Below are 56,488 nucleotides of genomic sequence, written 5' to 3'. Positions count from 1 at the left end.
GAGCGCGGCGACCGCGGATCGGGCCGCGCCGAAGCTTTCGGCGGCCAGCGCATCGGCCGCCGATCCCAACACCGCGGCCAGCGCCGCCTCGTATCCGGAGCGGACCTTGACCAGCTTGGCGATCGGCCCGAAAAGCCCTGTGCCAGAATGATTTTGGGTAAGCCAGGCCGCTCCGTCCTTGCGCTCCAGTCCGACCGACAGCGCGTCGATGCGGGCCCGCAGCGAGGCCACCCGGCGTTCGGCGTCGCGCTCGGCGGACTGCAGTTCGGCGACGCGTTCGTCGGCCAACCGCAACGCGGCCACGGTCCGCTCGTGGTGCTCGTCCAGGCCGACCTCGCCCTGGTCGAGCTCGCCGACGCGTGCCTGCACCGTCTCGAATTCCGCCTTGGACTGCTGCGCGCGGGCGGCGGCCTGTTCGATGCGTTCGGACAGCCGCGCGACGCTGTCGTCGATCGATTCGACGCGCGCCCGCATGGTCTCCACCTGACCGGCCAGCCGCGCCAGGCCCTCGCGCCGGTCCGCCTCGGCCCGCACCGCCGCCATGTGGGCCCGGTCGGCCTCGGCGGCTTCGCGCTCGCGCTCGCCCAGTTCGGCACGGGCGGCATCGAGGCCCGCGCGCGCCTCGGCCAATTCGGCCAGCAATTGCTGCTCGGCGACCGCCACCCGCTCGGCCTCGGCTTCCAGCGCGTCTGGATCGGTGTCGCTCGGCGGCGCCGGTTCCACGTCGAGATGATGCGCGCGTTCGCTGGCGATGCGGACCGTCGCGGCGACTCGTTCGGCCAGCGCGGACAGCCCGAACCAGGTGTGCTGGATCGATTCGGCCCGGGCCGAGAGCTCGCCGACCGCCGCCTCATGCGCGGTGAGCTCTTCGGATGCCACGGCCAGGCGGGCGGCGGCCTCGTCGTGGTCGCGGCGGATGGCGGCCTCGGCCTCGAAGATCGCGTCGCGCTCGGTCTGCCGGTTGACCAGGTCGTCGGCAGCCAGGCGCAGCCGGGCGTCGCGCAGGTCGGCCTGGATGGTCTGGGCGCGGCGGGCCACCTCGGCCTGGCGGCCCAGCGGCTTGAGCTGGCGGCGCAACTCGGTGGTCAGGTCGGTGAGCCGGGCCAGGTTCGCCGACATCGCGTCGAGTTTGCGGAGGGCCTTTTCCTTGCGCTTGCGGTGCTTGAGCACGCCGGCGGCCTCTTCGATGAAGGCGCGACGGTCTTCGGGTCGCGACTGCAGGATCTCGTCGAGCTTGCCCTGCCCCACGATGACGTGCATCTCCCGGCCGATCCCGGAGTCGCTCAGCAGCTCTTGCACATCCATCAAACGGCAACTGGCGCCGTTGATTTCGTATTCGCTGGCGCCGTCACGGAACATGCGGCGGGTGATCGACACCTCCGAGTATTCGATCGGCAGCGCGTTGTCGGAGTTGTCGATGGTGACGGTGACTTCGGCGCGGCCCAGCGGGGCCCGCGACGAGGTGCCGGCGAAGATGACGTCTTCCATCTTGCCGCCGCGCAGGGTCTTTGCTCCCTGCTCCCCCATGACCCAGGCCAGGGCGTCGACGACGTTGGATTTGCCGGAACCGTTGGGCCCGACGACCGCGGTGATGCCCGGCTCGAAACGCAGAGTCGTCGGCGATGCGAAGGACTTGAAGCCCTTCAGCGTCAGACTCTTGAGGTACACGGCGAGCCAGACTACCGCTCAAATCGCCCGGGCCCCCCTCACCGCGGGGTGTCGCCTGTGTCGAAATATGGCCGCCAAACACACTCCGGCGCACTGGTCACAGGGGCCACATCAGTCACCGCAATAAAAGCATGTTGTGTGCTGAAACGTGATAGGTCCGGTGCTATCAGCGCTCGACGAAGCCCTCGAATCGTTCCTGCGGCCGCGACCAGTCGGCGACGACCTCGTCGACCTGCCCCGGCCTGGACGGCCACGACTCGCCGCCTTCCAGCAGTGCCAGGAGTTTCTCGCCGGCTTCGCGGGACCCCTGGGCGACCACCAGGACGCGGCCGTCGGCCTGGTTGGCCGCGTAGCCGGTGAGGCCCAGCTCGAGCGCCCGGCAGCGCGTCCACCAGCGGAAGCCGACACCCTGGACCTGCCCATGCACCCAGGCGGTGAGCCTGACGTCATGATCCGACATCGGCGACCTTGAAATTAACCTTTGTGCCGGCTTTCAGCGTGCGCCCGACGGTGCAGACCAGGTCGATCGCCCGGTCAACCACCACCAGCAGGCGCTCCTTCTCTTCCGCGGACAGTCCGGACAGATCGAGCTCGAGCGTCTCTTCCAGGAGCGGATAGACCTCGTTTTCACGGTCGGCGTCCCCGGACACCCTGACCACTGCTCTGTAGTCGTCGCCCAGCCGGCGGGCGAGCGGCTGGTCGCTGGACATCCCGCTGCACGCGGCGAGCGCGATCTTCAACAGCTCGCCGGGGGTGAACACGCCGTCGACGTCCTCCGAGCCGACGAGTACCTGCGCACCGCGCGAGCTGTATCCGGTGTAACGGCGCGATCCCGTGCGCTGCACCCATAGTTCGGTCATGCCCTACTTTTTACCGGGCGGCGCGTGCCCCGCGCCGCGGGCATACTGCGTTCCATGGCCACCGTGGTCGCATTCCACGCACATCCGGACGACGAGGTGATCCTCACCGGAGGCACGCTCGCGCGGGCGGCGGCGCGCGGGCATCGCGTGGTCGTCGTCACCGCGACCGACGGACGAATGCAGAACGAAGAAAGCGGCTTCCGGCTGGACGAATTGCGTTCGAGCGCAGAGATTTTAGGAGTGGACCGGGTCGAGTGCCTCGGCTACGCGGACAGCGGTTACGGCCCGCTGTTCTACCCGGACCCGCCGGGACGGGTCCGCTTCGGGCGAGCAAATGTCGAGCAGGCGGCGCAGCAACTCGCGGCGATTCTCAGCGAGGAAGACGCGGACCTCCTGCTCAGCTATCAGCCCAACGGCGGCTATGGGCACCGGGATCATGTCCAGGTGCATCGCGTCGGCAGGCGGGGCGCCGAACTCGCAGCGACACCGCGGGTGCTGGAGGCGACCATGCCGCGCGAATTACTGTTGCGCGTCGGCCATCTCGCCCGTGTGCTGCGGCTACCGGCGCCCTACGAGCCGGATGTCGCCCGCACCGCGTACGCGCCCCGGGCGAGCATCACCCACCGCATCGACGTCTTCGGTTTCGCGCGCCAGAAACGCGACGCGTTCGCCGCCCACCGCTCGCAGATCGGCGACTCCAGCGTGGGTGCTCGCTTGTACGGGGCCCTGCTTCGACTGCCACCCCAAACGTTCGGCCTGCTGTTTCCCCGCGAGTGGTACGTCGACCCGGCCTTACCGGCGGGGGCTGATCGCCGGGACATCTTCGATTGATCGAGCCCTCAGCGAACTATCAACGACAGCAGCTTTTTGCCTAAAGATATTGCAGGCGAACTGTTTTCGCAGGTTACCACGGCCTGGTCATCAAACCGCCGACGCAGTTCACGCTGGAATACGTCCCGCAGCGTGGACGTCGCGGCCGGACATCCGTCGCAAGCACCCACCATCCGCACGGTCACGGTGTGGCCGGCCACCGAGACAAGCTCGATCGACCCGCCATGTGAAGCGGCAAGCGCGCCAACAGGTCCCGCGAGCAGTTCCGCGGCCGCCGTTTCCAGATCCGGGGCGGATGATTCGTCGACCGTCCAGTCCTGCGGGTTCACCAGCGCCTCGCCGAGCGCCTCGCGAACGTCGTCTCCCAACTCACGCCAGCTGCCGCCCGCGCCGACCGTCATCCGGATGTCGCCGGCGCCCACCAGAATCTCGGCGATTGTCCCGCTGTCCAGCAGGGCACCCAGCCTGCCCGGGACCTGCCGAACGATGCCGCGCGCCGGCAGCCGGCCGGGCGGGACCACCCAGCGCAGCTGCGCCGGATCTGCGGTGGCCGTGGCGTGGATCGGAATCATGCGCCTACACCTATCGCGATCGACCGGGCCGCAAACGCCATCGTCCACGCCAGGACGAACATGTAGCACCAGGCGAACGCGGGCCACCGCCACGAGTTGGTTTCGCGGCGCATCACCGCGACGGTGGACATGCATTGCAGCGCGAAGATGAAGTACACCATCAGAGCGATGACGGTCGAAGAGGTGAACACCTGGTGGCCGTCGTCGTCGGTCATGGTGACCAGAGCTTCATGCGGATCCTCGGGGTTCGTCGCCGCCGACACCTCGCCGAGGGTCGACACGAAAACCTCTCGCGCCGAGAACGAACCGAGCAGGGCGACGTTGATGTGCCAATCGAAACCCAGCGGCTTGAACACCGGCCCCATCGCCTTCCCGATGTCGGCGGCGTAGCTGTGGTCCATCACATAGGCGGTCGTCTCCGTCGCCGACATGTGCGCGGTTTCCCCCTGACGCGCAGGCAGATTGAGCAGCACCCAGAGCACCACCGAGGTGCCCAGGATGATCGTTCCGGCCTTGCGCAAGAACACTTTGGCCGAATCCCACATCGTGATGAGCACGTTTTTGGCCGACGGGAAGCGGTACGGCGGAAGCTCCATCGTGAACGGCAGCAGATCGCTGCGCAGGATCGTCGACTTGAACAGCGACGCAGCGACCAGCGCCGACGTGCCGCCGCACAGATACAGCAGGAACATCGCGACGCCCTGGGCGCTGAAGCCCCACCACTGGACCTGCGGCGAAACCAGCAGCCCCACTAGCAGAGTGAACACCGGAAGCCGGGCCGAGCAGGTCATCAACGGCGCCGTGATGATCGTGGCGATCCGGTCACGCGACGAGGGCAATGTCCGGGTGGCCATGATCCCCGGAATCGCGCAGGCGAACGACGAAAGCATCGCGACGAAGGCGCGGCCCTCCAATCCCGTCGCGGCCATCACCCGGTCCATCAGGAACGCGGCCCGCGCCATATAGCCGACGTTCTCCAGCAACGCGATCAACAGGAACAGCAACACGATCTGCGGAATGAACTGGAGCACCGTTCCCACGCCGCCGATGAATCCCTGGCCGAGCAGGCCGCGCACGACGTAGTTGCCCACGTGGTCGCTGACCAGTGCTCCTAGCCAGCCGAGCCCTTGGCTCACCCGGTCCTGCAGGGGTGCGGCGACGGTGAAGACCACTTGGAAGAAGCAGAACATCACCGCGAAGAAGATGACGGTTCCCCAGAGGGGATGCAGCACGATCGCGTCGATTCCTCGCGTACGCCGATCCGGTTGTGGCGCAACGTATCCGGCCGCATCCAGCACCGACTTACCCCATGCGTCAATGGCATCGTCGTCGCCCGGCGGCAGGATCGGGGGCCGTTGCCACCGGTCGAATGACGCCAGTCGGGCACGCAGGGTGTCGATGCCGCCGCCGCGGTGCGCGATCACCGGGATCACCGGAATTCCCAGCGCCGTCGACAAGCCGCCGACGGCGATGCCGCCCCCGCGCGCGGTCAATTCATCGGTCATGGTCAGTGCCAACAGGCACGGGACATCGAGCCGCAGCACCTGGGCCACGAGCGTGATCGAGCGATGCAGTGTGGTGGCGTCGGCCACCAGGACGATCGCATCGGGCCGGCCGGCGTCGGCGACGTTGCCGGCCAGCAGATCGGCCACCACCCGTTCGTCCGGGCTGATGGGCTCCAGGCTGTAGGTGCCGGGCAGATCCTCCACGGCGATCTCGACGCCGTCCGCGTTCATGATGCCGACCCTGCGTCCGACGGTGACACCCGGGTAGTTGCCGGTCTTGGCGCGGAGCCCGGTCAGGTGATTGAAGACGGACGTCTTACCCGCGTTGGGGCTGCCCACCAGGGCGACGTGTGCCACGCCCGCGACTGCGACCACGCCGCCTTCCTCGTGGCAGGACGTCATGCGTCGCTCCCCGGGTCGACCTCGATCAGTTTCGCTTCGCGCCGGCGCAGGCACAGTTCGGTGTCTTGAACCCGGTAGATGGTCGGGTCGCCCATCGGGGCCCGCCGGATGACCTCGACGTCGGCCGCCGGCCGAAATCCCAGCTGCCGCAGCCGGCCGGCCACCACGGGAGACGCCGCGGCCACCACGCCCACGATCGTGGCCCGCTGGCCCGGCGCGAGCTGAGCCAGCACGGTCGGCGAACCCGGGACACCACGTGCGTTCCGCACGAATCCGCGCACTAGCCCGCCCGCTGCCACAGGTTCACCATGCCACTCAGGATAACGAAGAAAGGTGAGGGTAACCTCACCTTTCCTCCGACCGGTTCCAGAACGCCGTCAAGTGGGCGTCCAGGGTGACTCAAATCCGTGGCCGCGGCTGACATCTCGGGCAGTAGAACGACGACCGGTTCATGAACTTCTCCCGGCGCATCACCGCGCCGCAGCGCCGGCAGTTCTGCCCTTCGCGGCCGTAGGCGTCCAGCGATCGGTCGAAGTAGCCAGACTCGCCGTTGACGTTGACATACAGCGAGTCGAACGACGTCCCGCCTTGCCCCAGCGCGTCGCGCATCACGTCGGCCGCGGCGTCCAGGACCGCGCCCAGCTGGCGGCGGCTCAACGTCGCGGCGATGCGGGCGCCGTTGACCTTGGCCCGCCACAGCGCTTCGTCGGCGTAGATGTTGCCGATGCCCGATACCACGGTTTGATCGAGGAGTTGCCGTTTGATCTCGGAGTGCTTGCGCCGCAAGACATTCACGACGGCGTCGCGGTCGAAAAGCGGGTCCAGCGGGTCGCGCGCGAGGTGCGCGACGGGGGCCGGTACGACGCTGCCCTCCACGCTCACCAGATCGGCAAGCATCCAGCCGCCGAAGGTGCGTTGGTCGGCGAAGCTCAGCACGGTGCCGTCGTCGAGCAGCGCGGAGATGCGCACGTGGTCGGCGCGCGGCACCTCCCCCAGCAGCATCTGCCCGCTCATGCCGAGGTGCACCACCAGGGCCGTGTCCGATTCCGGCGCCGGGGGCTCCGTGTCGAGCAGCAGCCACAGGTACTTGCCGCGCCGATCGGTGCCGGTGATCCGGGCGTCGAGCAACCGGGCGGTGAGATCGGCGGGCCCGGCCTCGTGACGCCGCACCGCGCGCGGGTGATGCACCCGAACGGCGGTGATCGTCTTGCCCACGACGTGGGCCTGCAAGCCGCGGCGCACCACCTCGACTTCGGGCAACTCGGGCATCTAGACGGACGTTTTCCCCGCGGTGTCCAGTGCTTCCAGGGCTTTCCACGTCGCCGCCGCGGCCTTCTGCTCGGCTTCCTTCTTGGAGCGCCCCACACCGGACCCGTATTCGGTGTCCATCACAACGACGACGGCGGTGAATTCTTTGTCATGGTCCGGGCCGGTGGAGGTGACGACGTAGGACGGCGCGCCCATGCCCCGCGCGGCGGTCAGCTCCTGCAGGCTGGTCTTCCAGTCCAGCCCGGCCCCCAGCGTCGGTGCGGCGTCCAGCAACGCGCCGAACAGCCGCAGGATCACGTCGCGGGCGGTGTCGATGCCGTGCTGCAAGTAGATGGCGCCCAGCAGCGATTCCATGCCGTCGGCCAGGATGCTCGACTTGTCGGCGCCGCCGGTGTTGGCTTCCCCGCGCCCGAGGTACAGGTGCACGCCCAGGCCGTCCGCGGACAGTTTGCGCGCGACGTCGGCCAAGGCCTGGGTGTTGACGACGCTGGCCCGCAACTTGGCCAGGTCCCCTTCCGAACGGTCCGGATGCCGGTGGTAGAGCTCGTCGGTGATGGTCAGCCCCAGCACGGCGTCGCCGAGAAATTCCAGACGTTCGTTGGTCGGCAGCCCGCCGTGCTCGTAGGCGTAGCTGCGATGCGTCAACGCCAGCGAAAGCAGCTCATCGGGCAGCTCGACCCCGAGCGCATCGAGCAGGTCTTGTCGCGACGTCATTGCTCACCCCGCGGCGCGTCCGGCTCGGGAAACATGCCGGCCAGCTTGGCCCACCGCGGGTCGATGCGGTCGTGGTGATGGTCGGGCTCGGCCGCAAGGGAAACGCCGCATTCGGGGCACAGCCCCGGGCAATCGGGCGTGCACGCGGGCGAGAACGGCAGCTCCAGTCCCACGGCGTCGACGATCGACTGTTCGAGGTCGATGGCGTCGTCGACGATGTGGCCGACCTCGTCTTCCTCGGTGGTCGCCTCTGTCGTGCTGTCGGGGTAGGCGAACAGTTCGGTCAACCGGACCTGCACGCGACCGTTGACGGGGGTCAGACAACGGGAGCATTCACCGGCGGTGGGCGCGTCGACCGTCCCCGTCACCAGTACGCCTTCGGAGACCGACTGAATTTGCAGGTCCAGTTCCAGCGGAGCGCCCGCTTCGATTGCGATCATGTCCAGCCCGATGCGCGACGGGCTGGACACGGTTTCTCGCAGGGTCACCATCGCCCCGGGGCGCCGCCCGAGCCGGGTGATGTCAATCGTCATCGGCGAGCTCAGACGGCGCCGCGAGGTGGTGCTGTGCTGCCGCGTCATATGAGAAATCCTACGGCGCGCGCCGCATAATTCCAGGGCGCGGCCGCGGTGGACGGGCTAGCGCACGGCGTAGTCGTGCGTACCGGCCGCCGTCCGGAGTTGGTGACGCCCGCGCCCGACGGAGCGCAGCGTGCCGTTGAGGAATTCCTCGAACTCGGCGAGCTTGTTGTCGACGTAGATGTCGCACTCGCCGCGCAGCCGGTCCGCCTCGGCATGCGCCGAATCGATCAGCCGGGTGGCCTCGGCGTTGGCCGCCTCCACCACGCTGTTCTGCGACACCAGACGCTGCTGCTCCTTGATGCCCTCTTGCACGGCCTTCTCGTAGGAGATGTTGCCGTTCTCGAGCAGCCGGTCGGCCTCGGCCTGGGCGCGCCCGACGCTGGCCTCGTACTCGCGTTTCGCCGCCGTGGCGATGCGCATCGACTCCTCGCGAGCCTCGCCGACCATCCGCTCGCTGTGCTGGCGCGCCTCGCTCACCATGCGGTCGGCCTGGGCTTTTGCGTCGGACAAGAGCCGGTCGGCCTCCGCGCGGGCGTGGTTGAGCATCGACTCGGACTCGGTGGTCGCCGAGGAGACCATGGATTCGGCGTGCGACTTGGCGTCCTGCAGCATCGAGTCCCGCGCGTCGAGCACATCCTGGGCGTCATCCAGCTCGCCGGGGATCGCATCCTTGATGTCGTCGATCAGTTCCAGCACGTCACCGCGGGGCACCACGCAGCCGGCCGTCATCGGAACGCCGCGTGCTTCTTCAACGATGGCGCCCAATTCGTCGAGCGCTTCAAAGACTCTGTACACGGCCACATCCTCCTGGCGTCTGCAAAAAACCTGTTGTTACCAGTGTGCCTGGTGTTGCCTTTGTGACAGCGGTGGCGAGGCCGGTGTGTCGGACATTCGACCGCGACAACGACGCAAAACACCGCAGAAAAGCGGCTGCGGCCTCGCCGTCATGAGTGAAATCCATCGAAACGCCCGTCCGCGCCGCCAAGGTTGGTTGCACCTATTGCGGCCATTCTAGGGATCGCGGCGGCCCCGGACCTGGCCAGCGCACTTTGCAGCGCTTGACCTATACCCCCAGGGGGTATAATTCGGGGCCCGGGCCATCCGAAGGGAAGGATTAGCACTCGTGCTGGCAGCGGTGGGACACGCCTTGGCGGTGGCGGGATCGATGACGTGGGAAATCCTGTGGGCGCTGATCCTGGGATTTGCGCTGTCTGCGGTGGTGCAGGCGGTGGTGCGACGCTCGACCATCGTGGCGCTGCTGGGCGACGACCGGCCGCGCACCTTGGCACTGGCCGCCGGCCTCGGCGCGGCATCGTCGTCGTGCTCGTACGCCGCGGTGGCGTTGGCCCGATCGCTCTTCCGCAAGGGCGCCAGCTTCATCGCCGCCATGGCATTCGAGATCGGCTCCACCAACCTGGTGGTGGAACTGGGCATCATCCTGGCCCTGCTGATGGGCTGGCAGTTCACCGCCGCGGAGTTCGTCGGCGGCCCGCTGATGATCGTGGTGCTCGCCGTCCTGTTCCGGTTGTTCGTGCGCTCGCGGCTTATCGATGCCGCCCGTGAGCAGGCCGACCGCGGGATCGCCGGCTTGATGGAAGGCCACGCGGCCATGGACATGTCCATCAAGAAGCAGGGCTCGTTCTCTCAGCGCCTCTTTTCCGCGGAGGGCTTCACTTCCGTTGCCCACGTGTTCGTCATGGAGTGGCTGGCGATCCTGCGCGACCTCGTTCTGGGCCTGTTGATCGCGGGGGCCATCGCGGCGTGGGTGCCCGAAAAGTTCTGGCAGGTCTTCTTTTTGGCCGACCACCCGGGCTGGTCGGCGCTGTGGGGTCCGATCGTGGGACCGATCGTGGCGATCGTGTCGTTCGTCTGCTCGATCGGCAATGTTCCGCTGGCCGCGGTGCTGTGGAACGGCGGCATCAGTTTCGGCGGTGTCATCGCGTTCATCTACGCCGACCTGCTGATCCTGCCGATCCTGAATATCTACCGCAAGTACTACGGCACCAGGATGATGCTGACGCTACTGGGCACGTTCTACGCCGCCATGGTCGCCGCGGGCTATCTGGTCGAATTAATCTTCGGCGCAACGCATCTCGTTCCGCAACAGCGCAACGCCACGGTCATGGAGGCGGCGGTTTCGTGGAACTACACGACTTGGCTCAATATCGCCTTTCTTGCCGTCGCGGCCATTCTCGTCGTCCGGTTCGTCACGACGGGCGGAGTTCCGATGGCGCGGATGATGGGCGGCTCCCCCGACGGCGGACACGAGCACAATCACGAGTGCCACTAGCGGCGTCGGCGACGGTCAACGCGGTCTGAGGTGCCGTAGCAGCCGCCACGACCGCGCGTCGTCGGAGTACATCTAACGCATTTCCTTTGGCCCACAGGACGGGCCCGAAGGCCCTATCAAACATGTTGCTGGGCACGAAGTCTTAGGTACGAACTCTGGGCGGCATCGCTCTCGAGTAGTCCAAGATACGGCTCCACACAGTCAGGTCAGACATGTTTAGGCACGTACACAAGCGCTTGGGTGGCGCCGCTGTAGGTGCAGCGGCTTTCTTCACCATGGGGACAGCTGGGGCGGCTGGCGCCGTCTACCCCGGTGTCGCGGAGTGGTATTCACGGGCCGAAGAGCATTTCGTCAATACGACCAAATTCATGCAGGCGGTGGTCGACGCGATCGAAGACAACGACATCGGAGCTCTCCGGACATCATGTTCAGCGCTGCACGACGAACAAACCATCGGCCTCCAGGCCCACCTGCCTACGCCGGACCCCGCCCTGACTACTGCCCTGCAATCCGAAATCAATGACTTTCACGCTGCGGCGCACATCTGCATGTCGCTTGGGCCCAACAGCACGTCAGCCGATCTAGAGCAAGCAGACTTGTTCACACAGCAGGCAATTGACGACCTGAAGGCGGTCAACGACATTCTGGTCAAAGACCTGAGTTGAGACCTAGCCGGCCAGCTTCTCGCGCAAGCGGCGGTTGACCGGTTCGGGCAGTAGCTCCGAGACATCGCCGCCGAACAACGCGACCTCTTTGGCCAAGGACGACGACACGAACGAATACCTCGGTGTCGTCGCGACGAAAAACGTGTCGACGCCGGCGATGTGCTTGTTCATCTGCGCCATCTGCAGCTCGTATTCGAAGTCGGTGCCGGTGCGAAGGCCCTTCACGATGGCGGTCATCCCCTGCGACCTGACGAAGTCGACCACCAGACCCTGCCCGGCCTCGACCCGCAGGTTGGGCAGATGTGTCGTCGACTCGTTGATCATCGCGATCCGCTCGTCGAGGTCGAACATGCCCTTCTTGGCGGGATTGGTCATGATCGCCACCACCACCTCGTCGAACTGGGCCGACGCCCGTTCGAAGACGTCGATGTGGCCCAACGTCACTGGATCAAACGACCCCGGGCATACCGCGCCGCTCATGACGCGCGCCGGCGACGATGCAGAGCGGAGCGATGAGAAGGAGCGGCGCTCATGACGAAAGACGGTACACGCCCGCCTCACAGTCGCTCGGCCATCTCCAGACGGGTGTCGCCGTACACGCGCGGCGGCCACACGGACCAACCGGCCGGCCACGTCAGCGGCGCACCGGTCGCCGCACGCTCCACCACCGCCACGGCTCCGGCGTTCGCCCAGCCGCGGGTGACCAACGCTGCCAGCACGGCTTCCACCTCGGCGGCATCGACGTCATAGGGCGGGTCGGCCAGAACAAGGTCGACCGGGCTCGCGGTCCCGGCCGCCAGGACGGTCGCGACCGCGCCGCGGCGCACGGTGGCGCCGGTCAAACCCAAGGCGTCGATGTTGCGTGCGATGACGGACGCGCTGCGGTGGTCCGCCTCCACGAACAGCGCCGAGGCAGCCCCGCGGGACAGCGCCTCCAATCCCAGTGCGCCCGAACCGGCGTAGAGATCCAGCACCGCGACGCCCGTCAGGTCGTGTCGCGCGGTCAAGATGTTGAAGAGTGACTCGCGCACTCGATCGGTGGTCGGCCTCGTCCCCCGCGGCGGGACGGCGATGCGCCGGCCGCCGGCCACGCCGCCGATGATCCGGGTCACCTGCCAACACTTACAGCAGTGTCGACCAATAGTCCCAGAACCGCGCCATGATCAGCAGGAACACCGCGGTGAACCACAGCGCGGCGATCGACCACCGCCATTGGTACAGCATCCACGCCGCACCGCGCCCCCGGCGTTGCAGCGCCGGACGACACGTGATCGACGCGACGACCACCAGCAGGGTGATGGTCACCGCCCAGACGACCATGCAGTACGGGCACAACGCGCCGATGCTGTACAGGCTCTCGTAGATCAACCAGTGCACGAACGCCGCGCCGAGCAGCAGCCCGACCGCCAGCCCGATCCAATACCATTGCGGCAACGCCACTTTGGTCACCGCCAGCAGCCCGGTGACGACCACCACGGTGAAGGCCACCAGGCCGATCAGCGGATTGGGGAAACCCAGCACCGACGCCTGCGGTGTGATCATCACCGAGCCACACGACAGGATCGGGTTGATGTTGCACGTCGGCACGTACGCCGGGTTGAGCAGAAGGTCGATCTTCTCCACCGTCAGCGTCGCGGAGGCAGCCAAGCCGATCACGCCGGCGACCAACACCCACCACCCACTGGGCGCAGGCACGCGCGCTTCGGGACGCAAATCTGGTGTCAGGTCGGCGGTTTGGGCCGCCACCGGGGTGGTCACGTGGCCGGGGGGGCGACGGCGCCGTCTATGCCCGGCACGTCGCCCACGATGCTCTTGATCTTGGCGACCAGCGCATCGGGCGTGGACGGGTCGTAGTCGTCGCCGTTGATCTTGATGGTCGGCGTGGCATTGATCTTCGCGGCGGCCGCCTCACCGGTGACCTTGGAAACGTACTTGCCGCTGTTGACGCAGTCAGGCACCTTGCCCACGACGCCGGCCTCCCGGGCGAGCTCGATCAACCGGGCGTTGTCCGGGAAGCTGCTGCCGCGTTCGCTGGGCTGGAGGTCGGTGGTGAACAGCGCGGTGTGGAATCGCCGGAACGCGTCGAGGGACTCGTCGGCCACGCAGAGGGCCGCGGCGCCCGCACGCGACGAATAGTTCTGGTTCCTGGCGTTGTCGAGGATCGACACCATGGAGTAGTCGGCCGCGATGGCGCCGACGTCGATGAGCCTGGACACCGTCGGACCGAAGGTGCGCTCGAAGTTGCCGCAGGCCGGGCAGAGGAAGTCCTCGTAGAACGTGACCACGGCCTTGGGGTTGCTGGTCCCGGGCTGGGTGACCAACTTGCTCGACGTCACCCGCACCGTGTCGCCCGCGCCGATGGCGGCGGTCTTCTTGTGGTGCGTGACCACGATGTAGGAGACGACGGCGACCAGGAAGACGACCACGAGGGCGGTCCCGCCGATCTGGACGAGTCGGCCCGATTTGCCGTCGGCGGCCTTCATGTCAAAGCGCGGGGGGCGTTTGGGTTTGTCGGCCACAGTTTCCGTGATCCTTCGGTACTCGGGTTGTCGTTCGTTGGTGGATGTCATTTGCTCGTAGGCGCCTCTAGATTACCGACGCCAACCGCGCAACAGGTCAGACCCGGCTCAGGTGGGCACGCAGAGCCGAAATCAACTCGGTGGTCGCGGCGGCGCTGCCGCCGCCGAGCTGGAAGAGATTGGCGAAGCCGTGCGTCAACGACCCCATGCACCGCAGATCGACCGCGGTCCCGGCGGCCTGCAGGGCCGCCGCGTAGCTCTCGCCCTCGTCGCGCAACGGGTCGAAACCGGCGACCGCGATCAGCGCGGGCGCGAGCCCGGCCAACGACTCGGCCAGCAGCGGCGATATCCGCGGATCGGCCCGGTCGACGCTCGAACGCCTGAGGTATTGAGACTCGAACCAATCGATGTCGCGCTTGGTCAGCAGGAACCCGCGGGCGAACAGGCTCAGTGACCGGGTCGGCGTGGTGAAGTCGGTCCGCGGGTAGATCAGCCACTGCAGGACGGGGGCGGGGGCACCCTCGTCGCGGGCCTGCTGGCAGACGACGGCGGCCAGGTTGCCGCCCGCACTGTCCCCGCCGACCGCAATCCGACCGGGCGCGGCGCCGAGTTCCTCGGCGTGGTCGTACGCCCACCTGAAGGCGGCGTAGGCGTCCTCGGCCGCGGCCGGCGCCGGATGCTCGGGGGCCAGCCGGTAGTCGATCGACAACACGTGGATGCCGGCGTCGCGGCACGTCAACCGGCACAGTGCGTCGTAGGAGTCCAAGTCGCCGATCACCCATCCGCCGCCGTGGTAGAAGACCAGCAGGGGCGCGGACGCGCCGTTGGCCGGACGGTAGTGCCGCGCCGGGATCTCACCGGCCGGTCCCGGCAGCGATAGTTCGTCGACGTCGACGTGGATCTGTGGGCCGGGGAGTTCCAGCGACAGCTGGCGCATCTGAGCGCGGGAAGCGCCCGCGTCGTCGTCGACGACCAGGCCGTCGATGCCGACGGCACGCAGACCGGAGAGCATCAGCTGAAGCGTGGGGTCCAGCGTGTTGCCGTCGATGGTCACCGAACGGCCACCGAACAGCGCACGCTTGGCGGGGGTCGGGATCCACGGAATGACCTTGACACCGATCGTGGAAACCGCGCCCTGCATGCGGCTGGCCAGGCGCATGGGGGCGTGTTTCACCCCGAGGTGGAGGTCCGGCGCGGGCACGCTCTTGGTCATGGCACTCCCTCGAATAAAACGTGGCAACGCTTGGGCGACGGACGGTGATTCGTTGCAAGCCGTCGCCGCGGAGTCTTCCGCCCCGGCGGCCACCGAGCGGGTGCGGCTGGTGCCGCGCTGCGCGTCGGTTACCGCCAGGGCGGTTGCCGGTTCCGGTGTGACCAACTCTACGTGCTGACGAATTTGCGAAATATAGACCAGGGTCCGATATCGCCGCGCCCCGCCCGGGCGTTGATGAAGTGGTATTTTCCAGCTCGGTAATATCGTGATCCCCAAGCAGGTAACCGCCTCACGGATTGCGAGCAGCTTCGACGTGTTCTTTTTTGAACTCAGCGCCTTCAACTCAGCGCCGATGGAATGGTGTCGATCTCCTCGCTCGATGACGGCACCCGGTTGGGTCCACGAACCTTCAATTTCACAGGCAGGTGAATGACATTGGCTGGCGAGTCGGGCGCTGCCGTGCCCTCGATAGCTCTTAATGACGAAAACACGATGCCGGTGCTGGGCCTTGGCGTCGCGGATTTGTCGGAGGACGAAACCGAACGCGCGGTTTCGGCGGCGCTGGAGATGGGTTGCCGGCTGATCGACACCGCCTCGGCCTACGGCAACGAAGCCGCCGTCGGCCGTGCCGTCGCGGCCTCCGGGATTCCGCGCGCCGAACTGTTCGTCACCACCAAGCTGGCCGCCGCCGACCACGGATTCCTGCGGGCCGAGCAGGCCTGCAAGGAGAGCCTGGAACGACTCGGCCTGGATTACGTCGACCTCTACCTGATTCACTGGCCGGTGCCGTCCCGGGGCGAATACGTGAACTCCTTCGGCGGGCTGATCCAGTGCCGAGGGAACGGGCTCGCACGTTCCATCGGCGTCTCGAACTTCACCGAGCAGCATCTGACGGATGTCATCGACCTGACCTTCGTCACGCCGGCGGTCAACCAGGTCGAGCTGCACCCGCTGCTCAACCAGGCCGACGTGCGCAAAACCAACGCGGAGCACAACGTCGTCACCCAGGCCTACACCCCGCTGGCGCTCGGCAAGCTGATGGACAACCCCACCGTGACTTCCGTTGCCGGCGAATACGGCAAGACCCCGGCTCAGGTGCTGCTCCGGTGGAACCTGCAGCTGGGCAACGCGGTCGTCTTCCGGTCCGCCGAGCCCGAGCGCATTGCCGGGAACCTCGATGTGTTCGACTTCGAGTTGGCCGCCGAGCACATGGACGCGATCAACGGGCTCAACGACGGCACCAGGTTGCGCCCGGATCCCAACACCTTCGAGGGCGCCTGAGCTAACCCGCCGGGCAGGTGGCAGCCGCCTGACGCAACACCCCGGTCGACGGCTGATCCACCGGCAACGAATAGCCGCGTAGCACGGCGATGAACTGCATAGCGTATTGGCACGCGAACGCCGCGTTCGGCGGCATCCATTGCGCCGGCGCCGCGTCGCCCTTGTCCTGATTGGCCTGTCCGTCGACGGCCAGCAGGTTGGCCGGATCGTTGGCGAACCGCAGCCGCTCGGGCGCCGGCCAGTTGGAGGCCCCCATGTCCCAGGCGTAGGCGAGCGGGACGATGTGGTCGATCTGCACCGCCTCGCCGACCTTGGCGCCGCGCTGGAAAGCGATGGTTTTGTTGGTGTAAGGGTCGTGCAGGGTGCCGGTTGCCACCGCGTCCGGACACCGCTTGGTCGACACATACGTCTTGTCGACGAGGTCGCGGTTGAGGATGTCGTCGCGGGTGTCGCAGCCGTTGTGTCCCAGCGGGGCGTCGTTGTCGTCGTCCCACGCGTCGCCGAACGCCGCTCTGCGGTAGTCATACCGGTGTGCCCGCAGCGGTAGCACCGCGATACCCCCGAGCACATCGGTGCCGGGTTGCACCGTCGGGACGTCGGCGCGCGCCGCGTATTCATCCGCGTGCCTGGCCGCCGAGGATCCGACCGTCTGGTAGGCCACCAGCAGTGCGAGCGCCGCGGCCGCGGACAACCACAGCAGCACTTTGCGATTCACAAGCGCCGTCCGCCGCAAGCGGGTGGGGGTACCTCCCACTTGTGGGGGCGTGCCCCCACTGCATCGTCGCCGGTGGTCACGACTTGTCCAGGTATTCGATTCGGTCGGATGTGACGAAAGGCGCTGCCAGCAAAGCCAATTCGGGGTTGGCGGGGTCGTCTGCATAGCTTCGTACGCAGAAGTCGCGCGCGGCCTCGATGACGTCGCGGTGGTCGGCCAACGAGAGCAGGCGCAGATTGATCGCGCGACCGGATTGGTTGCGGCCCAGGACGTCTCCCTCCCGGCGCTCTTTGAGGTCCAGGTCGGCCAGCGCGAACCCGTCCAGGGTCGCGGCCACGGCAGAAAGCCGCCGGCCCGCCGGCGACTCCGGCGAGACCCAGCTGGCGAGCAGGCACAGGCTGGGATGCTGGCCGCGGCCGATGCGGCCCCGCAGCTGATGCAGCTGGCTGATGCCGAAGCGGTCGGCATCCATCACCAGCATCACCGTGGCGTTGGGGACATCCACACCCACCTCGATGACGGTGGTGCACACCAAAACGTCGATCTCACCCGCCCGGAACGCCGCCATCGCGGCGTCCTTCTCTTCGGCGGACAGCCGCCCGTGCATCAGTCCCAGGCGCAGGTTCGCCAGCTCGCCTGAACGCAGCCGGGCGTAGAGACCCTCGGCGGTTTCCGACGGTCTCGTGTTCTGCTCCTGCTTCTCCGGATCGTCGGTCTCGTCGATCCGGGGTGCCACCACGTAGGCCTGACGACCGGCGCCGACCTCTTCGGCGATGCGCCGCCAGGCGCGCTCGAGCCACGCGGGCTTGTCCTTGACGAAGATGACGCTGCTGGTGATCGGTTGGCGCCCGCGCGGAAGTTCGCGCAGCGTCGAGGTTTCCAGGTCGCCGTAGACGGTCAGCGCGACCGTGCGCGGTATCGGCGTCGCGGTCATCACCAGCAGGTGCGGGGTGACACCCGGACGAGCCTTGGCCCGCAACTGGTCTCGCTGTTCGACACCGAAGCGGTGTTGCTCGTCGACCACCACCATGCCCAGGTTGTGGAATTCCACCGCGTCCTGCAACAGCGCATGGGTGCCGACGACGATCCCAACCTGACCGCTCGCCACCTCGTCGCGGACTTGCTTCTTCTGCGCCGCCGTCATCGAACCGGTGAGCAGCGCGACCCGGGTGGCGTTATCCGCACCACCCAGCTGGCCCGCCATCGCCAACGGGCCGAGCACATCATTGATCGACCGCAGGTGTTGGGCGGCAAGGACTTCCGTGGGTGCCAGCAGTGCACACTGGTAACCGGCGTCCACCAACTGCAGCATCGCCAGCACCGCTATGATGGTCTTCCCCGATCCAACTTCACCTTGGAGCAGGCGGTTCATCGGCCGGGTGGCCGACAGCTCCTTCGTGAACACGTCGAGCACTTCCCGTTGTCCCGCGGTCAGCTCGAACGGCAACCGTCCCAACAGTTCGGCGGACAGACCGTCGGAACGTGGCGGCGCCGGGGGCCCCGATTCCGAGAGCTCGCTGTGCCGCCGGGCGACCAGGGCCCACTGCAGCCCGACGGCTTCGTCGAAGGTCAGCCGCTCCCGTGCCCGCCTCCGCGCCGACTCGTCTTCGGCCAGATGGATGTCGCGCAACGCCCGGTCTTCGGAGACCAGTTGGTAGCGGTCGCGCAGGTCGGCGGGTAACGGGTCATCCACCGGATCCAAGACGTCGAGCACTTGGCGCACGCACCTGAAAATGTCCCAACTCTGCAGCTTCGTGGTCGCCGGATAGATCGGAAAGAAGGCTCGCTCAAACGCCGACATCTGCAGCTCGCCGGTGGTGGCCTGCGAGGCGATGGCGATGTTCTTCAGTGAGCTCGTGCCGCGGTTCCTGCCGTCCGGGGAGTCGAGGATGAGGAATGCCGGGTGCGTCAGCTGCATGACGTTGTTGAAGAATCCGACCTCCCCGGAGAGCATCACCTTGGTGCCTTCGGTCAGGTCCTTTTTCAGGTAATTGGCGTTGAAGAAAGTCGCGGTCACCTTGTTGCGGCCGGCGCCCAGGGTGATGCGGTGGCACAGCTTCTTCGGGGTCTTCTTCATCGGCCATGTCTTGGTTTCGGTGATCGTGTCGACGATCGTGATGTGCTCGCCGGCCGACGGACGTTGATCGTCGGCGTCCCAACGGGTCGCGCCCTCGGTGTAGCTGCGCGGATAGTGGCGCAGCAGATCCGCGACACTGCGGATGCCCAACTCCTCGTCGAGCTGATCGGCTGCCTTGGCACCCACCACGAAGTCCAGGCGGTCGCCCAGCGACGCCACGGCTACTCGATTCCGATCAACAGCGCGTCACCGCGATGGCCGGTGCGGTAGGTGACCAGCTCGGTTCCCGGGTGGTGGTCATGCATGTGCTTTTCGAGGATGTCGGCCACGGCCGCGGCGTCGTCCTCCGTCTCGATGCCGGCGCCGACCAACACCGTCACCAGGTCACCGCCGGAGGCCAGCAACAGATCGAGCAGACCGATCGCTGCGGCGATCGCGTCGGCGGCGACGATCAGCACCTCGTCCCCCGCGATACCCAGGCCGTCGCCCGGCTGGCAGCGGCCCGCCCAGGTCAACGCGCTCTCGGTCGCGATGCGCACCGATGCGTGCCGGGCCGCACCGGCGGCGCGGGCCATGGTGTAGCCGTCGTCCACCGCCTGCCGGCCGGTTTCGTGCACTGCCAGCGCGGCCAGCCCCTGCACCATCGATCCCGTCGGTATCGGTACCACGTCGATACCCCAGCCGATCGCCGCGGTGCATCCGGCCACCAGCTCCTCGGCCGGCACGTAGCCGTTGGGCAGCACCATCACCTGCGCGGCGCCGGTGTCGACCACCGCCCGCATCAGCTGGTGGGCGCTGATGTTGGTGACCGGGTCGCCCGAGGCAGGATCGCGTTGCAGCACGCAGGCGCCTTCGCCGCCGAACAGCTCTGCGGCACCCTCGCCGTCGACGACGGCCAGCACGGCGCGTTCCCGCGTCCAGCCGCCGCCCGGCAGCCCGGTGGCGCCGGAACTCAACGCCGAAATGACGATGCGGCTCAACCGCCCCGCCGCCAGCCCCGCCTCGACCGCGGCACCGGCGTCGTCGGTGTGTACGTGCACCGAGTACGTGCGCTCGGCCGACGAAGTCGCGGCCGCGATGCCCACGGAATCGCCCAGCTCCCCGAGCCGGTCCCGCAGCGCGTCCGCCGCGGCCGCGTCGCAGCCGTCCAGCCGGTACATCACCTCGAATTGCGGCGCGGGGCGGTCGGCGGCGCGTTCCGGTTGCGGCGCGCGCGGCGACAACTCGTACACCGTTCGGGCCGGCGCCTGCCCGGTGACGGTGGTGCGCAGGGCGTCCAGCAGCACCAGCAGGCCCCGCCCGCCGGCGTCCACGGCGCCCGCATCGGCGAGCACGTCGAGCTGCTCGGTCGTCTTCTCCAGTGCCACGACCGCCGCATCACCGGCGGCGATGACCGCCGGGGTGAGCTCTTCCCCGGCGTAGGCGCACTCCCCGACGGCGTCGGCGGCGGCCCGCAGCACCGAGACGATGGTCCCCGAGACCTCCTCCCCGCCCATCGAGGCGATGACCAGGTCCACGCCGCGCCGCAACGACGCCCCGAGGGTGGCGCTATCGATGTGGGGCAGCTCACCGCCGGAATCGGCCGCTGCGACGGCGGTGACGTCGGCGATGCCGCGCAGGATCTGGGACAAGATCACGCCGGAATTGCCGCGGGCGCCGTTCAGCGCACCGGCCGACATCGCGGCGGCGGCTCGGGCGACGCACGCCGATCCACCCTCGGAATTGACGCCCGCATTGGCCTCGGCCAGCGCCGAGCGCATGGTGAACAGCATGTTGGCGCCGGTATCGGAATCGGCAACCGGGAAGACGTTGAGCCGGTTTATCTCGTCGATGTGGGTGATCAGGTCGCTGACGGCGGTGTGCGCCCAGTCCCGCAAGGTAATCGCGTCCAACAGACGCTCCGACGGTCCCAGTGTTACCCACCTCCTCCACACCCAGCCCCCGGTGGGCGCCAGCGTAGCTCGGCGACTCGGGCGACGGCTGCCCGTGACCACCACCCGCCGGCGGCGCGATCCGACCCATTGAGCCTAGCCAGACGCGGCGACAGCGGTGGTGATCGTTTTGGTGGTTGCCACGACAATCACCTATTCTGGTTGGGCTCGGGTCAACCCGGGCCGTTCCGGACCACGTGTCAGACCGCCGAGCCGGACCCCCGAGATTTGAGGAGCTTGAACCATGGCCGCTGTGTGCGACATCTGCGGGAAAGGCCCCGGCTTCGGTAAGTCGGTGTCGCACTCCCACCGCCGCACCAGCCGTCGGTGGGACCCCAACGTCCAGACCGTGCACGTCGTCACCCGGCCGGGCGGCAACAAGCAGCGCCTCAACGTCTGCACATCCTGCATCAAGGCCGGCAAGGTCGTCCGGGGCTAGTCCCGGGCTAGCCGCGGTCAGTCACATGACCACGTGGCCGGCATCCACCGGCATGGCCGCGCCGGTCACATAGCGCGACCGCGGGCCGGCGAGCCAGAGCACCGCTTCGGTCACGTCTTGCGCCTCCACCAACGGCACCTCGGGTAGCAGGGTCTGCGACAGGGCCGGGTTGGGGTTCTCCAGCATCCGGTTCACCACGAAATCGTTGAGGATCATCGGCGTCGCGACGCCGCTCGGATGCACCGAGTTGACCCGAATCTTATGCGGCGCATAGGCATTCGCCGCCGAGCGCATGAGGCCCACGACGCCGTGCTTGGATGCGGCATAGGCGAACATCGCGGCGCTGCCGTCACCGCCGCGGCCGGTCAGGCCCTGCGACGAACTCACCAGCACCACCGATCCGCCCCGCCCCTTGCGGATGATCGACGGCACCGTCGCCAGCATCGTGTGCCACACCCCCTTGAGGTTGGTGTCGACGATCGTGTTGAACACCGGCTCGGACTCGGTGTCGGTGACGCCGATCGCCACCACCCCCGCGTTGGCGACGACCACGTCGATCTCACCGAGCTCATCGATGCCCGCCTGCACCCCGGCTTGCATCTGCTTGAGGTCGCGAACGTCGGCGATGACGGGCACGGCCCTGCGCCCGGCGGCCCGGACCAGCCGCACGGTCTCGTCGAGTTCGGATTCTGTCGCCAGGGCGTAGGGAATCGCCTCGAGATCGGCGCAGATGTCCAGGGCGATGACGTCGGCGCCCTGCTCGGCCAGGGCGACGGCGTGGCTGCGGCCTTGGCCGCGCGCGGCGCCGGTGATGACGGCAACCATATTGTCGAATTCACCCATGACTACACCTCCAGTGTTGTGCCGGTCTCTTGTTCGGCGAACGCCACCAGGCGGGCCGCCGCGTCATAATCGCAGGCGACCGGCGACCGGCCGATCAGCACCGGCCCGCCGCGCAGGCCGAACCTGCCGCTGACCCCGACGTAGCTGCCCGGCGGCAACGGTTCGCTGATGCAGTAGAGCGTGGGCGCCGCGCCTTCGTCGATGTCATTGGCCAGCCGGTCGGCCACCACTTTGACCACCTTGTGAGCCACCGACATCAGCGGCGAGTCGCCGAGCTGCGACAGGTTCGAGGCCACCCAGCCCGGGTGGGTGAGCTGGGTGACGATCGGCGACCCGGCCGCGCGCAGCCTGCGGTCCAGCTCCAAGCCCCAGAGCATCACCGCGAGCTTCGATTGCGCGTACGCGCCCAGCCGGGTCCACTTGTGCCGGCGCAGGTGCAGGTCGTCGAGGCGCAGCGTCGCCGACCGGTGCGCGTCGGAGCCGACGTTGATGATCTGCGCACGCACTTTGGGCAGCAGCAGGTTGGTCAGGGCGAACGGCCCGAGCAGGTTGGTGCCCAGCGTCATCTCGAATCCGTCGACCGTGTCGGTGCGGCGCTCGGTCAGGGTGCCGGCGTTGTTGATCAGGATGTCGATGTCGTCGTCGATCGACTGCGCGAAGGCGCGCACCGACGACAGGTCGGCGAGGTCGACCCTGGCCACCGTGGTCGAGCCACCCATCTCGGTGGCGCGTTGCTCACCCAGCTCGGTGTTGCGCACCGCCAGGATCACGTGCGCGCCCGCTTTGGTCAGGGCGCGGGCGGTGCCCAGCCCGACGCCGTTGGTCGCCCCGGTCACGACGATTCGTTTGCCGGTCAGGTTGCCGAGCCGGCTCGGCGTCCAAGGTAACGTCACGGCGATCCAGAGTAATGGTCGGTTCTATGTAAATCCGACCGGTTCTGCCACCATTGTTCGCGGAAGCGGAGGAGATGGGTTCAAGGTGGTTCGACATGAGTGACAGCGCACGAGAAATCACCAACCTGATCTACACCTACGCTGAGCTTCTCGATGGCGGCGACCTGGACGGCGTGGCCCGGCTGTTCGAGCACGGCCGCATCTGCGGAGTGGAGAACGGTCCACCGGAGACGGTGTTCGCCGGGGCCGCCCGGGTGCGCGAGATGTATGAGATGGCCACGCGCATCTACGACGACGGCACCCCGAAGACCAAGCACAACACCACCAATGTGCAGCTGCACATCGACGAGGCCGGGGGGACCGCCCGCAGCACGTCCTACTACTGCGTCACCCAGGCCACCCCCGACCTGCCGCTGCAGGTGATCGTGACCGGGCACTACAAGGACACGTTTCAGCGGGTGGACGGCGCCTGGCGGTTCGACAGCCGCACCATGTTCGTCGACCAGGTCGGCGACGTCAGCCAGCATTTGAAGTTCTGAGCGCGTGCAAGCCTCGAGCCCGTTCGACAGCGCGTTCGACCCAGCCGTCGTCATGGCCGACGCGCAACGCAAGGAGGCGCTGACCGACTGGGGCCCCGGCGAATTCGAAGGCCCACTGCGGGTGTTGCTCGCCGGCTACGCGAGCGCCGACCTCAACGCGATCGGCGTGCACATCCTGCGCTCGGGCATCGTGCACAGCCTGCGCATGCGGCTACGCGCGCAGGAGTGGATCCGCCGCCATCCGGAGATCCTCGACGAACGGGTCGCCGCGCCGATCGTCGTCGTCGGCATGATGCGCAGCGGCACCACGCTGCTGCAGCGGCTGCTGGCTGCCGACCCGCGGTTCGTGTGCGCCTACGGCTGGGAGGTCGTCGAGGTGGCGCCCCGGCTCGACTATCAGTTCAGCGGTGTGGATCCCCGGATTGCGATCAGCGAAGCGCGGGAAGCGAAATCCCGCGAGCTGGCGCCGGAATTGTTTTCCATTCATCCGATGTACGCGCGGGAAGCCGAGGAGGAGATCGTCTTCCTGGCCGACGCGTTTCTGTCCCATGTCCCCGAATCCGGTGCCCACCTTCCCCATTACCGGTCCTGGCTCGACGAGCAGGACTTCTCCCCCGCCTACGACTACTTGCACCGCATGCTGCAATTCGTACAGTGGCAGAAGCGCCGGCGCGGGTTGGATGGGCAACGCTGGGTGCTCAAATCACCGGCGCACCTTGGGTATTTGGAGCAATTGCGCGCCCACTTCCCCGACCTGCACCTCGTGCACATGCATCGCGATCCGCGCGCCACGATCGCCTCGGGAGCCAGCCTGAATGCCACCCTGCACGCGATGCACGCCGACGCCGTCGATGTGCACCGGGTGGGCGCCCAATGGTTGCAACGGATGGGCTGGACCAATGACCGGGCGATGGCGACCCGTGATGGGTGGTCTGATGACCGTGACCGGGTCACCGACATCGGGTTCGACGAGGCGGTGGCCGACCCCATCGGGCAGGTGGCCCGGATTTACGACGCGGTCGGGCTGCCGCTGACGGCCGAGGCGGCGGACGCGATGCGGCGCTGGCTCAAGGAGCGTCCCCGAGAGGCGGCGCGGCCGGCCTACGGCTTAGAGACCTACGGCCTGCGCCCCGAGCGGGTTGACGAGCGATTCACGTTGTACAACAAGCGTTTTCGACAGTATATCGGAGGAACAGCGCATGCCTGACGACCCCGTCGCTACGATGTCCCAGCACGAACAGGAACTGGCCGCCCTCGAGCTGATCGAGCACCCCACCGTCAAGGCCGCCTACCAGGCGGTGGCCGAGACCTGGCTGGGCCGGGCCAAGGCGTCGGAGGCGATGCGGGAGCGGTTCGACGACGCGTTCGCCGAGGTGATGTTCTCGGCAGCGGTGTGGTCGTCAAACCAGGACAAGCTGCGGCCGAAGGTCAGCTGCATCACCCGGTTGGCGCACCCCGTCGACGGCCGACGCATCCCCGGATCACGGTGGGGCATCGATAATCCCGACAGCGTGTACCGGGTGATCCCGATCTCCGGTGACGAACGCTACGAGATCCGTGGCCGGGTCGGCGAGCACCGGATGACCGAAAACTATTTCACGCTCTGGGATGCCCACATGGGCACCGTCGACGTGCTCAACGGCCGCACCATGCAGGTCGACTCCGACGGCAGCTTCACCATCACCGTCGACGCTGACCCCGCCAACGGGCGGCCCAATCACGTGCAGACCTCTCCGGAAGCCCACGAGTTCTATATCCGCGACGTGCTGCTGGATTGGGGCTGCGACGACCCGAATTATCTTGAGGTGCAACGGCTCGGCGGGCCGCCAGCGACACCCGCGCGCACGCCCGACGAGCAGGCCGAGGCCACCGCGGCGATGATGGACTACTTCGCCAACTTCACCGGCAAGCTCAGCCACGGCGTGTACAAGATGCCACCCAACCATTTCAACCTGGCGTGGTCGGCCGACAAGGTCGGCGCGATGCGCAACCAGGTCTATGTGATGGGCCGTTTCGATCTCGCTCCCGACGAGGGGTTTGTGGTGGACCTCAACGACGGTGGCGCCGCGTACTTCACGGTGCCGCTGAGCAACATCTGGGGCACCACGCTGGACATCCTCGACCGCACCGGCAGCCTCAACAAGGCGCAGTCGGTGGCCAACGAGGACGGCAGCTACACCTATGTGATCGCCCCGACCGACCCCGGCGTGGCCAACTGGATCGACTCCGACGGGCTGCGCGAGGGCATCCTGACCCTGCGCATGGCGGAGTTCGGCGACGCGGGTCCCCGCGAAGACCTCGGCGCTCGCGGGCGGGTCGTCAAGCTGGACCGGCTCGACGCCGAGGTGCCGCACCTGCCGCGGGTGAACCCGCAGGCACGGGCCGCCCAACTCGCCGACCGGCGAACCGCGTATCTACGGCGGCTGCCGGAAGGGACGGCCTGAGATGGCGCGCTGGCTGATCACCGGATGCTCCACCGGCTTCGGCCGCGAAATCGCACGCGCGGCACTGGAAGCGGGCCACAGCGCGGTGGTGACCGCGCGCCGGGCCGACGCGGTGCGCGACTTCGTCGACGAGTTCGGCGACCGGGCCCTGGCCGTCGCGCTCGACGTGACCAGCGCCGATCAGATCGCGGCCGCGGTGTCGGCGGCCGTTGCGGCGTTCGGCGGCATCGACGTGCTGGTCAACAACGCCGGCCACGGCTACCTGTCCGCGGTGGAGGAAGGCGAGGACGCCGAGGTTCGAAAGCTGTTCGAGGTCAACTACTTCGGCGCTGTCAACATGATCAAGGCGGTACTGCCGGCCATGCGCGCCCGCGGCGCCGGCCACATCATCAACATGTCGTCGATGACCGGTCTGGTCGCCAATCCGCCCAACGCGTATTACTCGTCCACGAAATTCGCGCTGGAGGCGATCACCGAGGCGCTCGCCACCGAGGTGCGGCCGCTGGGGATCAAGGTGACCGCCATCGAGCCGGGCGCCTTCCGTACCGACTGGGCGACGCGGTCGATGAAGGAGTCGGGCACCCCGATAGCCGATTACGTCGACGTGGCGGCGCGCAAGGACCTGATCAAGCAGTTCGCCGATCATCTTCCCGGTGATCCGAAAAGGGTTGCCGAGGCGGTGCTGATGGTTACCACGCTCGACGAGCCACCGCTGCGGCTGCTGCTGGGCCGCGACGTGCTGAAGGCCATGCGCGACAAGATCGCCGCGATGTCATCGTCGATCGAAGAGTGGAAGTCCGTCACCAAGGACGTCAACTTCGAGCATTCGTAAGTGCCTGAGAGCCTGTGCCCCTGCCATCAATCCCGAACCACGATCACCGTCTTGCCGGCGCGACGGCTCGGGCGGCGGCCGCTTTCGAACGCCTCGCGGCCCTTTTCCAGCGGAAACGTCTCGGCGATCTCCACGCGCAACCGTCCGCTGTCGACCAACGCGGCGAGTTCGACCAGCTGATCCCGGTTCGGCACGACGATGAAAAACGTTGCCGTGACGCCGTATTCGTCGGCTTTGCCCGCCGGGGGCGGCGCCGACAGGGTGACCAGCCGCCCACCCCGGCGGAGCACCGGAAACGACCGGTCCAACGTCTCACCGCCGACGGTGTCGATCACGACGTCGTAGACCCCGTCGTCGAAAGCCTGGGTGCGGACGTCGATCACCCGGACAGCGCCGTATCCGCGGACGAGCTCGCCCGCATCGCTGCGCACCGTCGCGGTGACTCGCGCGCCCAGCATCGCGGCCAGCTGAACCGTCAGGGCGCCCACACCGCCCGCGCCGCCGTGCACCAGCACGGCCTCGCCGGCCCGCACGCCGGCATGGTCGACCAGGGCTTGCCACGCGGTCAGACCGGCCAGCGGCAGCGCGGCGGCGACGGTATACGACGCCGTCGACGGCTTGCCGGCCAGGTCCGCCGCGGGCACGCAGACGAAATCGGCCGCCGCACCGTCGCGGTCGAACCGGATCAGCCCATAGACCTCGTCGCCGGGCGCGAAATCCGCCACACCCGAAGCCGCCTCCGAGACGACGCCCGACACTTCGTGCGACGGAATCACCGGGGTCCGGCTGACACCGTCTCGGGTCCAGGTTTCCTCCCATGTCAACTCGTCGAACGTGATGGCGGCGGCGTGGACGGCCACCAAGACTTCACCCGCGGCCGGGACAGGTATGGCCGCCCGCTCGACGACCAGCTGCTCCGGGCCGCCCCGGCGGTGCGCCCGCAAAGCCGTCATCTCGGTCAGGGCAGCCGCCAATCGACGGGGTCGGCGCCCATGCCGGTCAGGAGCTCGTTGGCGCGGCTGAACGGACGCGACCCGAAAAACCCCCGAGACGCCGACAGCGGCGACGGGTGTGGCGACTCGATCGCCACGCAATTGCCCTCGGCCAGCATCGGTTTGAGCGTGGACGCGTCGCGTCCCCACAAGATCGCTACCAGCGGCTGCGATCGTGCGGCAAGCGCACGGATCGCGCACTCGGTCACCGCCTCCCAGCCCTTGCCCCGATGCGAGGCCGGATTATTCGGCCGCACCGTGAGCACCCTGTTCAGCAGCATCACCCCGCGCTCGGCCCAGGGCGTCAGGTCACCGCACGACGGCAGCGGATAGCCGAGGTCGGCGGCGTACTCGTCGAAGATGTTGGCCAGGCTGCGCGGCAGCGGACGCACGTCGGGGGCCACCGAAAAGCTCAAGCCCACGGGGTGTCCCGGCGTCGGATACGGGTCTTGGCCGACGATCAGCACCCGGACGTCGTCGAACGGAAACGTGAACGCCCGCAACACGTTCGCACCCGACGGCAGGTACCTGCGCCCGGCCGCGATCTCGGCCCGCAGGAACTGGCCCATCTCGGCGACCCGATCGGCCACCGGCTGCAGCGCGGCCGCCCACCCCTTCTCGACGAGTTCGGTCAACGGCCGCGCCGTCATCGCCGGTCCTTTCGTAGCATCGACGCTCATCGCGCCACCCTAACGGTCATATGACTGCCAGCCGGCGTAGCCGGTCCACTCACGCCCGTCGACCAGCACTCCGGCCTTCCCCTCGAGAACCCGCCCGACGATCCGCCATCCGGCGGGCGCGGGACCAGCGAAACAGGCCACCAGGGCGTGGTCTTCGCCGCCGCCCAGCACCCACGACCACGGGTCGGCGCCCGCAGCGGCGGCCGCAGCGGTCAGTGCGTCGCGGTCCGCGGCCAGCGCCGCGGTCGACAGATCCATCGCCACACCGGATGACTCGGCGACGTGCCGCAGATCGGCGACCAGACCGTCGGAGACGTCGATCATCGCCTGCGCTCCCCCGGCCGCCGCCGCCACGCCCTGGCCGTAGGGCGGCTGGGGAACCAGATGCCGGCGGCGCAGCGCATCGAAGCCCTCAATCCCCTTGCCGAACAAGGAAAGCCCGGCCGCCGAGCGGCCCAACTCACCGGCGACCGCGATCACCGAGCCGGCTGTCGCCCCGGACCGCAGCACCGGCGCCCGCCCGTCCAGGTCACCCAGCACCGTCACGGAAACCACCCACTGCGGGCAGCTGACGAGGTCGCCGCCGGCGATGCCCGCGCCGATGCGCTGCGCCTCGTCCCACATTCCGGCGACCAGCGCGTCCACGTCGGCCGCCGGCGTGTCACCGGGCGCGCCGAACGCGACCACGAAGGCCGTGGGCCGCGCGCCCATCGCCTCGATGTCCGCGGCGTTCTGGGCGATGGCCTTGCGGCCGACGTGGTGGGGGCTCGACCAGTCCAGCCGAAAATGCCGATCCTGCACGAGCATGTCAGTCGACACCGCGATGCGGCCGTCCTTGGCTTGCACCACCGCCGCGTCGTCGCCGGGCCCGACCACCACTGCGGCCGGCTGTCGGCGGCCGCGCACCAGACGATCGATGACGGCGAACTCCCCGAGCTGCTGCAGTGTGGGTTCCGATGCGTCGTCGCGCACGCCACCTCCTCCGGCGCCTCCGTGCCCTGTGGGCCGCTATCCGGTCGCCGACCTGCGGTAAGTTGGGATACTGCCCGCGCGAGCGGCCCGCGCCAGTGTAGAGCCCCGCGCCGTCGTGCCAGAGATAGGAGGTGCGCGGGCGGTGACGACCGATCCGGATACCGAACCCGATACCGGCCCCGTTGGCGATGGGGGTCCGCCGGCCGCGCTGATCATCGCCGCGGTCGCGGTGGCCGTCGTGGCGATCGGCGTGATCCTGGTGATCGCGGCGAATCGCGAGGCGCCGCCACAACCGGTTGCCGTACCCGCCGCCTCGGCGCCGCAGGCCGATAGCGCCGCATGCCGGGCGCTGGCTGGGGCTCTGCCACAGCGACTCGGCGACTATCAACGCGCGCCGCTCGCGCAACCCGCTCCCCAGGGCGCCACCGCGTGGCGCGCCGGTCCGGACAGCGAGTCCGTGGTGCTGCGCTGCGGACTCGATCGCCCCGCCGAGTTCGTGGTGGGGTCTCCGATTCAGATCGTCGACCGGGTGCAGTGGTTCGCCGTGCGTCCCGAACAGCAGTCCGCCGGTGAGGCGGGCAGATCGACCTGGTACACCGTGGATCGGCCGGTATATGTGGCGCTCACGCTGCCGTCGGGGTCGGGCCCGACGCCGATCCAGCAACTCTCCGAGGTGATCGACCGCACCATCGCGCCGGTGCCCATCAACCCCGGGCCGCCCCGTTAACCCCGGGCCACGCCACTAACGCAGGCCGACTCCGCGGGCCAGCGCCGTTTCGACCATGGTTGCCAGCAGGGTGGGATAGTCCACTCCGGTGGCCGCCCACATCCTCGGGTACATCGAGATCGTGGTGAACCCTGGCATCGTGTTGATTTCGTTGAGTACCGGGCCCTCGTCGGTGAGGAAGAAATCGACCCGGGCCAGGCCCTGACAGTCAATGGCCTTGAACGCCCGGATCGCCAAGTGTCGGATGGCGTCGGCGACGTCGTCATCCACCTTGGCCGGCACGTCCAATTCCGCTGCGTCGTCCAGATATTTGGTCGCGAAGTCGTAGAACGAATCCTCGCGTCCCCGCACCCCGGCCACCCGGATCTCGCCCAATGTGCTGGCTTCGACTGTGCCATCGGGCATTTCGAGCACGCCGCACTCCAGCTCGCGGCCGGTGATTGCCGCCTCCACGATCACTTTCGGGTCGTGCCGGCGCGCGACCGCGACGGCCGCGGCGAGGTCATCCCAGCTCGACACCCGGGTGACCCCGATCGACGAGCCACCCCGGGCGGGTTTGACGAACACCGGCAGACCCAGCCGCTCGCACTCCTCGGGTTGCAGGGTCGAGCGCGACGGGCGCAGCACCGCGTACGCGCCGACCGGCAACCCTTCGGCAGCGAACAGCTTCTTGGTGAACTCCTTGTCCATGCCCGCCGCGCTGGCCAGCACGCCAGCCCCGACATAGGGCACCCCGGCCAGTTCCAGCAGGCCCTGGATCGTGCCGTCTTCGCCGTACGGACCGTGCAGCACGGGGAACACCACATCGACGGATGCCAGGACCTCACTGGCGCCGGGCGAGAGGGAGATCAGTTGGCCGCTGCGGCGCGGATCCGCCGGCAGCGCCAGTTCGGTGCCCGACTGCGCGGTCACCTCGGGCAGTTGCCTATTGCTGATGGCCAGCGCGTCCGGGTCCCCGTCGGTGAGCACCCACGACCCTTCCGGGGTGATGCCGATCGCGACCACCTCGAACCGCTGGGGGTCGAGGTTGCGCAGGATGCTGCCCGCGGACACACACGAGATGGCGTGCTCGTTGCTGCGCCCGCCGAAGACGACGGCGACGCGCACGCGGCTTCCGCTGGCACTCACAACCTGGAGAGGCTACCGGTTGCGCGGCGCCCGGGCCGGGCGGCGGTCCACTAGCTGGGGTTTTCGGTCGCCGCGCCGCGGCAGTCACTCGGGTTTGGTCCTGCGGCCGAGCAGCAGGGCCATCGCCTCGTCCACCAATAGTCCCTTGTGGCAGACCCGGTGCACCGCGTCGGTGAGCGGCATCTCGACGTCGTAACTGGACGCGAGCGCCAGCACCGACTCGCACGACGTCACGCCCTCGACGACGTGCCCGTCCCTGGCCTGCATCGCCGATTCCATCGTCCCGCCGCGGCCCAGGCGTTCGCCGAAGGATCGGTTGCGCGACTGCGGCGACGTGCACGTCGCCACCAGGTCGCCCACCCCGGCCAGACCGGCCAGTGTGGCGCCCTTGGCGCCGAGCGCAATGCCCAGCCGCATGATCTCGGCCAGACCGCGGGTGATGATCGCCGCCGCGGTGTTCTCGCCGAGCCCGACGCCGGCCGCCATGCCGCACGCGAGCGCGATGACGTTCTTGCACGCCCCGCCGATCTCGGTTCCGATGACATCGCTATTGGTATAGGGGCGGAAATAGCCGGTGTTCAGCATGCGCTGCAGGGCGACGGCGCGGCCGGAGTCGCTGCACGCGACGACCGTGGCGGCGGGCTGGCACTCGGCGATCTCGCTGGCCAGGTTCGGCCCCGAGATCACGGCGACCTGATCCGGGTCCGCATCCGTCACCGAAACGATGACCTGACTCATCCGCATCAGGGTGTCCAGCTCGATGCCCTTGGCCAGGCTGACCAGGGTTGCGCCGTCGGGCACCAACGCCGCCCATCCCTCGAGGTTGGTGCGCATCGTCTGCGCGGGCACGGCCAAGAAGACCGTCGAGGCGCCGCCGAGCGCCGCCGCCGCGTCGGTGGTGGCGCGGATGCCCGCCGGCAGCACCGTGCCGGGCAGGTAGTCGGGGTTGGATCGGGTGGCATTGATCCGGTCGGCGACGTCAGATCGACGGGCCCACAGCGTGACCTCCGCCTCTGGTTCCCCGGCCTCGACGAGCACCTTGGCCAGTGCAGTGCCCCACGCCCCGGCACCCATGACCGCGACAGCGCCCTTCGAGCCGGCCATCCATCACCCCCGTCTGTCGTCTCCAGCGTGTTGCAGCCGATACACCCTAGATCAGCGGGCGTCACGCGAGCTAGCGCGTCCGCCGTCAGCGGTGCTGGCAGGATGACATCTCATGAGCGGCACACGCGCCGACGGCACCGGCAGAGACATCGCCCTGATCATCGCCGTCAAACGGTTGGCCGCGGCCAAGACCAGGCTGGCCCCGGTGTTCTCGGCGCGGACCCGGGAGAGCGTAGTGCTGGCCATGTTGATAGACACCCTGACCGCAGCGGGACGCGTCGGTTCACTGGGCTCGATCACCGTCATCACGCCCGACGAGGCCGCGGCCGCCGCGGCGACCGAACTGGGGGCGGAAGTGCTGGCCGACCCGACGCCCGAGGGACACGGCGACCCGCTCAACAACGCCATCGCCACCGCGGAGCGAGCGGTGGCCGGATCGTTCCCGAACGTTGTTGTGCTGCAGGGGGATTTGCCGGCGCTGCAGACGCAGGAGCTGGCCGAGGCGATCGTCGCCGCGCGGCATCACCGGCGCAGCTTCGTCGCCGACCGGCTGGCCACGGGAACCGCCGCCCTGTTCGCCTTCGGCGCCCCACTAGATCCGCAGTTCGGGTCCGATTCGTCGGCGCGGCACCGACGTTCAGGCGCGATCGAACTGACCGGTGCGTGGCCGGGCCTGCGCTGTGACGTCGACACTCCGGACGACCTCTCCGCCGCCCGCCGGCTCGGGGTGGGGGCGGCGACCGCCCGGGCCCTGGCGCAGCAGTGACTCGCGTCGGCGCCGCGGCGTAGCTGTCCTCGCGGTGAACGTCGTCCCAACGGCGAATGGATGTCCGCCGAGCGCTAGCAGCATCGGCGCGTGATGAGCGATGATCGCAGGGTGACTGAAATCGAAGCTGAGGCGCGCCCCGATGAGAATTTGTGGCATCAAGGCGACTCGGCCGTGGCAGCGCCGCCCGCCGCGACGCCGGCCGCGATCACCGACCTCCCGGACGACCGCTACCTCAACCGGGAGCTGAGCTGGCTCGACTTCAACGCCCGTGTGCTGGCGCTGGCCGCCGACAACTCGTTGCCACTGTTGGAGCGGGCCAAGTTTCTGGCGATCTTTGCCTCCAACCTCGACGAGTTTTACATGGTCCGCGTCGCCGGCCTCAAACGTCGTGACGAGATGGGGCTGTCGGTTCGCTCCGCCGACGGTCTGACGCCGCGCGAGCAACTGGCGCTCATCGGCGAGCAGACGCAACGGATCGCGACCCGCCACGCGCGGGTCTTCCTCGACTCGGTGCGACCGGCGCTCGCCGAGGAGGGCATACATATAGTCACGTGGGCCGATTTGGATCAGGGTGAGCGTGACGAACTGTCGACCTATTTCCACGAACAAGTCTTTCCCGTTCTCACGCCGCTCGCCGTCGATCCCGCTCATCCCTTCCCCTTCGTCAGTGGATTGAGCCTGAACCTGGCGGTCATGGTGCGCCAGCCCGAGGAAGGCGGCCAGCACTTCGCGCGAGTGAAGGTCCCCAACAACGTGGATCGCTTCGTCGAACTAAGCGGCCGCGGCCATACCGACGATGCCGACGGGCCGGTCATAATTCGCTACCTTCCAATGGAAGAGCTGATCGCCGCCTTCCTGCCGGTGCTGTTCCCCGGCATGGAGATCGTTCAGCATCACGCGTTCCGCATCACCCGCAACGCGGACTACGAGGTCGAAGAGGACCGCGACGAAGACCTGCTGCAAGCACTGGAACGAGAGCTGGCGCGCAGGCGGTTCGGGTCCCCGGTGCGTCTCGAGGTCGCCAACGACATGACCGAGAGCATGCTGGAATTGCTGCTGCGCGAACTCGACGTGAATCCGGGCGACGTCATCCAGGTGCCCGGTCTTCTCGATCTGTCGTCGTTGTGGCAGGTATACAGCGTCGACCGACCGGCGCTCAAAGACCGGGCATTCGTTCCGGCCACCAGTCCCGCATTCGTCGACCGCGAGACGCCCAGGAGCATCTTCTCGACGCTGCGCGAAGGCGATGTGCTGCTTCATCATCCGTATGAGTCGTTCTCCACCAGCGTGCAGCGATTCATCGAGCAGGCCGCCGCCGATCCCAACGTGCTGGCGATCAAGCAGACGCTGTACCGCACTTCCGGTGACTCGCCGATCGTTCGGGCGCTCATCAACGCCGCCGAGGCCGGCAAGCAGGTGGTGGCAATGGTGGAGATCAAGGCGCGCTTCGACGAGCAGGCCAACATTCGCTGGGCGCGCGAGCTGGAGCAGGCGGGCGTGCATGTGGTGTACGGGTACGTCGGACTCAAGACCCACTGCAAGACCCTCCTGGTGGTCCGCCGCGAGGGTTCGACGATCCGACGCTACTGCCACATCGGGACCGGCAACTACAACGGGAAGACGGCACGACTGTACGAGGACGTCGGTCTCTTGACGGCATCTCCCGAGATCGGGGCCGACCTGACGGACCTGTTCAATTCGCTTACCGGCTACTCGCGCAAGGTCTCCTACCGCAACCTTCTGGTCGCCCCGCACTCAATTCGCACCGGCATCATCGAACGCGTCGAGCGCGAGATCGCCGCGCACCGCGAACACGGCGGCGGCCGAATCCGCCTCAAGATGAACGCCCTCGTCGACGAACAGGTCATCGACGCGCTGTATCACGCGTCCCGGGCGGACGTGCGGGTGGAGGTGGTGGTGCGCGGCATCTGCGCGCTGCGCCCCGGCGCGGAAGGATTCTCGGACAACATTGCGGTCCGTTCGATCCTCGGTCGCTTCCTCGAGCATTCCCGCATCATCCATTTCAATCGCATCAACGAGTTCTGGATCGGCAGCGCGGACATGATGCACCGCAACCTCGACCGGCGGGTCGAGGCGCTGGTTCAGGTCAAGGATCCGAGGCTGACCTCCTACCTGGACGACCTGTTCGAGTCCGCACTGGACCCGTCCACCCGGTGCTGGGAGCTGGGGCGCGACGGGCAGTGGATCGCGTCGCCGCAGGAGGGCCATACCGTGCGCGATCACCAAGTGTCGTTGATGGAGCGACACCGCAATCCGTAACCCCTGTGTGGTGATCTACGGTTGTGTTCCGGCCGCACCGCAAATGTGCGCGCGGCCCCGACCGAATTGACCTGCAGGAGTTGAGTTGCCGACCAAGAGCTCGTCCACCGCACGGCGTTCGGGTAGCCGGATCGTGCATGCCGCCGGGGCGGTGTTGTGGCGAGCGACGGATTCGACCAACCCCGGCCTCGAGATCGCGGTGATCCACCGCCCCCGCTATGACGACTGGTCGCTGCCGAAGGGGAAAGTGGACCCGGGCGAGACGGCGCCGGTCGCCGCGGTGCGGGAAGTGTGCGAGGAGACGGGGCACCACGCCATCCTGGGCAGGCGGCTCGACATGGTGAGTTACCCGATCGAGGCGGGTGTCAAGAAGGTCTCTTATTGGGCGGCGCGCAGCACCGGCGGGGACTTCACAGCCGGCAACGAGGTCGACGAATTGGTGTGGCTGCCGATCCCGGACGCGTTGAAGAAGCTCAGCTACGCGTTCGATCGAAAGATGTTGCGCCACTTCACGAAACATCCCGCCGACACGCATACCGTGCTGGTGGTCCGGCACGGCACCGCCGGGCGGAAATCGCGCTTCAAAGGTGACGACACCCAGCGCCCGCTCGACAAACGGGGCCGCGCGCAGGCCGAGGCACTGGTTCCGCAGCTGCTGGCCTTCGGCGCCTCCGACGTATACGCGGCCGACCGCCTGCGCTGCCACCAGACGGTGGAACCGCTGGCCGAGGAATTGGGCGTCACCGTGCACAACGAGCCCACCCTCACCGAGGAGTCCTACGCCAAGAGCCCCAAACGCGCCCGCCACCGGATGCTGGATATCGCCGAGCAGCAAGGCACACCGGTGATTTGCACACAGGGCAAAGTGATCCCGGACTTGATCGCCTGGTGGTGCGAACGGGACGGGGTGTGTCCCGACAAGTCGCGCAACCACAAGGGCAGTACGTGGGTGCTCTCGCTGTCAGCCGGCCGACTGGTGGCGGCTGACCACATCGGCGGCTCGCTGGCCGCCAACGTGCGGGCATAACGCGCGAATACCCTTCGGGTGCATCGTTGCCACCCGAAGGGTATTCGCGTTTTAGAACTCGACTGCTGCCTTAACGGCGACCGCGACGCGCGGTGGCCTTCTTGGCGGGGGCCTTCTTCGCCGCAGCCTTCTTGGCCGGAGCCTTCGTCGCGGCCTTCTTCGCCGCGACCTTCTTCGCTACGACCTTCTTCGCTACGACCTTCCTGGCCGGAGCCTTCTTCACCGCAGCCTTCTTGGCCGGAGCCTTCTTCGCCACAGCCTTCTTGGCCGGAGCCTTCTTCACCACAGCCTTCTTGGCCGGAGCCTTCTTGGCCGGAGCCTTCTTCGCCGCGGCCTTCTTGGCGGGAGCCTTCTTGGCAGCGGTCTTCTTGGCCGCGCCGCTTGCCACTACACCACGCTTCACTGCAGGTCCTTCCGACGGGAGACGCTGTGCGCCAGAGACAACCGCTTTGAATTGAGCACCGGGACGGAACGCCGGGACGGAAGTCGGCTTCACCTTCACCGTCTCGCCGGTACGCGGGTTGCGGGCCACCCGGGCCGCGCGACGCCGTTGCTCGAAAACACCGAAACCGGTAATGGTGACGCTGTCGCCCTTGTGCACCGCACGCACAATGGTGTCGACAACGTTCTCGACGGCGGCGGTCGCCTGCCGACGGTCGGTGTTCAATTTTTGAGTGAGCACATCAATGAGCTCTGCCTTATTCATCCAATCCCTCCGACGCTAGTGGTCCTCGATTTGAACCGACTAGTGCACACGGTAAACCCTCACCCAGCAAATTTCCAAGAGCCACGCGCAATTTCAGGGTCGGGCAATCGGAGGTTTCGCAATCCGGTTGCCGCCCTTGACCGGTGGCGGGGGCTTGGAAATCGCCCCGGTTAGTTAGGTGAGCGAGAAGAAATTCCGGCCTTCTCGACCGTTCAGGAGGCGGGCAGAGTTCGCGGTTTCCACTGCGGATAGCGGGCCTCGTATGACTCGATTTTGTCGAGTTTCCGCAGCGTAAGGGCTATATCGTCGAGCCCTTCGAGGAGTCGCCAGGCGGTATAGTCGTCAATCTTGAACGGCAACACCGTCGTTCCCGCGGTGATATTTCGATCTTGAAGATTGGCAGTGATTTCCAGTCCCGGACTCTGCTCGATGAGCTTCCAAAGTAGTTCCACGCCGTCCTGGGAAACTTCGGCCGCCAGGAGCCCCGCCTTGCCGGCGTTGCCCCGGAAAATGTCACCGAATCGAGACGAGATGACCACCCGGAACCCGTAGTCCATGAGCGCCCACACTGCATGCTCGCGCGACGAGCCGGTCCCGAAATCGGGTCCTGCGACCAGGACTGACCCCCGGTCAAAGGGACTGAGGTTGAGGATGAATGAGGGATCCGAGCGCCAGCTGGCGAACAATCCGTCCTCGAAACCGGTTCGGGTGACCCGCTTCAAATACACCGCCGGAATGATCTGATCGGTGTCGACGTTGGACCGCCGCAACGGCACACCGATACCGGTGTGGGTGTGAAATGCTTCCATGCTCGTGCCTTCTTCTCGATTAGGTCAGTTCAAATCGGCCGGGGCCGACAATGTGCCGCGAACCGCTGTCGCGGCGGCCACGGCCGGAGAAACCAAATGCGTGCGGCCGCCTTTCCCCTGGCGCCCTTCGAAGTTGCGGTTGGACGTCGCCGCGCACCGTTCCCCCGGCGCCAGCTGGTCCGGATTCATCCCGAGGCACATCGAGCAGCCCGCCTGTCGCCATTCGGCACCCGCGGCGGTGAAAACCTCGCCCAGCCCTTCGGCTTCGGCCTGGGCGCGTACCCGCATGGACCCTGGCACCACGAGCATCCGCAGGCCGGGGGCCAGCTTGCGGCCGCGCAGCACGTCGGCGACCACCCGCAGGTCTTCGATACGACCGTTGGTGCAGGAGCCCACGAACACGGTGTCCACCGCGATATCGCGCATCGGAGTCCCCGGTCGAAGGTCCATGTATGCCAACGCTTTCTCGGCGGCCTGCCGCTCGGCGTCGCCGGTCATCAGCTCCGGGTCGGGTACTGCCGCGGCCAGGGGCACGCCCTGCCCGGGATTCGTTCCCCACGTCACGAACGGGCTCAACGACGTTGCGTCGAGGTGGACCTCGGTGTCGAAGACGGCGCCGGGGTCGGTGTGCAGCTGCTGCCAATAGCGCATTGCCGCGTCCCATTGCTCCCCCCGCGGCGCATGCGGCTTGTCGCGCAGGAATTCAAAGGTGGTGGCGTCCGGAGCGACCATGCCCGCCCGGGCGCCGGCCTCGATGCTCATGTTGCAGATCGTCATCCGGCCTTCCATCGACAGCGATTCGATGGCGCTGCCGCGGTATTCGATGACATGCCCCTGCCCACCGCCGGTGCCGATCTTGGCGATCAACGCGAGAATGATGTCCTTGGCCGTCACACCGGCGGGCAATTCCCCGTCGACATTGACCGCCATCGTCTTGAATGGCCGCAGCGGCAATGTCTGGGTGGCCAGCACATGTTCGACCTCCGAAGTGCCGATGCCCATCGCCAGTGCGCCGAATGCGCCGTGCGTCGACGTGTGACTGTCACCACAGACGACTGTCATTCCCGGTTGAGTGAGGCCCAATTGCGGCCCTATGACATGCACGATGCCTTGTTCGATATTGCCCATCGGGTAAAGGCGGACACCGAATTCGGCGCAGTTTCGGCGCAACGTCTCGACCTGAGTGCGCGACACCGGGTCGGCGATCGGCTTGTCGATGTCAACGGTGGGCACGTTGTGATCCTCGGTAGCCAGCGTCAGGTCGGGCCGTCGCACCGGCCGGCCGGCCAACCGCAGCCCGTCGAAAGCCTGCGGGCTGGTGACCTCGTGCACAAGATGCAGGTCGATGTAGATCAGGTCGGGCGCGTCAGCACCCCCTGCATCCACAACGTGGTCGTCCCAGACCTTTTCGGCCAGGGTGCGCGGCTTGGCGGATGCCATCTCGAATTCGCCTCGATTCCCTCATGCGCCTCGCCGATCGACCATGGGCTGTGATCTCAGAATGCGAGACGCTAGTATCTCCTTGTGAGACAGCATAGCGGCATCGGCGTCCTCGACAAAGCCATGGATGTCCTGCACACGATCGGCCAATCCCCGTGCGCGTTGGCCGAACTGTGCGAGCGAACCGGATTGCCCAGAGCCACCGCGTATCGGCTGGCCGCCGCGCTCGAAGTCCATCGCCTCCTTGCCCGCGACGACGAAGGGCGTTGGCGGCTCGGTCCGGCCGTCACCGAGCTCGCCGCCCATGTCAACGATCCGCTGCTGACCGCCAGCGCCGGGGTTCTTCCCCTGTTGCGCGAGACAACCGGGGAAAGCGTGCAGCTGTACCGTCGCGAGGGCACCACGCGGGTCTGCGTGGCGGCCCTGGAACCCGCTGCAGGCCTTCGCGATACGGTCCCGGTCGGGGCGCGATTGCCGATGACGGCGGGCTCGGGCGCCAAAGTGCTGCTGGCCCACAGCGACGCGGCGACGCAGAAAGCGGTGCTACCGACCGCGAAATTCACCGAGCGCACCCTCGCCGAAGTGCGGCGGCGCGGCTGGGCACAAAGCGTGGCCGAGCGAGAGCCCGGGGTGGCGAGCGTGTCGGTTCCGGTGCGCGACAGCCGCGGCGCCGTCATCGCCGCCATCTCGGTGTCGGGACCCGTCGACCGCATCGGCCGGCGCCCGGGGGCGCGCTGGGCCGCCGATCTCCTTTCCGCGGCCGAAGCACTCACCCGTCGACTCTGACGACGCACGCGCACTTTCTCTGCCACCAGCGCACACTTGGCCGCACGCGGCCTGACAGACTGACGGCCATGGGAACCAATCAGCGCGCGAGCATCGTCATGTCCGAGGACGAAATCGCCGACTTCGTCGTCAAGAGCCGCACGGGGACGCTGGCCACCATCGGCCCCGACGGCCAGCCGCATCTGACCGCAATGTGGTACGCCGTCGTCGACGGCGAAATCTGGCTGGAAACCAAGGCCAAGTCGCAGAAGGCGGTCAACCTCAAACGTGATCCGCGGGTGAGCTTCCTGATCGAGGGCGGCGACACCTACGACACGCTGCGCGGGGTGTCGTTCGAGGGCGTCGCGGAGATCGTCGACGATCCAGACGTCTCACACCGGGTCGGGGTCAGCGTGTTCGAGCGCTACACCGGCCCCTACACCGACGAGATGAAACCGTTCGTCGAGCAGATGATGAACAAGCGCGTCTGCGTGCGCATCGTGGCCCAGCGCGCCCGCTCGTGGGATCACCGCAAACTCGGGCTGCCGGCCATGCCGGTGGGTGGGTCCACGGCACCTGCCGTGTTGGGTACCGGTCAATAGTGGATTTGTAGCCCCGATGGGATTCGAACCCACGCTACCGCCGTGAGAGGGCGGCGTCCTAGGCCGCTAGACGACGGGGCCAGACACGATCCGAGGTGTCAGCATAGCTCACACTCAGAAGCCCACCTAATCGCTTGAGGTGGCGAGATTTTTGCTGGGGTACCAGGACTCGAACCTAGAATGGCTGAACCAGAATCAGCTGTGTTGCCAATTACACCATACCCCATTGGCTGCCTAAAACCGCTGGTCAACGGTCATTCTGAGCCGTATCGAGCTGCTCAGGAGACCGCCGCTGCCAGCCGTTGTCGGCCTTTGCGAACCGCAGTGCAGACTACCAAAGACTCACCACACAATCCGCACGCGAGGTCTTCGCCTAGCCGGCGAACGTTTCGCGTGCGGCGCGCAGCCGGAGCAGGCTGCGGTCCCGGCCCAGCAGTTCCAGCGATTCAAACAACGGCGGGCTGACCGTCGTTCCCGTGGCGGCAACCCTGATCGGACCAAAGGCCTTGCGTGGTTTGAGGCCCAGCTTTTCGATGAGCGTGGCTTTGAGGGCCAGCTCAATCTGGGCCGTGGTCCAGTCCGTCACGCCCTCCAGCGCGGCCAGCGCGACGTCCAGCACAGCGGCCGCGTCCGGACCGAACTCCTTGGCGGCGGCCTTGGGGTCGATCGCGTATTCGTCGTCGTTGAGGAACTTCAGCAGCTCCCATGCGTCGCCAAGCACGACGATGCGGGTCTGCACCAGGTCGGCGGCGGTGGCGAACGCCGCGTCATCCAACCCGAGGCGATGTCCGTGCACGTCGAAGTAGTCGCGCAGCCGGCCCGCGAAGTCCGCCGGCTCGAGCATGCGGATGTGCTCGGCGTTGAGCGCGTCGGCCTTCTTCTGGTCGAACCGCGCGGGGTTGGAGTTGACGTCGACAACGTCGAACGCGGCCACCATCTCGTCGAGACTGAACAGGTCATGGTCGTCGGCGATGGCCCAACCCAGCAACGCAAGGTAATTGAGCAGCCCCTCGGGGATGAAGCCCCTGTCGCGGTGGGCGAACAGATTCGACTGCGGGTCGCGCTTGGAGAGCTTCTTGGTCCCCTCCCCCAATACCGTTGGCAGGTGCGCGAACTCCGGGATGCGCCCGGCGACGCCGATCCGGATGAGCGCCTGGTACAGCGCGAGCTGGCGCGGAGTCGACGGCAGCAGGTCCTCGCCCCGCAGCACGTGGGTGATTTTCATCAGCGCGTCGTCGCACGGGTTGACCAAGGTGTACAACGGATCTCCGTTGGCGCGGGTCAGCGCGAAGTCCGGCACGGTGCCCGCGGCGAAGGTGGTCGGCCCGCGCACCAGGTCGGTCCAGCTGAGGTCTTCGTCGGGCATCCGCAGCCGCACCACCGGCTGGCGGCCCTCGGCAAGGAAGGCGGCCCGTTGGGAATCGGTCAGGTGCCGGTCGAAGTTGTCGTAGCCCAGTTTCGGGTTGCGGCCCGCCGCGATGTGGCGCGCCTCAACCTCTTCCGGGGTCGAGAAGGCGTAGTAGGCCTCGCCCGCTTCGAGCAGCTTGGCCACCACGTCGAGGTAGATCTCTTTGCGCTGCGACTGCCGGTAAGGGCCGTAGGGTCCGCCGACCTCGGGCCCCTCATCCCAGTCGAGGCCGAGCCAGCGCAGCGCGTCCAGCAGCGCCAGATAGCTTTCCTCGCTGTCGCGTTCGGCGTCGGTGTCTTCGATGCGAAAGACGAAGGTGCCACCGGTGTGCCGGGCATAGGCCCAGTTGAACAGCGCGGTGCGGACCATTCCGACGTGCGGGGTGCCCGTGGGCGACGGGCAGAAACGTACCCGGACTCGCGCGATTTCCGACGGTGATGCAGTCACGACTTTCCCTTACGGATCACAGGATTGGTGAGAGTGCCGATCCCCTCGATGGTGATGGCGACGGTGTCGCCATCCTCGATCGGACCGACACCTGCGGGCGTTCCGGTGAGGATGAGATCGCCGGGCAACAGGGTCATCACGGCCGAGATCCATTCGACGATGGCGCCGACGTCGTGGATCATCAGCGAGGTACGGCTGTGTTGCTTCACCTCGCCGTTGACCTCGGTTCGTATTTCGAGATCTGCCGGGTCGACATCGGTGACGATCCACGGACCCACCGGGCAGAAGGTGTCGTGCCCTTTCGCCCGGGTCCATTGGCCATCGGACTTTTGTTGGTCACGGGCCGACACGTCATTTCCTATCGTGTAGCCGAGGATGCTGTCGGCGGCCTGGGCTGCCGAGACGTCCTTGCAGGGCCGGCCGATGACCACCACCAGCTCTCCCTCGAAATGCACGGGTGATGCGTTGGCGGGCAACCGAATCGGCACGTTCGGGCCGACGATTGCCGTATTGGGCTTGAGGAAGATGATGGGGTCCGGCGCCGCCGGGCCGGTGAGCTCGGTCATCTCCGCGATGTGGTCGGTGTAGTTCTTGCCGATGCAGACCACCTTGCTGGCCAGTATCGGAGCCAGCAGCCGCACATCGGCCAGCGGCCATGATCGGCCGGTGAAGTTGGGCGTGCCGAAGGGATGCTCGGCGATCTCGCGGGCGATCATGGCGGTGGGATCGGCGAGTTCGCCCTCGATGCTGACGAAGGCGACACCGTCGGGGCTGGCGATTCGACCAAGGCGCATTTCGTTGAGCCTAGTGACGGTCGCGAGGGCGGCGTTGGGGGCACCTCCCGCTTGCGGGGGACCGGGCGCGGCGGGCCGTCACGATCTGGCCTAGTGACGGTCGCGAGCGCGGCGTTGGGGGCACCTCCCGCTTGCGGGGGACCGGGCGCGGCGGGCCGTCACGACGAGCCTTCTGACAAGCCGTAGCGCCCGGCATGGCCGGTTATCGCATCGGCAGCAGCCGCACGAGTATTACCAGCGGCTTCCGGTTCGTGTGCAAGCATTGGGGATGGAAATGGGGACGGCCACGCGCGGGCTGGGCGTGCGCGGGCGCTGGTCCATCATGGTCGTATCGCTGGTGGCCACGGCGAGTTCCTTCCTCTTCATCAACGGCGTCGCGTTTCTGATTCCCTCGCTACAAACAGCGCGCGGAATCCCGCTCGACGAAGCCGGTCTGTTGTCCTCGATGCCCAGCTGGGGCATGGTGGTCACGCTGGTGCTGTGGGGTTACGTGCTGGACCGGGTGGGCGAGCGGCTGGTGATGGCCGCGGGTTTGGGACTCACCGCGCTGGCGGCCTACGCCGCGGCATCGGCGCATTCGATGGTGCTGATCGCCGTCTATTTGTTTCTCGGCGGCATGGCCGCAGCCAGTTGCAATACCGCCAGCGGGCGGCTGGTGTCGGCGTGGTTCCCGCCGCACCAACGCGGCCTGGCCATGGGCCTCCGCCAAACCGCGCAACCCCTCGGAATCGCCTTGGGGGCACTGGTAATTCCCGAGCTGGCCGAACACGGGCCGGGTGCGGGGCTCAGGTTCACCGCCTTGGCGTGCGCGGTGGGAGCGTTAGCGAGCGCGGTCGGCATCATCGACCCGCCCCGCAAGCCCCGGGAGAAGGCCACCAATTCCGAACTCGCCAGCCCCTACCGAGGGTCGTTGGTGCTGTGGCGAATTCACACGGTAGCGGGTCTGATGATGGTTCCGCAGACGGTAACCGTCACGTTCATGCTGGTGTGGCTGATCAGAAATCTGCACTGGTCGATCGCCGCCGCCGGCAGTCTGGTCACCCTTTCACAGCTGCTGGGCGCACTCGGCCGCGTCATGGTGGGCCGCTGGTCCGATCGCATTGGCTCGCGAATGCGACCGGTCCGCATCATCGCGGCCGCCGCCGCGGTCACCCTTTTCCTATTGGCCTGGGCCGACTTTCTGAATTCCATTTATCAGGCACCCCTGATGGTCGCCATCTCGGTGATCGCCGTGCTCGACAACGGTTTGGAGGCCACGGCCATCACCGAATTCGCCGGGCCGTTCTGGAGCGGGCGCGCCCTGGGCATTCAAAACACCACCCAGCGGCTGTTGGCGGCCGCCGCGCCGCCGCTCTTCGGCGCCTTGATCACCGCCGCGAAATACCCGAACGCTTGGATATTGTGCGGACTGTTCCCGGCGGCCGCGATGCCGTTCGTGCCGGCGCGGTTGCTCCCGCCCGGACTGGAAACTACAGCCCGGCGGCAATCCGTTCGCCGACTTCGGTGGTGGCGAACCGTTCGTTCCCACGCGTTGCCAGATAGGCCTCGACAGCCCGATCCACCCGCCTAGCCGCGTCGTCCTCGCCGAGATGCGCGAGCAGCAACGCCACCGACATGATGGCCGCGGTCGGATCGGCGATGCCCTGACCGGCGATGTCCGGCGCGCTGCCGTGCACCGGCTCGAACATCGACGGGTTGGTTCGGGTGGCATCGATATTTCCGCTGGCGGCCAAGCCGATTCCGCCACACACCGCCGCCGCCAAGTCGGTGATGATGTCACCGAAGAGGTTGTCGGTGACGATCACGTCGAAGCGTCCGGGATCGGTGACCATGAAGATGGTGGCGGCATCGACGTGTTGGTACGCGACCTCGACGTCGGGGTAGTCCTGCCCGACCTCGGCCACGATTCGCGACCACAACTTCCCGGCGAAGGTCAGCACGTTGGTCTTGTGCACCAACGTCAGGTGCTTGCGACGCCGATGGGCGCGTTCGAAGGCGTCGGCCACCACCCGGCGCACGCCGAAGGCGGTGTTCAGGCTCACCTCGGTGGCTACCTCGTGTGGCGTTCCGGTGCGGATCGCGCCGCCGGTACCGGTGTAGGGGCCTTCGGTCCCCTCGCGCACCACCACGAAATCGATGTGGGGGTTTCCGGCGAGCGGGCTGCTCACACCGGGATACAGCCGGCCCGGTCGCAGGTTGACGTGGTGGTCCAGCTCAAAACGCAGGCGCAGCAACAGGCCCCGCTCCAGCACGCCGCTGGGCACCGACGGATCGCCGATCGCCCCGAGCAGAATGGCGTCGTGCTGGCGCAGCTCGGCAAGCACCGATTCCGGCAGCAGCTCACCGCTGGCGTGAAAACGCCGCGCGCCCAGGTCGTATGGCGTCTTCTCGACGCCGGGCAATACCGCGTCAAGGATTTTGACCGCCTCGGCGGTCACCTCCGGCCCGATACCGTCGCCGCCGATAACCGCGAGCTTCACGACAGATCAACCACCTCAAGCTTGTTGGCGCTTACCGCCGCCGCGATGGCCGATCGCACATCCCTGGGTACGTCTTGGTCCAGCCGCAGCAGAATCGTCGCGAACGGGCCCTCGGCGTCTTCAGACAGCTGCGCCGCGTGGATGTTCACCCCGGCGCCACCCAGCAACGTGCCGATCTTGCCCAACGCTCCCGGCTGGTCGACGTAATGAATGATCAAGTTGGTGCCTTCGGCGCGCAGGTCGAAGTGGCGGCCGTTGATCTGGACGATCTTTTCCACCAACTGCGGCCCGGACAGTGCGCCCGCCACGTTGACGGCGGTGCCGTCGGGGGCGACCGCGCGCACGTCGACGACGCTGCGGTGGTTCGGGCTCTCCGAGGCCTTGGCGAGTTCGGCGGTGACGCCGCGTTCTTCGGCCAGCGCCGGTGCGTTGACGAAAGTGACCGGACCCTCAACCACCGCCGAGAACAGTCCGCGCAGGGCCGAAAGCTTCAGCACCTCAACGTCTTCGGAGGCCAGCTCGCCGCGCACCTGCACCGATACCGACACCGGCGGCCCGTCGGACAGCGAGGCGGCCAGTACCCCGAGCTTGCGCACCAGGTCGAGCCACGGCGCCACCTCTTCGTTGACCACGCCACCGCCGACGTTGACGGCATCGGGGACGAATTCCCCAGCCAGCGCGAGCTTCACGCTTTCGGCGACATCGGTGCCCGCCCGGTCCTGGGCCTCGGAGGTGGACGCACCCAGATGCGGAGTGACCACCACCTGCGGCAGCTCGAACAGTGGGCTATCGGTGCACGGCTCTTTGGCGAAGACGTCGATACCGGCCGCGCGAACGTGTCCGCTGCTCACCGCTTCCGCCAGCGCGGCCTCATCCACCAGTCCACCGCGGGCGGCGTTGACGATGATGACGCCCGGCTTGGTCTTCGCCAGCGCCTCCTTGCCGATCAGGCCCGCCGTCTCGGGCGTCTTCGGCAGGTGCACCGAGATGAAGTCGGCGCGGCCCAAGAGGTCGTCGAGGGGCAGCAGCTCGATCCCCAGCTGCGCGGCCCGGGCCGGTGAGACGTACGGGTCGTAGGCGACGAGGTGCGTGCCGAACGCCGTCAACCGTTGGGCGACCAACTGCCCGATGCGGCCCAGCCCCACCACACCGACCGTCTTGCCGAAGATCTCGGTGCCGTTGAACGACGACCGCTTCCAGGCGTGCTCGCGTAGCGAGGCGTCGGCCGCCGGGATCTGCCGGGCAGCAGCTAAGAGCAGCGCCATCGCGTGCTCGGCGGCGCTGTGGATATTAGAGGTGGGGGCGTTGACCACCAGCACTCCGCGTTCGGTCGCGGCATCCACGTCGACGTTGTCCAGCCCCACCCCGGCGCGGGCGACGATCTTCAGCTTGGAGCCGGCTGCCAGCACCTCGGCATCGACGGTGGTGGCCGAGCGCACCAGCAACGCGTCGGCCTCCGGCACCGCAGCCAGCAGCTTCTCCCGGTCCGGCCCGTCTACCCAGCGCACCTCGACCTGGTCTCCCAGGGCGGCGACGGTCGATTGGGCGAGTTTGTCGGCGATCAATACAACAGGCAGATTCACCCGGCCAGCCTATCGGCTGCCTTTGACGGGCATTGACGGGCTCACCACTGCCGTAACCTGCGCCGACACGCGCTTGGGGCGCGGGTCGGTGCGGTCCTACGATGCGCTCGTGACCAAACTCGCGATCATCTACTATTCGGCCACCGGTCATGGCACCGCGATGGCGCAACGCGTCGCTACCGCGGCCGAGTCCGCGGGTGCCGAAGTCCGCCTGAGACACGTCGCCGAAACCCACGACCCGGAATCGTTCGCCCAGAACCCGGCCTGGACCGCGAATTACCAAGCGACCAAGGACCTTCCGGGGGCGACGGGTGAGGACATCGTCTGGGCCGACGCGGTGATCTTCGGATCACCGACTCGCTTCGGCTCTCCCGCTGCGCAATTGCGCAATTTCCTCGACTCGCTGGGCGGGCTGTGGGCCGAAGGCAAGCTCGCGGACAAGGTGTATGCGGCCTTCACGTCCTCCAACACGCTGCACGGCGGTCAGGAGACCACCCTGCTGTCGCTCTACATCACCCTGATGCATTTCGGCGGCATCATCGTGCCTCCGGGATACACCGACCCGCTGAAGTTCGTCGACGGCAATCCGTATGGGGTGAGCCTGGTCTCCACGCACGACAACATCAACGAGTTCGATGACGCCACCGAGAACGCCCTGGCGCACCTGGCGCGGCGCGTGGTTCAGACCGCCGGCCGGCTCGTGTCGCCCAGCGTCACGCCAGAGTGACTGTGGTGGCCGAACGCCACTCTGGCGTGGCGCTCGCCGTTACGCCGTTTCGGTGATTGGCCGGTCGACCCAGCTCATCAGGTCGCGCAGCTTCTTGCCGGTCACCTCGATGGGGTGCTCGGCGTTCTCCTTGCGCAGCCGCTCGAGTTCCTTGTTGCCGCCCTCGACGTTGGCGACCAGCTTCTTGGTGAAGGTGCCGTCCTGGATGTCGCGCAGGATCTCCCGCATCCGCTCTTTGGTGCCAGCGTCGATGACCCGCGGACCCGACAAATATCCGCCGAACTCTGCGGTGTCGGACACCGAGTAGTTCATCCGGGCGATGCCGCCCTCGTACATCAGGTCGACGATCAGCTTGAGCTCGTGCAGCACCTCGAAGTAGGCCATCTCCGGCGGGTAGCCGGCCTCCACCATGACGTCGAAACCGGTCTTCACCAATTCCTCTGTGCCGCCGCACAACACGGCCTGCTCGCCGAACAGGTCGGTCTCGGTCTCGTCCTTGAAGGTGGTCTTGATGACGCCCGCCCGGGTGCCGCCGATGGCCTTGGCGTAGGACAGCGCCAGCGCCTCGCCCTTGCCGGTCGGGTCCTGGTCGACCGCGATCAGGCAGGGCACGCCTTTGCCGTCGACGAACTGACGGCGCACCAGGTGGCCGGGCCCCTTCGGGGCGACCATCGCGACGGTGACATCGGCGGGCGGCTTGATCAGCCCGAAGTGGATGTTGAGCCCGTGCCCGAAGAACAGTGCGTCACCGGGGTTGAGGTTGGGCTCGATGTCGTTCTTGAAGATGTCCGCCTGCGCGGTGTCGGGCGCCAACAACATGATGACGTCGGCCCACTTGGCCACCTCGGCGGGGGTGTCGACGTCCAGGCCCTGCTCCTCAACCTTGGCCCGGGACTTCGAACCCTCCATCAGCCCGACGCGCACCTGCACACCGGAGTCGCGCAAACTCAGCGAGTGCGCGTGCCCTTGGCTGCCATAACCGATCACGCCGACCTTGCGGCCCTGGATGATCGACAGGTCTGCGTCGTCGTCGTAAAACATTTCTAGTGCCACTGTTGAATATCTCCTTGTGTGTTACTTGGCCGTAGCGATGCCGCGCGCACCGCGGGTCAACGAGACCACTCCCGACTGGACGATCTCGCGGATACCGAAAGGTTCCAGCACCCGCAGCAACGCCTCGATCTTGCCGCGGTCACCGGTCGCCTCGATCGTCAGCGCCTCGGGCGATACGTCAATCACCTTGGCGCGGAACAGGTTCACCGCTTCGATCACCTGGCTGCGGCTACCTGCGTCGGCGCGCACCTTGATCAGCGCCAACTCGCGGGACATCGAGGTGCCCTCGTCCAGCTCGACGATCTTGATGACGTTGATCAGCTTGTTGAGTTGCTTGGTGATCTGCTCGAGCGGGGTCTCCTCGGCACTGACCACGATGGTCATGCGCGACATGTCCTTTTGCTCGGTGGCACCGACGGCCAGCGACTCGATGTTGAAACCGCGCCGGGAGAACAGCGCCGCCACGCGCGCGAGCACGCCGGGCTTGTCCTCCACCAACACCGACAGCGTATGCGTGTTCATCAGGCGTGCCCTTCGCTCTCGTCGTCGAACAGCGGCCGAATGCCGCGGGCGGCCTGAATCTCGTCGTTGCTGGTGCCGGCGGCCACCATCGGCCACACCTGCGCGTCCGCGCCGACGATGAAGTCGATGACCACCGGACGGTCGGTGATCGCGCGGGCCTGGTTGATCACGTCCTCGACGTCTTCCTCACGCTCACAACGCAATCCAACACAGCCCAGCGCCTCCGCCAGCTTCACGAAGTCCGGGATGCGGTGCGAATGCGTGGCCAGGTCCGTCTGCGAATACCGCTCCTCGTAGAACAGCGTCTGCCACTGGCGCACCATGCCCAGGTTGCCGTTGTTGATCAGCGCCACCTTGATCGGCACGCCTTCGATCGCGCAGGTGGCCAACTCCTGGTTGGTCATCTGGAAGCAGCCATCACCGTCGATGGCCCACACCTCCGCGTCCGGGCGAGCCATCTTGGCCCCCATGGCCGCCGGGATGGCGAACCCCATGGTGCCCAGCCCACCGGAGTTGATCCAGGTGCGCGGGTTCTCATACGAGATGAACTGCGCCGCCCACATCTGGTGCTGGCCCACCCCGGCGACGTACACCGCGTCCGGGCCGGCGATCTGGCCCAGCTTCTCGATGACGTATTCCGGGCCGAGGCTGCCGTCGCTCTGCGGGTCGTAGCTCAGCGGATAGGTGGACTGAACGCTGTCCAGATAGGCCCACCATTCGGTCATGTCGACGCTGCCGGGAATGTCGTAGTGGCGCAGCATCGCGATCAGGTCGGTGATGACGGCTTTGACGTCGCCGACGATCGGCACGTCGGCATGGCGATTCTTGCCGATCTCGGCCGGGTCGATGTCGGCGTGAATGACCTTGGCCTCCGGCGCGAAGGTGTCGAGCTTTCCGGTCACCCGGTCGTCGAAGCGGGTGCCCAGGGCGATCAGCAGGTCGCTGCGCTGCAGTGCCGCCACCGCGGCGACCGTGCCGTGCATGCCGGGCATGCCCATGTGCTGTCGATGGCTGTCGGGGAACGCGCCGCGCGCCATCAGCGTGGTGACCACCGGGATTCCGGTCAGCTCGGCCAGCTCGCGCAGCTGCTCGGTCGCCTCACCGCGGATGACGCCACCGCCGACGTAGAGCACCGGTTTGCGGGCGTCCGCGATCAGCTTGGCGGCCTCGCGGATCTGCCGGTTGTGCGGCTTGGTGTTCGGCTTGTAGCCGGGCAGGTCCATGCGCGGCGGCCAGCTGAACGTGCACTGCCCCTGCAGCACGTCTTTGGGGATGTCGACGAGCACCGCACCGGGACGGCCCGAGGATGCGATGTGGAAGGCCTCCGCGATCACCTGCGGGATTTCGTCGCCGGAGCGGACCAGGAAGTTGTGCTTGGTGATCGGCATCGTGATGCCCGAGATGTCGGCCTCCTGGAAGGCGTCGGTGCCGATCAACGTTCGACCGACCTGGCCGGTGATGGCGACCACGGGCACCGAGTCCATCTGCGCATCGGCCAGCGGCGTGACCAGATTGGTGGCGCCGGGGCCCGACGTCGCCATGCACACCCCGACCTTGCCGGTGGCGTGGGCGTAGCCGCTGGCGGCGTGGCCGGCGCCCTGTTCGTGTCGAACCAGCACGTGCCGAAGCTTTTTCGAGTCGAACAGCGGGTCGTAAACCGGCAACACGGCACCACCGGGGATCCCGAAGATGACCTCGACGTCGAGTTCCTCCAGCGAGCGGATCACCGACTGGGCGCCGGTAACTTTCTCGGGTCCAACACGTTTCGGCTTGGCCCCCGAAGATTTTGCGGCGGGCTTGATCGCGTCGGAGGCGACGTCGGCTGCACGCTCTGGCGGTATGGCGTGCTGCCTGGTGGGTGCGCTCACTGTCTTTCGTCCTTATTCACTCTGGGAGTCTCGCTGGGGGCAACAAAAAACCCCCGACAGCTCATCTGCTGCACGAGGGTTGCGCGTTGGTCTGGATAGCTTCAAATGCCGAAGAGGCTAGTCAGGCACCAACGCGCCGACTAATTACTACGAGCATCCCGGGCTGTCCGGCGGTATCCATAACGTCCGACGGTAGCCTTCGCACAGCTCAGCAGTCAAATCCGCGGCCGTCGGCTCGCGCGGAGATCCGGCCCCCCGTGATGGGTGAAATGATGGTCGGGTGGCTACCGGTTCGTCTTCCCACACACCCGTCGTGATCAAGGTGTCCCCGATCGCGCACCTGGCCGTCGGATTCGTGACCCTGGGGTTGCTGATACCGGTGATGCTGTGGCCGCCCTCGGCGCCGCTGTTGGTGATCCCCGTGGTGCTGTCGGCCCTGATCGTCCGGTTACGCACCGTCGCCGACGATCGAGGGGTCACCGTCCGAACGCTGCTGGGCAGCCAGACGGTGCAGTGGGATGAGATCGACGGGCTGCGCTTTCACCGGGGTTCCTGGGCACGCGCGCACCTCAAGAGCGGTGCGGAGTTGCGCTTGCCCGCGGTGACGTTCGCGACACTTCCGCAGCTGACCGAGGCGAGCTCGGGGCGCGTGCCCAACCCCTATCAGTGAGGGGTTAGGCGATCGGGTTGACCCCGTTGAGCAGGACCCACACGGCAACGCCGGCGGCGATGCCGACCAGCAGCGCGACGAACGACCCGATGAAGGGCCGATGGGCCCACCCGCGCCGCGCGTCGAGACCGTAGCGGCCGGGCCCGCACAGGATGACCGCGACGGCCAGGACGATCAGAGTGATCTGGTACTCGTGTCCGTCCGGCAGGAAGTACGTGAAGGTGTGCGGATGCGGCCGCGCCGTGATCGTGGCCAGCATGCCGTTGATCAAAAACGCCAGCGCGCCGGCCGCGGCCACCGGGGTGAACAGTCCCAGCACCAGCAGCACACCCGCGACGAGCTCGCCGCCGGCGCTGACGTAGGCGAGGATGTCGGCGTGCTGGTAGCCGACGTCGGACAGTGAGTTCTTGAACCCGCCCACCCCGGAGCCGCCCCACCAGCCGAACAGCTTCTGCAATCCATGGGCGGCCAGCACGACTCCGAGGCCGACCCGCAATATCAGCAAACCCAGATGCTGTGTCCCGCGCCGGCCGACATCGTGCAGCCGGGCGTGGTGTTCGTCCCCGTCGATCTCTTCGGGCTCGGCGGCCGCGTGCCGGGGCGGCTGGACGTAGGGCAAGGGCTCCTGCTGGTCGAGCACGTTGTAACCCGTTGCCCTGGGCCCAGCCACGGCGGCGTGGTCGCCCATGTAGGGGATGACCGTGGTGGTTCCGGTGGACGGGTTGAAGTCGCCGGGGTAACCGACGGGCGTCAAATCATCTTCGGGGTCAACCACACGCGCCGTCGCGGGGCGTCCCGGGGTCGGCTCCGGGGATTCACCGGGCCGCTGCCAATGTCCGTCATTCGGTTGACTGGTCACGCGTGTCAGGGTAAGGGCATTTGGCGCTGAATTGGGGATTTGAGCGGCGCTTTCGTCAGGCAATCGGTGCTTTGCCCGCCGAATAAGCCCAGATTGACCCAAAATTACCTTGCTCGCGGCTCCGGAGGGCCCAAAACGGCAGAACTGAGACCCCGGAGGGGGCCGTTGGCCGGCGCGAAAAGTGTCACGTCCGGCGGGCAGGCGCACGCGTGTGGCGGCAGCGGCCGCACTATCCGTAGCCTGTCGGTCATGCGATTACGGCGCTCGGTTCGGTGCGGGTTTGCCGCGCTCTGCGCGGTGGTGCTGGTCGCGAGCGGGTGCGCACGGTTCAACGACGCCCAGTCGCAGCCCTTCACCACCAACCCGGAACTCAAGCCCCAACCGAGCTCGACGCCTCCCCCGCCGCCGCCGCTGCCGCCCACGCCGTTCCCCAAGGCGTGCCCGGCCCCCGGCGTGATGCAGGGCTGCCTGGAGAGCACCAGCGGACTGATCATGGGTCCCGACAGCAAAACCGCGCTGGTGGCCGAGCGCACCACCGGCGCCGTCAAGGAGATCTCGGTCAGCGCCGAGCCGAAGGTGAGGATGGTCATCCCGGTCGACCCGTCCGGGGACGGCGGCTTGATGGACATCGTGCTGTCGCCGACCTACACACAAGACCGGCTCATGTACGCCTACATCAGCACTCCGACTGACAATCGGGTGATCCGGGTGGCCGATGGCGATATCCCCAAGGACATCCTCACCGGGATCCCCAAGGGCGCCACCGGGAATACCGGAGCGCTGATCTTCACCAGTCCCACCACGTTGGTGGTGATGACCGGCGATGCGGGCAACCCCGCGTCGGCCGCCGATCCCAAATCGCTGGCGGGCAAGGTCCTTCGCATCGAGCAGCCGACCACCATCGGTCAGGCGCCGCCGACGACGGCGCTGTCCGGCGTCGGCTCCGGCGGCGGCCTGTGCATCGACCCCGTGGACGGCTCGCTGTACGTTGCCGACCGCACGCCGACGGCGGATCGGTTGCAGCGCATCACTAAGACGTCCGAGGTCTCCACGGTGTGGACCTGGCCGGACAAACCCGGCGTGGCCGGCTGCGCGGCGATGGACGGGACCGTGCTGGTCAACCTGATCAACACCAAGCTGACGGTGGCCGTGCGGCTGGCGCCGGCGACGGGTGCGGTCACCGGGGAACCCGACGTGGTCCGCAAGGACACCCATGCCCACGCGTGGGCGCTGCGGATGTCACCGGACGGAAACGTCTGGGGCGCAACCGTCAACAAGACCGCCGGGGATGCCGAGAAGCTCGACGACGTGGTGTTCCCGCTGTTCCCGCAGGGCGGCGGCTTCCCGCGCAACAACGACGACAAGACCTAACGGACGCTTTAGCGCCCAGTTTCGTCAGCTCTGTCCGCAGGCGGCCAGCACCATTTCGCGCACGCGGGCCGCATCGGCTTGCCCACGGGTAGCCTTCATCACTGCGCCGACGATCGCGCCCGCCGCGGCCACCTTGCCGCCGCGGATCTTTTCCGCCACATCGGGATTGGCGGCCAGCGCTTCGTCGACCGCGGCCTGGGTCACCGAATCGTCGCGCACCAGCGCGAGGCCGCGGGATGTCATCACCTGCTCGGGGTCGCCCTCGCCGGCCAGCACCCCCTCCACGACCTGGCGGGCCAGCTTGTTGGACAGCTTGCCCTCGTCGACGAGTGCGATCACCGCGGCGACCTGGGCCGGGGTGATGGCGAGTTCGTCCAAGCCGATGTTCGCCTCATTGGCCTTCTGCACCAAGAAGTTTCCCCACCAGCCGCGCGCCTGCTCGCTGGCTGCGCCGTGCTTGACGGTCTCGATGACCAGTTCCACGGCGCCCGCGTTGACCAGATCGCGCATCACCTCGTCGGAAACGCCCCACTCCTGCTGAATCCGCTTGCGGCTCAGCCATGGTAGCTCCGGGATGGTCTGGCGCAGCTGCTCGACCAACTCGCGGCTGGGCGCGACGGGTTCCAGGTCGGGCTCGGGAAAATAGCGGTAGTCCTGCGCGGTTTCCTTGGCGCGGCCCGGGCTGGTGTACCCGGCCTCGTGAAAGTGCCTGGTCTCCTGGATGATCTGACCGCCGGACGCGAGGACGGCGGCCTGCCGCTGCATCTCGTAACGTACCGCGACCTCAACGCTTTTCAGTGAGTTGACGTTCTTGGTCTCGGTACGGGTGCCGAACTCGGCCGTTCCCGTCGGCATCAGCGACACATTGGAATCACAACGCATCGAGCCCTGGTCCATCCGGACATCGGATACACCCAAGGCGCGCAACAGGTCTCGCAATGCCGTGACATAGGACCGAGCGATCTGCGGCGCCCGGGCGCCGGCGCCCACGATGGGCTTGGTCACGATTTCGATCAGCGGCACACCGGCACGGTTGTAGTCGAGCAGCGACGTCGTCGCGCCATGGATGCGGCCCGTCTCGCTGCCCAGGTGGGTGAGCTTGCCGGTGTCTTCCTCCATGTGCGCGCGCTCGATCTCGACCCGCCAGGTGGTGCCGTCTTCGAGCGGCGCGTCCAGGTACCCGTTGATGGCGATCGGCTCGTCGTACTGGGATATCTGGTAGTTCTTCGGCATGTCCGGATAGAAGTAGTTCTTCCGGGCGAAGCGGCACCAGGGCACGATCTCGCAGTTCAGCGCCAGACCGATCCGGATCGCCGACTCCACCGCCGTGCGGTTGAGCACCGGAAGCGAGCCCGGCAGCCCAAGGCACACCGGGCACACCTGGGTGTTGGGTTCGGCGCCGAAGGCGGTGGAGCAGCCGCAGAACATCTTGGTGACGGTCGACAGCTCGACATGCACCTCGAGGCCGAGTACCGGGTCGAAGCGCGCAATGACTTCGTCGTAGTCCATCAGATCGGCGCTGGCGGCAACACTCATGCCGTCGATCGTAGTGGTGACCGCGAGCGCGGCGGAGCCGGGCGAAGCGGGTCATCACCGACAGGCGTAGTGGTGACCGCGAGCGC

56 protein-coding genes, 2 tRNA genes and 1 pseudogene (1 of these 59 cut by a window edge) are annotated in these 56,488 nt (G+C 67.4%); 20 read left to right on the top strand and 39 right to left on the bottom strand.

The window, feature by feature from the left end; translation table 11 throughout:
* From smc to AWC17_RS22605, 3 genes are all read right to left on the bottom strand, one after another.
* A protein-coding gene (gene smc / locus AWC17_RS22615; protein WP_047321707.1) for a chromosome segregation protein SMC crosses the window boundary here: on the bottom strand, nucleotides 1-1,668 show its 5' portion. Its footprint begins 1,935 nt before the window's first position; only the first 1,668 of its 3,603 coding nucleotides appear in the window; its start codon is at nucleotides 1,666-1,668; its stop codon lies beyond the left edge, outside the window.
* Between the two features lie 166 nt (nucleotides 1,669-1,834).
* Nucleotides 1,835-2,128 (bottom strand): acylphosphatase, encoded by a 294-nt coding sequence (locus AWC17_RS22610; RefSeq protein ID WP_046184900.1) that lies wholly within the window; start codon nucleotides 2,126-2,128, stop codon nucleotides 1,835-1,837.
* The gene (locus AWC17_RS22605) at nucleotides 2,115-2,528 is read right to left on the bottom strand and encodes an OsmC family protein (RefSeq protein ID WP_046184899.1); all 414 of its coding nucleotides are present in this window, start codon (nucleotides 2,526-2,528) and stop codon (nucleotides 2,115-2,117) included. Before AWC17_RS22605 ends, AWC17_RS22610 begins: the two co-directional genes overlap by 14 nt.
* Nucleotides 2,529-2,582: 54 nt before the next feature.
* On the opposite strand from AWC17_RS22605, the gene AWC17_RS22600 reads away from it, so the two are divergent.
* Nucleotides 2,583-3,359 (top strand): PIG-L deacetylase family protein, encoded by a 777-nt coding sequence (locus AWC17_RS22600; protein WP_046184906.1) that lies wholly within the window; start codon nucleotides 2,583-2,585, stop codon nucleotides 3,357-3,359.
* A gap of 8 nt (nucleotides 3,360-3,367) precedes the next feature.
* On the opposite strand, the gene AWC17_RS22595 is transcribed toward AWC17_RS22600, so the two are convergent.
* From AWC17_RS22595 to sepIVA, 7 genes are all read right to left on the bottom strand, one after another.
* Entirely contained in the window at nucleotides 3,368-3,931 is a 564-nt protein-coding gene (locus AWC17_RS22595; RefSeq protein WP_046184898.1) for a NifU family protein, read from the bottom strand.
* The gene (feoB, locus tag AWC17_RS22590; protein ID WP_046184897.1) at nucleotides 3,928-5,838 is read right to left on the bottom strand and encodes a ferrous iron transporter B; all 1,911 of its coding nucleotides are present in this window, start codon (nucleotides 5,836-5,838) and stop codon (nucleotides 3,928-3,930) included. Before feoB ends, AWC17_RS22595 begins: the two co-directional genes overlap by 4 nt.
* Nucleotides 5,835-6,107 (bottom strand): FeoA family protein, encoded by a 273-nt coding sequence (locus tag AWC17_RS22585; protein WP_231588612.1) that lies wholly within the window; start codon nucleotides 6,105-6,107, stop codon nucleotides 5,835-5,837. The genes feoB and AWC17_RS22585 overlap by 4 nt, the downstream gene beginning before the upstream one ends.
* Before the next feature lie 130 nt (nucleotides 6,108-6,237).
* On the bottom strand, nucleotides 6,238-7,107 hold the full coding sequence (mutM, locus tag AWC17_RS22580; RefSeq protein ID WP_046184896.1) for a DNA-formamidopyrimidine glycosylase: 870 nt from the start codon (nucleotides 7,105-7,107) through the stop codon (nucleotides 6,238-6,240).
* Nucleotides 7,108-7,821 (bottom strand): ribonuclease III, encoded by a 714-nt coding sequence (gene rnc / locus AWC17_RS22575; RefSeq protein ID WP_046184895.1) that lies wholly within the window; start codon nucleotides 7,819-7,821, stop codon nucleotides 7,108-7,110. It lies immediately after the preceding gene.
* A complete protein-coding gene (locus tag AWC17_RS22570; RefSeq protein ID WP_197083446.1) occupies nucleotides 7,818-8,402 on the bottom strand; it encodes a YceD family protein in 585 nt (194 codons plus the stop codon). The genes rnc and AWC17_RS22570 overlap by 4 nt, the downstream gene beginning before the upstream one ends.
* Before the next feature lie 57 nt (nucleotides 8,403-8,459).
* Nucleotides 8,460-9,197, bottom strand: a complete 738-nt coding sequence (gene sepIVA / locus AWC17_RS22565; protein ID WP_046184903.1) for a cell division protein SepIVA — start codon at nucleotides 9,195-9,197, stop codon at nucleotides 8,460-8,462.
* 304 nt (nucleotides 9,198-9,501) lie between these two features.
* Here sepIVA and AWC17_RS22560 point away from each other — a divergent pair, with 304 nt between their 5' ends.
* Together AWC17_RS22560 and AWC17_RS22555 are read left to right on the top strand one after the other, a co-directional pair.
* Nucleotides 9,502-10,692, top strand: a complete 1,191-nt coding sequence (locus AWC17_RS22560) for a permease (RefSeq protein WP_264056014.1) — start codon at nucleotides 9,502-9,504, stop codon at nucleotides 10,690-10,692.
* 236 nt (nucleotides 10,693-10,928) lie between these two features.
* Entirely contained in the window at nucleotides 10,929-11,357 is a 429-nt protein-coding gene (locus AWC17_RS22555; protein WP_141224723.1) for a hypothetical protein, read from the top strand.
* A gap of 3 nt (nucleotides 11,358-11,360) precedes the next feature.
* Here the strand turns inward: AWC17_RS22555 and coaD are convergent, their stop codons facing one another.
* The 5 genes from coaD to AWC17_RS22530 form a co-directional block, all read right to left on the bottom strand.
* Complete coding sequence (coaD, locus tag AWC17_RS22550; protein WP_046184893.1) at nucleotides 11,361-11,837, bottom strand: pantetheine-phosphate adenylyltransferase; 477 nt, start codon at nucleotides 11,835-11,837, stop codon at nucleotides 11,361-11,363.
* A gap of 77 nt (nucleotides 11,838-11,914) precedes the next feature.
* Nucleotides 11,915-12,469 (bottom strand): 16S rRNA (guanine(966)-N(2))-methyltransferase RsmD, encoded by a 555-nt coding sequence (gene rsmD, locus AWC17_RS22545; protein WP_085165110.1) that lies wholly within the window; start codon nucleotides 12,467-12,469, stop codon nucleotides 11,915-11,917.
* Between the two features lie 10 nt (nucleotides 12,470-12,479).
* Complete coding sequence (locus AWC17_RS22540; protein WP_085165109.1) at nucleotides 12,480-13,115, bottom strand: vitamin K epoxide reductase family protein; 636 nt, start codon at nucleotides 13,113-13,115, stop codon at nucleotides 12,480-12,482.
* A complete protein-coding gene (locus AWC17_RS22535; RefSeq protein ID WP_046187166.1) occupies nucleotides 13,112-13,876 on the bottom strand; it encodes a DsbA family protein in 765 nt (254 codons plus the stop codon). The genes AWC17_RS22540 and AWC17_RS22535 overlap by 4 nt, the downstream gene beginning before the upstream one ends.
* A gap of 97 nt (nucleotides 13,877-13,973) precedes the next feature.
* Nucleotides 13,974-15,089: an alpha/beta hydrolase gene (locus tag AWC17_RS22530; protein WP_047321766.1), complete on the bottom strand. Its 1,116-nt coding sequence runs from the start codon at nucleotides 15,087-15,089 to the stop codon at nucleotides 13,974-13,976.
* Nucleotides 15,090-15,336: 247 nt separating this feature from the next.
* Here AWC17_RS22530 and AWC17_RS33630 point away from each other — a divergent pair.
* Nucleotides 15,337-15,518, top strand: a pseudogene (locus tag AWC17_RS33630) (aldo/keto reductase); the annotation flags it as partial.
* Nucleotides 15,519-15,524: 6 nt separating this feature from the next.
* The gene (locus AWC17_RS22520) at nucleotides 15,525-16,370 is read left to right on the top strand and encodes an aldo/keto reductase (RefSeq protein WP_141224731.1); all 846 of its coding nucleotides are present in this window, start codon (nucleotides 15,525-15,527) and stop codon (nucleotides 16,368-16,370) included.
* Nucleotide 16,371: 1 nt separating this feature from the next.
* On the opposite strand, the gene AWC17_RS22515 is transcribed toward AWC17_RS22520, so the two are convergent.
* From AWC17_RS22515 to AWC17_RS22505, 3 genes are all read right to left on the bottom strand, one after another.
* Complete coding sequence (locus AWC17_RS22515; protein ID WP_046186293.1) at nucleotides 16,372-17,085, bottom strand: HNH endonuclease family protein; 714 nt, start codon at nucleotides 17,083-17,085, stop codon at nucleotides 16,372-16,374.
* Between the two features lie 76 nt (nucleotides 17,086-17,161).
* On the bottom strand, nucleotides 17,162-19,381 hold the full coding sequence (recG, locus tag AWC17_RS22510; protein ID WP_046186292.1) for an ATP-dependent DNA helicase RecG: 2,220 nt from the start codon (nucleotides 19,379-19,381) through the stop codon (nucleotides 17,162-17,164).
* 2 nt (nucleotides 19,382-19,383) lie between these two features.
* Entirely contained in the window at nucleotides 19,384-21,075 is a 1,692-nt protein-coding gene (locus tag AWC17_RS22505; RefSeq protein WP_082147469.1) for a DAK2 domain-containing protein, read from the bottom strand.
* A 262-nt stretch (nucleotides 21,076-21,337) separates the two neighbouring features.
* Between AWC17_RS22505 and rpmB the strand changes: the two genes are divergently transcribed.
* Complete coding sequence (gene rpmB / locus AWC17_RS22500) at nucleotides 21,338-21,532, top strand: 50S ribosomal protein L28 (RefSeq protein WP_046185726.1); 195 nt, start codon at nucleotides 21,338-21,340, stop codon at nucleotides 21,530-21,532.
* 21 nt (nucleotides 21,533-21,553) lie between these two features.
* Here the strand turns inward: rpmB and AWC17_RS22495 are convergent, their stop codons facing one another.
* Nucleotides 21,554-22,375, bottom strand: coding sequence for a mycofactocin-coupled SDR family oxidoreductase (locus AWC17_RS22495; RefSeq protein ID WP_046185727.1), 822 nt, complete (start codon nucleotides 22,373-22,375; stop codon nucleotides 21,554-21,556).
* Between the two features lie 2 nt (nucleotides 22,376-22,377).
* Nucleotides 22,378-23,268 (bottom strand): SDR family NAD(P)-dependent oxidoreductase, encoded by an 891-nt coding sequence (locus AWC17_RS22490; protein WP_046185728.1) that lies wholly within the window; start codon nucleotides 23,266-23,268, stop codon nucleotides 22,378-22,380.
* Between the two features lie 95 nt (nucleotides 23,269-23,363).
* On the opposite strand from AWC17_RS22490, the gene AWC17_RS22485 reads away from it, so the two are divergent.
* The 4 genes from AWC17_RS22485 to AWC17_RS22470 are packed head-to-tail and all read left to right on the top strand — an operon-like array spanning nucleotide 23,364 to nucleotide 27,083.
* Entirely contained in the window at nucleotides 23,364-23,807 is a 444-nt protein-coding gene (locus AWC17_RS22485; protein WP_046185729.1) for a nuclear transport factor 2 family protein, read from the top strand.
* A 52-nt stretch (nucleotides 23,808-23,859) separates the two neighbouring features.
* On the top strand, nucleotides 23,860-25,014 hold the full coding sequence (locus AWC17_RS22480; RefSeq protein WP_046185735.1) for a sulfotransferase family protein: 1,155 nt from the start codon (nucleotides 23,860-23,862) through the stop codon (nucleotides 25,012-25,014).
* The gene (locus AWC17_RS22475; protein WP_046185730.1) at nucleotides 25,007-26,251 is read left to right on the top strand and encodes a DUF1214 domain-containing protein; all 1,245 of its coding nucleotides are present in this window, start codon (nucleotides 25,007-25,009) and stop codon (nucleotides 26,249-26,251) included. Before AWC17_RS22480 ends, AWC17_RS22475 begins: the two co-directional genes overlap by 8 nt.
* 1 nt (nucleotide 26,252) lies before the next feature.
* Entirely contained in the window at nucleotides 26,253-27,083 is an 831-nt protein-coding gene (locus AWC17_RS22470; protein WP_046185731.1) for an oxidoreductase, read from the top strand.
* Between the two features lie 26 nt (nucleotides 27,084-27,109).
* On the opposite strand, the gene AWC17_RS22465 is transcribed toward AWC17_RS22470, so the two are convergent.
* The 3 genes from AWC17_RS22465 to AWC17_RS22455 are packed head-to-tail and all read right to left on the bottom strand — an operon-like array spanning nucleotide 27,110 to nucleotide 29,727.
* The gene (locus AWC17_RS22465; RefSeq protein WP_085165108.1) at nucleotides 27,110-28,036 is read right to left on the bottom strand and encodes an NADP-dependent oxidoreductase; all 927 of its coding nucleotides are present in this window, start codon (nucleotides 28,034-28,036) and stop codon (nucleotides 27,110-27,112) included.
* 5 nt (nucleotides 28,037-28,041) lie between these two features.
* Nucleotides 28,042-28,725, bottom strand: coding sequence for a uracil-DNA glycosylase (locus AWC17_RS22460; RefSeq protein WP_046185733.1), 684 nt, complete (start codon nucleotides 28,723-28,725; stop codon nucleotides 28,042-28,044).
* Between the two features lie 39 nt (nucleotides 28,726-28,764).
* Nucleotides 28,765-29,727, bottom strand: a complete 963-nt coding sequence (locus AWC17_RS22455; RefSeq protein WP_085165106.1) for a thiamine-phosphate kinase — start codon at nucleotides 29,725-29,727, stop codon at nucleotides 28,765-28,767.
* A gap of 142 nt (nucleotides 29,728-29,869) precedes the next feature.
* Here AWC17_RS22455 and AWC17_RS22450 point away from each other — a divergent pair, with 142 nt between their 5' ends.
* A complete protein-coding gene (locus tag AWC17_RS22450) occupies nucleotides 29,870-30,454 on the top strand; it encodes a DUF3515 domain-containing protein (protein ID WP_046184479.1) in 585 nt (194 codons plus the stop codon).
* Between the two features lie 15 nt (nucleotides 30,455-30,469).
* On the opposite strand, the gene AWC17_RS22445 is transcribed toward AWC17_RS22450, so the two are convergent.
* On the bottom strand, nucleotides 30,470-31,582 hold the full coding sequence (locus AWC17_RS22445) for a D-alanine--D-alanine ligase family protein (protein ID WP_046184480.1): 1,113 nt from the start codon (nucleotides 31,580-31,582) through the stop codon (nucleotides 30,470-30,472).
* Nucleotides 31,583-31,666: 84 nt separating this feature from the next.
* Nucleotides 31,667-32,686 (bottom strand): NAD(P)H-dependent glycerol-3-phosphate dehydrogenase, encoded by a 1,020-nt coding sequence (locus AWC17_RS22440; RefSeq protein WP_085165104.1) that lies wholly within the window; start codon nucleotides 32,684-32,686, stop codon nucleotides 31,667-31,669.
* Between the two features lie 112 nt (nucleotides 32,687-32,798).
* On the opposite strand from AWC17_RS22440, the gene cofC reads away from it, so the two are divergent.
* The 3 genes from cofC to mutT1 all read left to right on the top strand — a co-directional run bounded on the left by cofC (nucleotide 32,799) and on the right by mutT1 (nucleotide 36,762).
* Nucleotides 32,799-33,452, top strand: coding sequence for a 2-phospho-L-lactate guanylyltransferase (cofC, locus tag AWC17_RS22435; RefSeq protein WP_046184482.1), 654 nt, complete (start codon nucleotides 32,799-32,801; stop codon nucleotides 33,450-33,452).
* A 90-nt stretch (nucleotides 33,453-33,542) separates the two neighbouring features.
* Complete coding sequence (locus AWC17_RS22430; protein ID WP_046184483.1) at nucleotides 33,543-35,735, top strand: RNA degradosome polyphosphate kinase; 2,193 nt, start codon at nucleotides 33,543-33,545, stop codon at nucleotides 35,733-35,735.
* 85 nt (nucleotides 35,736-35,820) lie between these two features.
* On the top strand, nucleotides 35,821-36,762 hold the full coding sequence (mutT1, locus tag AWC17_RS22425; RefSeq protein WP_046184484.1) for an 8-oxo-(d)GTP phosphatase MutT1: 942 nt from the start codon (nucleotides 35,821-35,823) through the stop codon (nucleotides 36,760-36,762).
* Nucleotides 36,763-36,832: 70 nt separating this feature from the next.
* On the opposite strand, the gene AWC17_RS22420 is transcribed toward mutT1, so the two are convergent.
* From AWC17_RS22420 to leuC, 3 genes are all read right to left on the bottom strand, one after another.
* Nucleotides 36,833-37,468, bottom strand: coding sequence for an HU family DNA-binding protein (locus tag AWC17_RS22420; RefSeq protein WP_046184485.1), 636 nt, complete (start codon nucleotides 37,466-37,468; stop codon nucleotides 36,833-36,835).
* A 212-nt stretch (nucleotides 37,469-37,680) separates the two neighbouring features.
* Nucleotides 37,681-38,277 carry a 3-isopropylmalate dehydratase small subunit gene (gene leuD / locus AWC17_RS22415; protein WP_046184486.1) on the bottom strand — a complete coding sequence of 199 codons (597 nt, stop codon included), beginning with the start codon at nucleotides 38,275-38,277 and terminating at the stop codon, nucleotides 37,681-37,683.
* Between the two features lie 24 nt (nucleotides 38,278-38,301).
* Entirely contained in the window at nucleotides 38,302-39,717 is a 1,416-nt protein-coding gene (gene leuC / locus AWC17_RS22410; RefSeq protein WP_046184487.1) for a 3-isopropylmalate dehydratase large subunit, read from the bottom strand.
* Between the two features lie 84 nt (nucleotides 39,718-39,801).
* On the opposite strand from leuC, the gene AWC17_RS22405 reads away from it, so the two are divergent.
* Both AWC17_RS22405 and AWC17_RS22400 read left to right on the top strand, forming a co-directional pair.
* Complete coding sequence (locus AWC17_RS22405) at nucleotides 39,802-40,503, top strand: IclR family transcriptional regulator (protein ID WP_046184488.1); 702 nt, start codon at nucleotides 39,802-39,804, stop codon at nucleotides 40,501-40,503.
* A 68-nt stretch (nucleotides 40,504-40,571) separates the two neighbouring features.
* Nucleotides 40,572-41,084 (top strand): pyridoxamine 5'-phosphate oxidase family protein, encoded by a 513-nt coding sequence (locus AWC17_RS22400; RefSeq protein ID WP_046184489.1) that lies wholly within the window; start codon nucleotides 40,572-40,574, stop codon nucleotides 41,082-41,084.
* An 8-nt stretch (nucleotides 41,085-41,092) separates the two neighbouring features.
* On the opposite strand, the gene AWC17_RS22395 is transcribed toward AWC17_RS22400, so the two are convergent.
* From AWC17_RS22395 to AWC17_RS22380, 4 genes are all read right to left on the bottom strand, one after another.
* Nucleotides 41,093-41,165 (bottom strand) — tRNA-Glu (locus AWC17_RS22395).
* A 73-nt stretch (nucleotides 41,166-41,238) separates the two neighbouring features.
* A tRNA-Gln gene (locus AWC17_RS22390) sits at nucleotides 41,239-41,310 on the bottom strand.
* A 147-nt stretch (nucleotides 41,311-41,457) separates the two neighbouring features.
* Complete coding sequence (gene gltX / locus AWC17_RS22385) at nucleotides 41,458-42,918, bottom strand: glutamate--tRNA ligase (RefSeq protein WP_082123048.1); 1,461 nt, start codon at nucleotides 42,916-42,918, stop codon at nucleotides 41,458-41,460.
* A gap of 17 nt (nucleotides 42,919-42,935) precedes the next feature.
* Nucleotides 42,936-43,733 carry a fumarylacetoacetate hydrolase family protein gene (locus AWC17_RS22380; protein ID WP_046184491.1) on the bottom strand — a complete coding sequence of 266 codons (798 nt, stop codon included), beginning with the start codon at nucleotides 43,731-43,733 and terminating at the stop codon, nucleotides 42,936-42,938.
* 268 nt (nucleotides 43,734-44,001) lie between these two features.
* Between AWC17_RS22380 and AWC17_RS22375 the strand changes: the two genes are divergently transcribed.
* A complete protein-coding gene (locus tag AWC17_RS22375; RefSeq protein ID WP_046183976.1) occupies nucleotides 44,002-45,303 on the top strand; it encodes an MFS transporter in 1,302 nt (433 codons plus the stop codon).
* Here the strand turns inward: AWC17_RS22375 and AWC17_RS22370 are convergent.
* Both AWC17_RS22370 and serA read right to left on the bottom strand, forming a co-directional pair.
* Nucleotides 45,203-46,213 carry a 3-isopropylmalate dehydrogenase gene (locus AWC17_RS22370; protein ID WP_046183977.1) on the bottom strand — a complete coding sequence of 337 codons (1,011 nt, stop codon included), beginning with the start codon at nucleotides 46,211-46,213 and terminating at the stop codon, nucleotides 45,203-45,205. The genes AWC17_RS22375 and AWC17_RS22370 overlap by 101 nt on opposite strands.
* On the bottom strand, nucleotides 46,210-47,796 hold the full coding sequence (gene serA, locus AWC17_RS22365; protein WP_046183978.1) for a phosphoglycerate dehydrogenase: 1,587 nt from the start codon (nucleotides 47,794-47,796) through the stop codon (nucleotides 46,210-46,212). The genes AWC17_RS22370 and serA overlap by 4 nt, the downstream gene beginning before the upstream one ends.
* A 109-nt stretch (nucleotides 47,797-47,905) precedes the next feature.
* Between serA and wrbA the strand changes: the two genes are divergently transcribed.
* Entirely contained in the window at nucleotides 47,906-48,523 is a 618-nt protein-coding gene (wrbA, locus tag AWC17_RS22360) for an NAD(P)H:quinone oxidoreductase (protein ID WP_046183990.1), read from the top strand.
* Between the two features lie 39 nt (nucleotides 48,524-48,562).
* Here the strand turns inward: wrbA and ilvC are convergent, their stop codons facing one another.
* Genes ilvC through AWC17_RS22345 form a run of 3 tightly spaced genes read right to left on the bottom strand, consistent with a single transcriptional unit; the run spans nucleotide 48,563 to nucleotide 51,900 of the window.
* Nucleotides 48,563-49,564, bottom strand: coding sequence for a ketol-acid reductoisomerase (ilvC, locus tag AWC17_RS22355; protein ID WP_141224729.1), 1,002 nt, complete (start codon nucleotides 49,562-49,564; stop codon nucleotides 48,563-48,565).
* A 33-nt stretch (nucleotides 49,565-49,597) separates the two neighbouring features.
* Nucleotides 49,598-50,098: an acetolactate synthase small subunit gene (gene ilvN / locus AWC17_RS22350; protein WP_046183980.1), complete on the bottom strand. Its 501-nt coding sequence runs from the start codon at nucleotides 50,096-50,098 to the stop codon at nucleotides 49,598-49,600.
* Nucleotides 50,098-51,900, bottom strand: coding sequence for an acetolactate synthase large subunit (locus tag AWC17_RS22345; RefSeq protein ID WP_231588578.1), 1,803 nt, complete (start codon nucleotides 51,898-51,900; stop codon nucleotides 50,098-50,100). The genes ilvN and AWC17_RS22345 overlap by 1 nt, the downstream gene beginning before the upstream one ends.
* Nucleotides 51,901-52,279: 379 nt before the next feature.
* On the opposite strand from AWC17_RS22345, the gene AWC17_RS22340 reads away from it, so the two are divergent.
* Nucleotides 52,280-52,636 (top strand): PH domain-containing protein, encoded by a 357-nt coding sequence (locus AWC17_RS22340; protein WP_046183982.1) that lies wholly within the window; start codon nucleotides 52,280-52,282, stop codon nucleotides 52,634-52,636.
* 4 nt (nucleotides 52,637-52,640) lie between these two features.
* On the opposite strand, the gene AWC17_RS22335 is transcribed toward AWC17_RS22340, so the two are convergent.
* Entirely contained in the window at nucleotides 52,641-53,495 is an 855-nt protein-coding gene (locus tag AWC17_RS22335; protein WP_046183983.1) for a DoxX family protein, read from the bottom strand.
* A 249-nt stretch (nucleotides 53,496-53,744) separates the two neighbouring features.
* Here AWC17_RS22335 and AWC17_RS22330 point away from each other — a divergent pair, with 249 nt between their 5' ends.
* On the top strand, nucleotides 53,745-54,866 hold the full coding sequence (locus tag AWC17_RS22330; RefSeq protein ID WP_046183984.1) for a PQQ-dependent sugar dehydrogenase: 1,122 nt from the start codon (nucleotides 53,745-53,747) through the stop codon (nucleotides 54,864-54,866).
* 24 nt (nucleotides 54,867-54,890) lie between these two features.
* Here AWC17_RS22330 and gatB read toward each other — a convergent pair whose 3' ends face one another.
* A complete protein-coding gene (gatB, locus tag AWC17_RS22325; protein ID WP_046183985.1) occupies nucleotides 54,891-56,402 on the bottom strand; it encodes an Asp-tRNA(Asn)/Glu-tRNA(Gln) amidotransferase subunit GatB in 1,512 nt (503 codons plus the stop codon).
* Between the last annotated feature and the right edge of the window lie 86 nt (nucleotides 56,403-56,488).

This window comes from Mycobacterium nebraskense, assembly GCF_002102255.1.
Classification (GTDB): domain Bacteria; phylum Actinomycetota; class Actinomycetes; order Mycobacteriales; family Mycobacteriaceae; genus Mycobacterium; species Mycobacterium nebraskense.
Note: the sequence above shows the minus strand (reverse complement) of the source record. Positions and strands in the feature narration are given on the sequence as shown.

Bases quoted from the DNA above. Each gene is read 5' to 3' on its own strand.
- AWC17_RS22610 (WP_046184900.1), bottom strand. From the start codon at position 2,128: ATGTCGGATCATGACGTCAGGCTCACCGCCTGGGTGCATGGGCAGGTC.
- AWC17_RS22605 (WP_046184899.1), bottom strand. From the start codon at position 2,528: ATGACCGAACTATGGGTGCAGCGCACGGGATCGCGCCGTTACACCGGA.
- AWC17_RS22600 (WP_046184906.1), top strand. From the start codon at position 2,583: ATGGCCACCGTGGTCGCATTCCACGCACATCCGGACGACGAGGTGATC.
- AWC17_RS22595 (WP_046184898.1), bottom strand. From the start codon at position 3,931: ATGATTCCGATCCACGCCACGGCCACCGCAGATCCGGCGCAGCTGCGC.
- feoB (WP_046184897.1), bottom strand. From the start codon at position 5,838: ATGACGTCCTGCCACGAGGAAGGCGGCGTGGTCGCAGTCGCGGGCGTG.
- mutM (WP_046184896.1), bottom strand. From the start codon at position 7,107: ATGCCCGAGTTGCCCGAAGTCGAGGTGGTGCGCCGCGGCTTGCAGGCC.
- rnc (WP_046184895.1), bottom strand. From the start codon at position 7,821: ATGACGTCGCGACAAGACCTGCTCGATGCGCTCGGGGTCGAGCTGCCC.
- AWC17_RS22570 (WP_197083446.1), bottom strand. From the start codon at position 8,402: ATGACGCGGCAGCACAGCACCACCTCGCGGCGCCGTCTGAGCTCGCCG.
- coaD (WP_046184893.1), bottom strand. From the start codon at position 11,837: ATGAGCGGCGCGGTATGCCCGGGGTCGTTTGATCCAGTGACGTTGGGC.
- AWC17_RS22530 (WP_047321766.1), bottom strand. From the start codon at position 15,089: ATGACCAAGAGCGTGCCCGCGCCGGACCTCCACCTCGGGGTGAAACAC.
- rpmB (WP_046185726.1), top strand. From the start codon at position 21,338: ATGGCCGCTGTGTGCGACATCTGCGGGAAAGGCCCCGGCTTCGGTAAG.
- AWC17_RS22495 (WP_046185727.1), bottom strand. From the start codon at position 22,375: ATGGGTGAATTCGACAATATGGTTGCCGTCATCACCGGCGCCGCGCGC.
- AWC17_RS22485 (WP_046185729.1), top strand. From the start codon at position 23,364: ATGAGTGACAGCGCACGAGAAATCACCAACCTGATCTACACCTACGCT.
- AWC17_RS22480 (WP_046185735.1), top strand. From the start codon at position 23,860: ATGGCCGACGCGCAACGCAAGGAGGCGCTGACCGACTGGGGCCCCGGC.
- AWC17_RS22475 (WP_046185730.1), top strand. From the start codon at position 25,007: ATGCCTGACGACCCCGTCGCTACGATGTCCCAGCACGAACAGGAACTG.
- AWC17_RS22470 (WP_046185731.1), top strand. From the start codon at position 26,253: ATGGCGCGCTGGCTGATCACCGGATGCTCCACCGGCTTCGGCCGCGAA.
- AWC17_RS22465 (WP_085165108.1), bottom strand. From the start codon at position 28,036: ATGACGGCTTTGCGGGCGCACCGCCGGGGCGGCCCGGAGCAGCTGGTC.
- AWC17_RS22460 (WP_046185733.1), bottom strand. From the start codon at position 28,725: ATGACGGCGCGGCCGTTGACCGAACTCGTCGAGAAGGGGTGGGCGGCC.
- AWC17_RS22440 (WP_085165104.1), bottom strand. From the start codon at position 32,686: ATGGCCGGCTCGAAGGGCGCTGTCGCGGTCATGGGTGCCGGGGCGTGG.
- cofC (WP_046184482.1), top strand. From the start codon at position 32,799: ATGAGCGGCACACGCGCCGACGGCACCGGCAGAGACATCGCCCTGATC.
- AWC17_RS22420 (WP_046184485.1), bottom strand. From the start codon at position 37,468: ATGAATAAGGCAGAGCTCATTGATGTGCTCACTCAAAAATTGAACACC.
- leuD (WP_046184486.1), bottom strand. From the start codon at position 38,277: ATGGAAGCATTTCACACCCACACCGGTATCGGTGTGCCGTTGCGGCGG.
- leuC (WP_046184487.1), bottom strand. From the start codon at position 39,717: ATGGCATCCGCCAAGCCGCGCACCCTGGCCGAAAAGGTCTGGGACGAC.
- AWC17_RS22400 (WP_046184489.1), top strand. From the start codon at position 40,572: ATGGGAACCAATCAGCGCGCGAGCATCGTCATGTCCGAGGACGAAATC.
- AWC17_RS22380 (WP_046184491.1), bottom strand. From the start codon at position 43,733: ATGCGCCTTGGTCGAATCGCCAGCCCCGACGGTGTCGCCTTCGTCAGC.
- AWC17_RS22375 (WP_046183976.1), top strand. From the start codon at position 44,002: ATGGAAATGGGGACGGCCACGCGCGGGCTGGGCGTGCGCGGGCGCTGG.
- ilvC (WP_141224729.1), bottom strand. From the start codon at position 49,564: ATGTTTTACGACGACGACGCAGACCTGTCGATCATCCAGGGCCGCAAG.
- ilvN (WP_046183980.1), bottom strand. From the start codon at position 50,098: ATGAACACGCATACGCTGTCGGTGTTGGTGGAGGACAAGCCCGGCGTG.
- AWC17_RS22330 (WP_046183984.1), top strand. From the start codon at position 53,745: ATGCGATTACGGCGCTCGGTTCGGTGCGGGTTTGCCGCGCTCTGCGCG.
- gatB (WP_046183985.1), bottom strand. From the start codon at position 56,402: ATGAGTGTTGCCGCCAGCGCCGATCTGATGGACTACGACGAAGTCATT.